This is a genomic window from Pedococcus sp. P2_F6, from assembly GCF_056403675.1.
In genome coordinates, this window is sequence record NZ_JBFUEZ010000004.1 from 629,950 (window position 1) to 686,079 (window position 56,130).

Sequence of the window (56,130 nt, forward strand, 5' to 3'; positions counted from 1 at the left end):
CGGGTCGTAGCGGTGGTGATGCACCACGAAGCGACGGATGCTGTCGTCGTCCGGGTCCACTCGAGCCATGGGTAGAGACTAGGGATCCTGCCCTCAGGCGTGTCGGTACCGCTGACTAGTCTCGGGGCGTGGCTCGCGCAACCGGCATCGGATCTCTCCCGGGCACCGACATCCGCGAAGCCCTCAAGGGCGTCCGCGACATCCTCGGTGACGGACACCTGCCCTATCTGCCAGAGCTCCCGGCTCGCGGACCCGGCGCCGACATGATCGGTCGGGCGGCCGGACTGCTGGTCGACCTGCACGTGGACCTCCAGCCCAGCGGCTGGCGCTTCGTCGAGCGCGGCGGGCACGACGCCCAGCGCACCAAGGCCCTGCTGGGCCAGGACCTCGACGAGCTCGCCGAGGCGTTCGACGGCTACGCGGGTGACCTCAAGATCCAGTGCACCGGCCCGTGGACCCTCGCCGCCGGCATCGAGCTCCAGCGCGGTGAGAAGGCACTGGCCGATCCGGGGGCGCTGCGCGACCTCGTCGGCTCGCTCGCCGAGGGTTTGCGGGTCCACCTGGCCGATGTCGCCCGCCTCGTCCCCGGTGCCTCGCTCGTGCTGCAGCTCGACGAGCCGTCCCTGCCTGCCGTCCTCGCCGGTCACCTGCCCACGGCCTCCGGCTACGGGCACCTGCGCCCCGTCGACCCCCTCGCCGCCATGAACGGTCTGCGCGACGTGCTCGCCGCCGCGACCGACAACCCCGCCATCGAGGCAGCGGCGACGGTCGTGCACTGCTGCGATCCCGGCATACCCCTGCCTTTGCTCCGGGCGACCGGGGTCGGCGCCGTGAGCCTCGACGTCACCTCCCTCACCCCCCAACGCTGGGAGTCGATCGCCGCCACCGTCGAGGACGGCGTGGCCTTGTATGCCGGGTGCCTGCCGACCGATGCCAGCGGCACCGTCCGCGGTGCCGCCGACGTGGTGAGCCGCGGCTGGCACGACGCCGGGATGTCTGCGAAGTCCTTGGGCGACCTCACCGCGAGCCCGGCCTGCGGTTTGCCCGGACTCACACCAGAGGGGGCCTGGCGCGTTCAACGCGCAGCGGTCGCCGTGGCCGCGGAATGGTCGGAACGAGCCGAGAGTTGACCCACCAATGAGCACCAGTGTCGCCACCCCCACCGTCGCCAGCTCCCCGGTGACCCGGGTGCCCTGGCAGGCCAAGTACGTCCTGCTCGCCTTCATCTGGGGGTCGAGCTTCCTGTTGATGAAGGTCGGGCTGCGGACCATGGCCCCGCTGCAGATCTCGGGGCTGCGCATCTTCGCCGGCACCGCGACCCTGCTGGCGCTGTTGGCCGTCACCCGTGGCCGGCTGCCCCGCGCGCGCCGCACCTGGGCCCATCTCGCCGTGTCGGGCGTATTCCTCACGGCGCTGCCTTTCAGCCTGTTCGCCGCCGGTGAGGTGCGCGTCTCCTCTGCACTGGCCGGGATCGGAAACGCCACCACCCCGTTGGCCGCCGTCTTCTTCGCGCTGGCCCTGCTGCCGAGCGACCGCCTGTCCCCACGCAAGCTGGCTGCCGTCGTCATCGGGTTCGCCGGCGTCATCGTCATCATGCAGCCGTGGGAGTCCGCCGGCCGCCCCGACCTGCTGGGCTTCGGCATGACGCTCGTCGCCGGCGCGTCCTACGGCCTGGGCTGGACCTACAACCGGCGCTTCCTCGGGGGCGCAGACCTGGGTGGGCTCTCGATGCCGACCGCGTTGCTGCTGGTGGGGTCCGCGCTCATGGTGCCGGTCATTCTCGTGTGGTGGCTGTTCAACCGCGACGCGTACGCCGCCCCGTGGGCCGGGCACGTCAACCTCGATGCCGGGGGAGTGCTGCTGCCGCTGCTCTGCGTCCTCGTGCTGGGCGTCGTCGGGACCGGGCTCGCCTACATGCTCCAGTTCGACGTCGTGCGTGGCGCGGGTGCCACGGTCAGCACCACCGTCACCTACCTGATTCCGGTCGTGTCGGTGCTGCTGGGCGTCGTCGTCCTGGGTGAGCACCTGGCCTGGCCGCAGCTGCTGGGCGCCGCCATCGTGCTCGTCTCAGCCGTGGTCATCGGCCTCCCCGCCAAGCGTCGCAAGGACGCCTGACCTCGTCCCTCAGACGTCGGCCGGCTTGTGCACCTCGCGCCGCAGGATCTTGCCGGTGGGGCCCTTGGGCAGCTCGGGGACGGCCCAGATGTGCCGCGGGTACTTGTAGGCGGCAATCCGCTCCTTGACGAAGGCCTGCACGTCCTCCAGCGTCGCGGTGGCGCCGGGACGCAGCGCGACGGCAGCGCCCACGTCCTCGCCGAGCAGCTCGTCCGGCACCGCGACCACAGCGGCCTCGAGCACGTCGGGGTGGGTGTAGAGCACCTCCTCGACCTCGCGCGGGTACACGTTCATGCCGCCGCGCAGGATCATGTCCTTCTTGCGGTCGACGATCGTGTAGTAGCCCTCGTCGTCCACGGTGGCCAGGTCCCCGGTGCGGAACCAGCCGTCGGGGATGGCCTCGGCGGTGGCTTCGGGGTTCTGCCAGTAACCCTTCATGACGTTGTCGCCGCGGATCGCGATCTCGCCGACGCCCTCGCCCGCTGCGACGTCGTTGCCCTCGAGGTCGATCAGCTTCATCTCGCAACCGGGGATCGCGACCCCGATGGTGCCGGGCTTGCGCTCCATGGTCGGCATGTTGAAGGACGCCACCGGAGAGGTCTCGGACAGGCCGTAGCCCTCCAGGATCATGCAGCCGAACTTCTCCTCGAACGCCTTCATGACCTCCAGCGGCATGGCGGACCCACCCGAGCAGCAGGTACGCAGCGACGTCGCATCGAGGGCGTCGGAGTCGGGGTGGTTGAGGATCGCTGCATACATCGTGGGGACGCCCATGAAGATGGTGACCTTCTCGTTGCCGATCACCTTGATCGCCTCGGCCGGGTCGAACCGGGGGATGAGCGCCAGCGCCGCGCCGGCGATGACCGCGGCGTTGAGGCCCACGACGAGCCCGAACACGTGGAACAGCGGCAGGCAGCCCATCACCACGTCGTCCGGCGTGGTCGCCTGGATCTCGACGGCACTGCGGTGCGCGTTCAGGTGGACGTTCCTGTGGGTCAGCTCGGCGCCCTTGGGCCGACCGGTCGTGCCCGAGGTGTAGAGCACGATCGCGGTGTCCTCGTCGTCGCGCTCGACCGGCTCGGCGATCGGGTCACCGCCCTCGAGGGCGCCCTCGACGGGACCCATGGGACCGCACGTGATGATGCGGGTGCCCGAGTTCTTGGCTCCCTCGGTGGCCTCCGCCACGAAGTCCGGCCAGACGAAGGCGACCTTGGCCCCGGAGTTGGTGAAGAAGAAGTCGATCTCGCCGGACTTGAGCAGGGGGTTCATCGGCACCACGATCGCGCCGGCCAGCAGGGAGCCGAAGAAGACGACAGGGAAGGCCGGCACGTTGGGGAGGATGATCGCCACGCGGTCACCGGGCTCGATGCCTGCTGCCTTCAGCGACCCCGCCACCTGTGCAGCCATGCCGTGGATCTGGGCGTAGCTGATGTCGTTGCCCATGAACTTGATGGCCGGCTGGTCCGGCCGCTCCTGGGCGGTGGTCACCAAGTTGGTGGCGAGATTGGTCATGGCGCAGGCTCCTCGGCGGTGGGGGTCCGGTTTCAGCCATCCTCGCCGAGAGCGCGTCCTTTGGCTACGGATTCCGGTATGCCGTGTCCCACGGCCCGCGCCCGTCTGCGACACAGGTGTCGGAGGCGTACGGCAGGATGGGCAGCGTGACTGAGAACGCCTCTACAGCTGCCACTGGGTCTGCGCTGGAGCCAGCCACGGACGCGGCTCGCCACGAGTGGGCAGAGCTGGCCGAGCAGGCCACTGCGGCCCAGTTCGCCTACCACGTCAGGGATGCGCCGACGATCAGCGACGGTGACTACGACCGGCTGATCCGCCGGCTCAACGAGCTGGAGGAGGAGTTCCCCGAGCTGCGCACCCCCGAGAGCCCGACCCAGCAGGTCGGCGGCGCCGTCTTCTCGACCGACTTCACCGCGGTGGACCACCTCGAGCGCATGCTGAGCCTCGACAACTGCTTCTCGCCCGAGGAGCTCGCCGCCTGGGCGGCGAGGGTGGCGCGCGATGCGGGGTCCGCGGCATACCACTATCTGTGCGAGCTGAAGATCGATGGCCTGGCCGTCAACCTCCTCTATGAGAAGGGCCGCCTCGTGCGCGCCCTGACCCGCGGCGACGGGCGCACGGGCGAGGACGTCACCAACAACGTCAAGACCATCCAGGGCATCCCGCACCAGCTCGCCGGGTCCAACCACCCGGCGCGCGTCGAGATCCGGGGCGAGGTCTACTTCCCGGTCGAGGCGTTCGGCGACCTCAACGCGAGCCTGGTCGAGGCAGGCAAGGCGCCCTACGCCAACCCGCGCAACACTGCCGCCGGTTCGTTGCGGCAGAAGGACCCTCGCGTCACGGCCAGCCGTGGCCTGCGGATGCTCGTGCACGGCATCGGGCTGCGCGAGGGCTTCGAGCTGACCCGGCAGTCGCAGGCCTACGACCTGTTCCGCGAGTGGGGGCTGCCCATCTCGACGCACTACCGCGTCCTCGAATCGGTCGAGGAAGTCCAGCAGTTCATCGACCAGTACGGCGCCGAGCGACACAGCGTCGAGCACGAGCTGGACGGCATCGTCATCAAGGTCGACGAGATCTCGCTGCAGCGCCAGCTCGGGTCCACCTCGCGGGCGCCGCGCTGGGCGATCGCGTTCAAGTACCCACCCGAGGAGGTCAACACCAAGCTCCTCGACATCCTCGTCAACGTCGGCCGCACCGGTCGGGTGACGCCGTTCGGGGTGATGGAGCCGGTGGTGGTCGCGGGCTCGACCGTCGAGCGCGCCACGCTGCACAACGCCGACGAGGTGCGTCGCAAGGGCGTGCTCATCGGCGACACCGTGGTGCTGCGCAAGGCAGGCGACGTGATCCCCGAGATCCTCGGGCCCGTGGTCGACCTGCGCGACGGCACCGAACGCGAGTTCGTCATGCCCACCGAGTGCCCCTCCTGCGGGACCCCCCTGGCGCCGGAGAAGGAGGGAGACAAGGACATCCGTTGCCCGAACTCCCGCACCTGTCCGTCGCAGCTGCGGGAGCGACTCGCCGGACTGGCCGGTCGTGGTGCGTTCGACATCGAGGCGCTGGGCTGGGAGGGCTCCGTCGCCCTCCTCGAGTCGGGCGTCCTCGAGGACGAGAGTGGCCTGTTCGGGCTGGCCGGTGAGGCGGGGCGCGCTCGACTGGCGACGGTGCCGCTGTTCACCCGAGCGGCCAAGAAGTCCGACCCCCCGGAGTCCGTCGTCGATGGAAAAGTACTGTCCGCCAACGGGATCCGACTCTCCGAGAACCTCGAGCAGGCCAAGCAGCAACCCCTCTGGCGCGTCATCGTCGCCCTGTCGATCCGCCACGTCGGGCCGACGGCAGCGCGGGCGCTGGCTCAGCACTTCGCCACGATGGACGCACTTCGCGATGCGGCGAAGGAGCGTCCCAAGGAGCTGGCGGGCGTCGAGGGTGTGGGCGGGGTCATCGCCGACGCCGTCGCAGCCTGGTTCGCCGTCGACTGGCACGACCAGATCGTGAGGCAGTGGCAGGCCGACGGAGTGGTCATGGCGGACGAGCGCGACGAGTCGGTGGAACAGACCCTCGCTGGGATGACCATCGTCGTCACCGGTTCGCTCGAGGGCTTCTCGCGCGACTCGGCCAAGGAGGCGATCCTGTCTCGCGGCGGCAAGGCGTCCGGGTCGGTGTCGAAGAAGACCGACTACGTCGTGGTGGGGGAGAACGCCGGGACCAAGGAGGACAAGGCCCGCGAGCTGGGTCGGCCGATCCTCGACGAGGCCGGCTTCCGCCGGCTCCTGGAGACAGGCCACCCGTGATCGACAAGGCCACCTTCCTGAGGTTCTGCGACGAGGCGCTGGTGGCCATGCGCGACATCGTCGTCGACCTCGGCGACGACCTGGCCAACCGGCGGCCCGACCTGCCCGACGCCAACAGTCCGTTCGCGATCCTCACCCACTGCCTCGGGATGTGTGCCGCCTGGGCATCCACGACCAACCTCGGTGAGGTCGTCCCGCGTGATCGGCCGAGCGAGTTCACCGCGACGGGGGCGGTGACCGACCTCGCGGCTGAAACCGATCGCCTGCGTCGGAGCCTGTCCGAGTGGGTGGCGGCCAGCGACGTGGGCGCGCCGCCTGCCAACCCGGATCCGCGGGACAGGTACGCCACACAGGGCGAGGTGCTGCTGCACGTCTACGAGGAGCTCGCCCAGCACCGTGGTCAGCTCGAGCTCACCCGCGACGTCCTGGTCGCCGACCGCGCCCGCGACCGTCAGCCCTGAAGATCGACCGGCGCGGCGCACGTCCACTGGCGCCCGCACCTGACCGGGTCAGCCGCTCGCGATCACATTCCGCCGCCGTTGAAGCCGCCCATGCTCATGCCCCCGGTCCACTTGCCGCCAGCCCCCGTCTCGCGCTCCTTGAGACAGAGCGAGCACCGGATGTAACGCTCACCGTCCAGGGTGTTGGCCCACTCCCAGCGGTGGTGGAGATTCGTCCGGCAGAGGAGCGGCTTGGTCGGTGTGGTCATGATGGCCTCCAGGGGAGCGACCTGGGTGCCTCGGACGGCCGAGCGCAATGCCAGGGAGTGGGTCAGGATGCGCGCGGCGTGGCGGGTCTGGTGTGGACCGGGCACCTCCGCGAGCTCTGCGAGGAACTCCAGCCGGTAGCGGTCTCGCACCGCGCCCGCCGGGAGAGCGTGCGTCGCGAGGCGCACGATGCGAGACGGCCAGCGCAGTGGCGCCTCCCCGTGCGTCCTGGCAGGCAGGGGTGCGGGCATCATGCCGTTCCGCCCAGTGGATTCGTCCGCAGCGTCCCACGGCTGCGATATGCGCGCGACAAGGCATCGCGAGCGCTGACAGCGCCCGTCGCGGTGAGCCGGTAGTAGCGACGCTGAGGCCTGCCCTCGACTCGTGGGTCGATGTCCTCCCAGCTCGACTCCACCCAGCCGATGCCCTCGAGACGAGCCAGGATCGGGTGGATGGTCCCGCTCGGCAGCCCTGCCTGTTCGCCGATCTCGAGGCCGTAGAGCTCGCGACCGGGGTCGGCGAGCAGGGCACCCAGCACCAGCTGGGTGGCGATCGTCATACGCGGCTCTGGACGTGGGGTCATGGTCTTACTTTACCTAGCCCCTAGGTAGAGGACAAGGGAGGTGAGCCGGCGGTGGTCGGCGCTGCACACGCGGCATACCGGGTTTGTGTGGGGGACCCACATTGAGGGCCGCGCGCCGCGGGCGTTGCATGACCACCATGCCCCTGACCACGTCCCTGACAGTGACGTCACGCCGCCGCAGCGGAGCCCTGGCCACCGCGGTCGCTCTCGCCGTCGGGGGAGCGCTCGCCGCGGCTGCTCCCGCCGCCGCCGACAAGCCGCAGGGCGGGCACTGTGCACGCCAGGACAAGGTCGCAGTGCCGGGAGCGCAGCTGCAGGAGGTCGCGTGCCTCGACGACCTCACCACCGCCGGCACTCTCGCCAGCGGCCACACCAACCCCAATGACTGGGCCGGCCTCAACGCTGCCGGGACGAAGAACCCCACGGGTGTGCCCGGCCTCCAGGTCGACGGGTACTTCCCCGACACCTCGACCACCAACTCCAACAACGGCTGGAAGCACGACAGCCAGTTCGTCATCCGGATCCCCGACAACTGGAACGGCGGCCTCATCGTCAGCGGGGCACCCGGCGTCCGCGCCCAGTACGCCAACGACTTCATCATCGGCGACTGGGTGCTGAGCAAGGGGTACGCCTTCGCCTCGACCGACAAGGGCAACACGGGTGCGTCGTTCTACGACGACGGATCCGCGCCGGGCGGCTCCATCGCCGAGTGGAACGAGCGCGTCACCGAGCTGACCGTCGCCACCAAGCGGGTCCTGAAGCAGGTCTACGCCAAGGCGCCTGCACGCACCTACATGTTCGGGATCTCCAACGGGGGCTACCTCACCCGGTGGCAGCTCGAGAACCGCCCCGACCTCTACGACGGCGGGCTCGACTGGGAAGGCACGCTGTTCCGCGCCGAGGGCCCGAACCTGCTCACCTACCTGCCCACCGCGCTGAAGAACTACCCGCTGTATGCCGCGACCGGCGACCAGGCGGCCCACGACGCGATCATCGGTGCGGGGTTCGTGCCGGGGTCGGAGTTCCTGTGGCCGTTCCACGAGACCGTCTACTGGGACCTGACGCAGCGCATCTACCGCGAGGAGCTCGACCCGACCTACGACGGTGACCTCAAGGCAGGAACTCCCTTCTGCGCCAGCGGAACTCCGCACTGCGACGCCGACTACGACTACACGTCGCGGCCCCAGTCGGTGAAGGACGCGGTGGCCTCCGTGCAGCTCACCGGGGCCATTGGCAAGCCCATGGTCACGGTGCAGGGCACCCTTGACACGCTGCTGCCGCCCGCCACTGACGGCGACGTCTACGACCGACTGGTCGACCAGGCTGGTGCCGGGGCGCTGCACCGCTACTACAGCGTCGCCGACGGCACCCACACCGACGGTCTGTATGCCGCGTTCCCCGACCGGTTGCGGCCTCTCCTGCCGTGCGCGCGCACGGCGTTCGACGACCTCACGGCGTGGGTCGAGCGCGGGGTGCAGACGCCGGCGGACGGATTGCGAGCCCGGCCGGCCTCGGGTGACCTCGTGAACTCCTGCGAGCTCTGAGGCGGGGGTGCCTGGGGCTCAGTCGGCGTGCCCGGCGTCCTTGACCCCGCGCACGGCCGCGCTCGCCTCGTCGATGATCGAGGCCATCGCGGCACTGGCGGCCTTGCCGTCTCCGGAGCCGATGGCCTGGGCCACGTCGGTGTGCAGGCGGATGGCCAGGGGGTTCGGGGTGCGTGGCATCAGGTCGTGGTGGGTCCGACCGGAGAGCACCTCGTCGACGACGGTGGCCAGGGCGGCGAGCATCTCGTTGCCCGACGCCTCGAGCATGGTGCGGTGGAAGTCCTTGTCGGCCCCCAGGTAGGCCACCAGGTCCCCGGACTTGGCGTGCACGGTCATCTCCATCACGGCCGCGGCCATCGCGCCGCACTGCTCGGGGGTGGCGCGGTCGGCGGCGAGCTCGGCGGCCACGGGTTCGAAACCACGCCGCAGCTCGCCGAGTGACACGAGCTGGTCCTCCCGGTCGGGCCCGGCGAGGCGCCAGCGGATCACCCTCGGGTCGAAGACGTTCCACTGCGACCGGGGACGCACCCGTACCCCGAGCCGGCGCCGCGTCTCGACCAGGCCCATCGACGACAGCACGCGCACCGCCTCGCGCACGACGGAGCGCGAGACGCCGAAACGCGCGTCCAGCTGGTCGATGCGCACGACGCTGCCGACCGGCACGGTGCCCGACACGATCTCCTGACCCAGCTTGTCGAGCACGCTGGCGTGCAGCCCGACGTCGCTTCCGCTTTCGGTCCCGCCTTCGGTCCCAGCCTCGGTCCCGCCTTGGGTCCCGGGCCGGGTCGAGGGGTCGTCAGGCGTGGTGGGGTCGACGGGCATGGCCCAAGCCTGCCAGACAGGACGTGTCCGCACGGGTCAAGATATAAATAATATTTATTTGACCAAGACTCTTGTTAAAACGGTTCTTATGCTTCACCCTGATCTCCAGGAACTCGACGACGAGCCCGAGCCGACACAGGAGTCAGCCCATGCCTGAAGTGATGGAACGTCCCGCACCGCCCCTTGTCGTGATGATGGGGGTGTCCGGGTCAGGCAAGACGACCGTCGGCGCGGCCCTCGCCCAGCGACTGCGCGTCCCGTTCGCGGACGCGGACGACTTCCACCCCGAGGCCAACATCGCCAAGATGTCGGCGGGGATCCCGCTCGACGACGAAGACCGCGGCCCGTGGCTCCAGGCCATCAGCGCCTGGCTGGTTGACCACGGCTCCACTGGGGGCGTCGCGAGCTGCTCCGCGCTCAAGCGCGACTACCGGGACGTCCTCACCCTCGCCGGCCCGCACGCCGTGTACCTGCACCTGCACGGCGACCGCGACGTGCTGGCCGCCCGCGTGGCGGGGCGTCCCGGGCACTTCATGCCGGCCGCCCTCATCGACTCGCAGTTCGCGACCCTCGAGCTGCTCCAGCCAGACGAGATCGGTGCCGCGCTCGACGTGGACCAGCCCGTCGACACCCTCGTCAACCAGTCCCTGACCATCCTCAGCTCCCTCGCTTCGAAAGGCGTGACCCAGCCGTGAACACCGACTTCCTCTCCTTGCTGCAGCCGGCCCTGAGCGCGGCTGATGCCGCGCCGCTGCCCGACATCCCCGCCGCCCGGCTGATCCCGGCGGCGCTGCTCGGCATCGCCGTCATCGTCCTGCTGATCACCCGCTTCAAGCTGCACCCGTTCCTCGGACTGACCCTGGGGTCACTCACCGTCGGCGCCGTGGCCGGCGTGGCGATGTCCGACACCATCGCCAGCTTCACCAAGGGATTCGGGTCGACCGCGGCCGGGGTCGGCACCCTGATCGCCCTCGGGGCGATGTTCGGCAAGCTGCTGGCCGACTCGGGTGGCGCTGACGAGATCGTCGACACCATCGTCGGCCGATCCTCTTCGCGCACCCTCCCGTGGGCGATGGCCGGCGTCGGCGCGCTGATCGGCCTGCCCATGTTCTTCGAGATCGGCCTCGTCCTGCTGATGCCGGTGATCTTCCTGGTCGCCCGCCGCTCGGGGCTGTCCATCATCAAGGTCGGTATCCCTGCCCTTGCCGGCCTGTCGGCCATGCACGGCCTCGTGCCTCCGCACCCCGGACCCCTCGTCGCCATCGACGCCCTCAAGGCCAACCTCGGCATCACCCTGGCCTTCGGTGTCCTCGTGGCGCTGCCGACCATCGCGATCGCCGGTCCACTGTTCGCCCGCTTCGCAGGCCGCTGGGTCGACGTCCCCGCACCTGAGCTGTTCGCGACCGACGACGAGCGCGAGGCCAGGCTCCAGCGCCCGACCTTCGCCGTCACCCTGCTCGCAGTCCTCACCCCCGTCGTCCTGATGATGGGCAAGGCCCTGGCCGACATCTTCGCCGCCGAGGACAACCCGGTCCGCACCGTGCTCGACTTCCTCGGCACGCCGCTCATCGCGCTGCTCATCGCCGTCATCGTCGGCATGTTCACCCTCGGCCGCGGCGCCGGCATGGGCACCAAGGAGCTCTCCTCCTCGCTCGAGAAGTCGCTTCCGCCCATCGCCGGCATCCTGCTCATCGTCGCCGCTGGTGGTGGCTTCAAGCAGACTCTCGTCGACACCGGCATCGGCGGCCTCGTCGCCGACTGGGTGCAGGGCAGTGGCGTGAGCATCCTCCTCCTCGCCTGGGTGGTCGCCGTCATGATCAGGCTCGCCACGGGTTCCGCGACCGTCGCGACGGTCACCGCCTCCGGCATCCTGGCGCCCTTGGCCGCTGGTATGAGCGCCCCCGAGGTCTCCCTTCTCGTCCTCGCCATCGGCGCCGGATCGGTGTTCTTCTCGCACGTCAACGACGCAGGCTTCTGGCTGGTCAAGGAGTACTTCGGCCTCTCGGTCGGACAGACCATCAAGACCTGGTCGCTCATGGAGACGCTCTTGTCGGTGTCGGGCCTGGTGTTCGTCCTCCTCCTCGGCCTGGTCGTCTGACCCTCCCCCCGCAGGAAGCCCAGGTATGCCGCGCGGCCCAGCCGCGCGGCATACCTGCGTCGTGGTGTGGTCGGGTTCTGCGGCGGTCGGGGCGCACAGCCGTGGGGCATTAGAGTTGGGTCTCGTGGCCGTCGACTTCCAGCAAGAGATCAAGCAGCTCCGCAACACCATGGACTCCGTGCGCGAGGTGACCGACCTGGCGTCCGTCCAGCAGCAGATCACCGAGCTGGAGGCCAAGGCGTCGGCACCCGACCTCTGGGACGACCCGGAGGCCGCGCAGCTGGTCACGTCGGCGCTGTCCCGCGCGAACTCCGAGTACGAGCGCGTCGTCGAGATGGACTCTCGCATCGAGGACCTCGAGGTGCTCGTCGAGATGGGCACCGAAGACGGCGGGGACGCCGCCACGATGCTCGAGGCGGAGAAGGAGCTCGCCTCGCTGCAGAAGGCCGTCGGCGAGCTCGAGGTCCGCACCCTGCTGTCGGGGGAGTACGACGAGCGTGCGGCCGTCATCACGATCCGCGCCGGCGCGGGTGGCGTCGACGCCGCCGACTTCGCCGAGATGCTGATGCGCATGTACCTGCGCTGGGCCGAGCGCCACGGCTACCCGGCCCAGGTCATGGACACGTCCTACGCCGAGGAGGCGGGGCTCAAGTCCGCGACCTTCGAGATCAACGTGCCCTACGCCTTCGGCAACCTCTCCGTCGAGGCCGGCACCCACCGCCTCGTGCGGATCAGCCCGTTCGACAACCAGGGGCGGCGCCAGACGAGCTTCGCCGCGGTCGAGGTCATCCCGCTCATCGAGCAGACCGACTCCATCGAGATCCCCGAGAACGAGATCAAGGTCGATGTCTTCCGCTCCAGCGGCCCCGGAGGCCAGAGCGTCAACACCACCGACTCCGCTGTCCGCATGACACACATCCCCACAGGCATCGTCGTCTCCATGCAGAACGAGAAGTCCCAGATCCAGAACCGCGCCGCCGCCCTGCGCGTCCTGCAGTCCCGCCTGCTCGTCCAGCGCCAGGCCGAGGAGGCTGCCGAGCGCAAGGAGATGGCCGGCGACGTCAAGGCCAGCTGGGGCGACCAGATGCGCTCGTACGTTCTGCAGCCCTACCAGATGGTCAAGGACCTGCGCACCGAGTTCGAGGTCGGCAACCCCTCCGCGGTCTTCGACGGCGACATCGACGGCTTCATCGAGGCCGGGGTCCGGTGGCGCAAGGAGCAGGAAAAGCTCGCTCAGTAGTCGGCTCGCGGGGGCGCAGGCGCAACGCCGAGGAGGTGGCGCTGCGCGGCATACCACGGTGGGCGACCTATCCTCGGGTGGGTCGTGCGCGTTCGCGCGCATTGCCCGTATGCCGTCCCATTCGTCCCCCCGTAAGGCTCACCTCACGCGCATGATCCGTTTCGAGAACGTCAGCAAGGTCTACGCCCGGTCCAGCCGACCGGCGCTCAGCGACATCAACCTCGAGATCGAGCGCGGCGAGTTCGTCTTCGTGGTCGGCGCCTCCGGGTCCGGCAAGTCCACCCTGCTGCGCCTGGTCCTCAAGGAAGAGGGCGTCACGCAGGGCAGCGTGCTCGTCGCGGGCCAGGATGTCGGCAGCCTGCCCCACCGGAAGGTGCCCCGGCTGCGGCGCGAGATCGGGACCGTCTTCCAGGACTTCCGGCTGCTGCCGAACAAGAACGTCTACCAGAACGTCGCCTTCGCGCTGCAGGTGCTCGGTCGCTCGGGTCATGCCATCAAGCAGGTCGTCCCCGAGACGCTCGAGATGGTCGGGCTCGAGGGCAAGGAGAAGCGGCTGCCGCACGAGCTGTCCGGTGGTGAGCAGCAGCGCGTCGCCATCGCGCGCGCGTTCGTCAACAAGCCGCCGATCCTGCTGTGCGACGAGCCGACCGGAAACCTCGACCCGACCACGAGCCTGGACATCGTCCGGCTGCTCGACCGGATCAACCGCACCGGCACCACGATCGTGATGGCCACCCACGACGACGACATCGTCGACCAGCTGCGCAAGCGGGTCGTCGAGCTCAGGAACGGCCACATCATCCGCGACGAGAACAAGGGCGTCTACGGCAGCGGCAGCTGACCACCGCGCCCGACGCCCCACCGCCCCCGACGCCCAGCCAGCACGGCACGCCCGGCAGCGCCCGACAACAGAAAGCACTGGAGACCCACCCCCATGCGACTGCAGTTCATGCTCAGCGAGATCGCGATCGGCCTGCGCCGCAACCTCTCCATCGCCGTGTCGGTGCTGTTGGTGACGATGGTGTCGGTCTACCTCATGGGCATCGGGTTCCTCGCCCAGGGACAGGTCGACACCCTCAAGGGCTACTGGTACGACCGCATCCAGGTCTCGATCTTCATGTGCGGCAAGGACTCGCTCGACGTCAACTGTGGCGGCAAGGCGGTGACCGAGGAGCAGCGGAACTCGTTGCGGTCCCAGCTCGACGAGATGAAGCCACTCGTCAAGAACGTCTACTACGAGTCCGAGCAGCAGGCCTTCGACCGGTTCAAGGAGCAGTACCGGAACTCGCCGCTGTCGGACTACCTGCAGGTCGGTGACATCCCGGAGAACTTCCGCGTCCAGCTCAGCGACCCCAAGAAGTACGACGTCGTGGTGAGTGCCTTCGAGGGGGCGCCGGGGGTGGGACGCGTGCAGGACCAGCAGAAGACGTTGGACAAGCTCTTCACCGTGATGAACGTCGTGACCATCGGGTCGCTCTTCCTCGCCGGACTGATGGTGCTGTGCTCGGTCCTGCTGATGGCCACGACGATCCGACAGGCGGCCTTCAGCAGACGACGCGAGACCGGGATCATGAAGCTGGTGGGCGCCTCGAACTTCACGATCCGGCTGCCCTTCGTCATGGAGACGGTGCTGGCGGCCCTCACCGGCACCGGTCTGGCCATCGTCGGACTCTGGGTGACGGCTGACTCGCTGCTGCCCAAGGTCTCGGCCGTGCTGCAGGACGCGCCCCTGGTGGGCACGACCGACATCTGGTTCGTCGCCCCGTGGCTGGTCGGGTTCATGCTCGTGGTGTCGGTCCTGACGTCCTGGGCCACCCTGCGCCGCTACCTGCGCGTCTGACCTCCACCCGCCATCGGGCGGGTCCCGTCGATCGGCCCCGCCACCCAGCGGGCTGATCGGACAAGTCACAGGTCTCAATCCCGGGAAACAGGTGTGGTGTGTGTTACCAATGAGGCCTATGAGCGCAATCCCCCCGCGTCTGTACGCGTCTCATCGTGTCCGCCTGACGGCCCTCGGGCTGGCCTTCGCCTGCGCCATCGGCCTCGGCGCCCCGTCGTCGGTCGCGGCTGCTCCCGGCCACCCGTCCTCGGTCGCCTCGGCGCCCGCCGACGACCCGGGCAAGGCCAAGAAGCAGGTGGACAAGGAGATCGACGCGCTGAAGGGCGAGCTCGAGGACACCTCGGCCAGCCTCAAGAGCGCGTACGTCGCCCTGCGTCGCACCCAGGCCGCCCTCCCCGTGGCGCAGGCCGCCCTCGACCGAGCGACTGCCGCAGTGTCCAAGGCGGACGCGTACAACGACGAGATGGCCGTCCAGCTCGACGTCGCCCGCGCCAACGAGGCGCGGGCAGTCGACGAGCTCGCGGCCACCCGCGCCAAGCTGGCGCAGACCCGTACCCGCGTGGCCCGGTTCGCCTCCCAGCTGTACCAGGACCAGGGGATGGGCCAGCTGTCGGTGGCGCTGAGCGCGACCACCCCGGACGACTTCGCCAACCGCATCGCCATGAACGACACGGTCATGGACGTCCAGAACCAGTCGCTGTCCCGGCTCGCGACCGCGCGGGCCGCCGCGACCGCCCAGGAGGCCCACATCAAGGCCCTCAAGGTGCAGGTCCAGGCCGCCAAGAAGCAGGCGGAGGCCGCGCTGGCCAAGGCCCAGCGGGCGCGGGGCGCAGCGGCCGAGGCCAAGCAGAAGCTGGACGCCCTCGCGGCCCAGCAGGTCGCCCAGTCCACGGCGCTCGAGGCCCAGATCAAGGCCGAGAAGGCCCAGCTCGTCGCTGCCCAGAAGGAGCAGGCGAGGCTGCACAGGATCCTCGTGGCCCGCGCCAAGGCCGCCAAGGCCGCGGCCGCTCGTCGGGCGGCCGCCCTGCGCAGGGCGGGCAAGAAGGTGCCGGCAGAGCCGTCGTCCTCCGGTGGCTTCCTGTCCCGACCGTCAGGAGGGTGGATCTCCTCCGAGTTCGGCATGCGCTACCACCCGATCCTGCACTACTGGCGGCTGCACGCCGGGCGCGACTTCGCGGCCGACTGCGGCACGCCGATCCGTGCCGCCGCGAGCGGCACCGTCATCTCACGCGGCTGGGGCGGGGGCTACGGCAACCGGATCATGATCGACCACGGCATCGTCCGCGGCGTCGACCTCGTGACCACCTACAACCACATGAGCCGGTATGCCGTGCGCGGCGGCCACGTCTCGCGCGGCCAGATCATCGGCTACGTCGGCACCACCGGGTCGTCCACCGGGTGCCACCTGCACTTCGAGACCTATGAGGACGGCACCCCCAAGGATCCACGTCGTTGGCTGTGACCCGGCGACGGCGCAGGTAAACCGACTGGCCGGCATACCCCGTCGTGCAGGTAGCGTGGCCTCGCTGGGTCGGGACTCGACCACGCGATGATGCAGCCAAAAATCGAAGGACGTGGACGGGCAGTGGCCAAGGAACAGGGTCGCAAGGTGGTGGCGAGCAACAAGAAGGCGCGCCACGACTACCTCATCGAGGACACCTTCGAGGCCGGGCTGGTCCTGATGGGCACCGAGGTCAAGTCCCTGCGCGAGGGGCGTGCGTCGCTCATCGACGGCTACGCCGCCTGGCGCGGCGACGAGCTGTGGCTCGAGGGCGTGCACATCCCTGAGTACGTCAACGGCAACTGGACCAACCACACCCCGCGTCGCCGCCGCAAGCTGCTGCTGCACCGTGCCGAGCTCGCCAAGATCATGAAGAAGTCGTCCGAGAGCGGCCACACCATCGTCCCGCTGCAGCTGTACTTCAAGGACGGCCGGGCGAAGGTCGAGATCGCGATCGCCAAGGGCAAGAAGCAGTACGACAAGCGACACGCGCTGCGCGAGCGCCAGGACACCCGTGACACGCAGCGCGCCCTCAGCCAGGCGCGACGAGCCTCGGGCGAGGGACGCTAGGGACATGCGCCTGCACGGGGGGACGCACCGGTATGCCGTGGGCTCCGGGTTGGCAGTGCTGCTCGCCTTCGCTGCGATGGTCCTTGCGGGGGGCAGCGCGCAGGCTGCGGCGAGCGATGACCTGGCCACCCGGTTCCACGTCGACATCTCCGTCAACCACGACGGCTCGGTCGACGTCGTCGAGAACATCACCTGGCACTTCCCGCAGGGGGATGAGCGCCACGGGATCGAGCGGTTCGTCACGGTGCGGGTCGGCTACCAGGACCGGAAGGACGCCTACCGCGAGTACCCGATCTCCGACGTGTCGGCCTCCTCCCCGTCCGGGGCACCGGCCGACGTGTCGGTCGACGACGCCACCGACGGGTCCTCGGTGAGGATCCGGGTCGGACGGGCCGACCAGACGGTGAGCGGCACGCAGACCTACGTCGTGCGCTACCACCTCGGCTCCTACGTCAACGGCTTCCCCGACCACGCAGAGCTCTACTACAACCTGGTCGACGCGTCGGACGACAACACCTACCAGGACGTCAGCGCCACGGTGACGGGGGCGAGTCCCAGCGACAGGGCCGAGTGCTTCATCGGGGAGTTCGGGTCCACGGAGCGGTGCACCGCGACACCGGGAGCGAGCGCCGAGTTCAGCGCCCCCGAGGCTGGCAACGGGCGTGGTGTCTCGATCCTCGCGTCGCTGCCGATCGCCGACTTCGGGTCGCTCGACCCGGTGCTGCACGAGGGCAACGTGTCCGACGACGGCAGCGTCATCACCTCCGACACGTCCAAGGCGCTGGGCTACCTCACCCTGGGGGCGGGGGTGACGCTGCCCCTGCTCGCGGCCGGCCTGATGGGCACCCTGGTCTACACGCGCGGTCGCGACGAGCAGTATGCCGGGCTGGTGCCGGGCCTGACTCCGGCGCTGGGGCAGGACGGGCAGGTCGTCAAGGGACGTAACGGGCCGATCGCGGTCCGGTTCACTCCTCCGGACGGCGTCCAGCCCGGTCTGGTCGGCACGGTCATCGACGAGGTGGCCAACACGATCGACGTGTCCGCCACGATCATCGACCTCGCTGCCCGTGGCCACCTGACCATCGCCGAGGAGGAAGGTGGCTTCCTGCGCAGCAAGGACTGGCGGCTCACCCGCACCACGCCGACGGCGGAGCAGGCGCGGACCGCGCTGCTGCCGTACGAGGAGGCGCTCCTGCTCGGCCTCTTCGAGAGCGCCCCGACACGGACGCTGTCCAGCCTCAAGAACACCTTCAAGCCCACGCTCCAGCGGGTCCAGGAGCTGATGTACGACGAGGTCGTGCGACGCGGGTGGTTCCGTCGGTCGCCGGAAGGCCAACGCGGGACGTGGACGGCCCTCGGCGGCATCATGGTGATGGGCTCGGTGTTCGGGGGCGCGTGGGCGGGCGGACCCCTCGCCAGGGCCGGCTCAGGCACCGGTTCGCCGATCCCTCCGGCCTTCGTCCTGCTGGGGGGCGCGGCAGTCGCCGGGTTCATCGTCGCGCTCCTGGGGCGGCGCATGGCTGCCCGCACCGCGGACGGCAGCGCGGTCAAGGCCCAGTCCGAGGGCTTCAAGAAGTACCTCGTGACGGCGGAGGCCAACCAGATCAAGTGGGAGGAGGCGCAGGACATCTTCAGCCGCTACCTGCCCTACGCGATCGTCTTCGGCGTGGCCTCGCAGTGGGCCGGCACCTTCCGCCAGGTGGCGGAGTCCGCAGCCGCCGCAGGACACACCCTCACCCCACCCTTCTGGTACATCGGGTCCGGCGGCTTCGACTACGACGGCATCGCGCAGGACATGGACTCGTTCGCCACGACTGCGGGCGGGACGTTCACGAGCACTCCGGGCAGCTCGGGTGGTTCCGGCTTCTCGGGCGGTGGCGGCTTCTCCGGCGGTGGGGGCGGTGGGAGCTCGGGCGGTTCCTGGTAGGGGTGTGCGCCGGCTCGGGGGCGACAAGGGGCGGACAAGGGGCGGACGCAGGGGCGGGACACAGGGATGCCGCGCACGATCCCTCCGCTGGGAGCGGTTCGCACGCGGCATACCCGCGTCAGGCCTGGGTGAAGGCGATCAGTCCTTGAAGGCGTCCTTGACCTTCTCGCCCGCCTGCTTCAGGTCGGCTCCCGTCTGGTCGGCCTTGCCCTCGGCCTCGAGTCGCTCGTTGTCGGTCACCTTGCCGGTGGCCTCCTTGGCCTGGCCGGTGGCCTTGTCCTTGGCGTTGTCGAGCTTGTCGTCAAATCCCATGATGGGCTCCCTTGGTTGGGTGCGATCTCGTTGGGTGTTTCTACTGCTGACACAGCCGCTTCTTGACCGCGTGCTCTTCGACCGTAACCCCAAATCGATATCACCGCAGGTCAGGGGCATGGCAGGGGCGTGGGAAAGCCCCTAGCCGAGGACGAGGAGGAGGTCGCCGCCCTCCACCTGCTGCTGCGGGCCGATGGCCAGCCGCTGGACCGTCCCGGCCACCGGTGCCGTGATGTTGGCCTCCATCTTCATCGCCTCGATCGTGGCAACCACCGCGCCGGCCTCGACGGTGGAGCCCTCCTCGACGGCGAGGCTGACGACCCCGGCGAACGGGGCTGCTACCTGCCCCTTCGCAGCCGGGTCAGCCTTCTCGGCCGCCTTGACGTCGACGGCGATCCGCTCGTCGCGCACCTGCACCGGACGCAGCTGCCCACCCATGGTGAACATGACGGTCCGCATCCCCCGGTCATCGGGGTCGGACACCGACTGCAGGCCGAGGAGCAGCCGCTTGCCGGGCTCGAGGTCGATCTCGTGCTCGAAACCCACCTCGAGGCCGTGCAGGAACTCGCGGGTGCCGAGGACGGCGAGGTCGGAGTAGGCATCCCGCGACTTCTCGAAGTCAGAGGTCGGGCCCGGGAACAGCAGCCGGTTGAGGGTGTGCCGCGGGCTCGCCTCGAGTGCTTCGCTGTCCTCTTCGCTGAGCTCGCTGACCCGCGGCCTGGTGGTGCGGCCCTCCAGCGCCTTGGTGCGGAACGGCTCGGGCCAGCCGCCGGGTGGGTCGCCGAGCTCGCCGGAGAGGAAGCCGATGACGGAGTCCGGGATGTCGTACTTCGTGGGGTTGGCCTCGAAGTCCGACGGGTCGGCCTTCGCGCCCACGAGGGCCAGAGCGAGGTCGCCGACCACCTTGCTGCTCGGGGTGACCTTGACGATGTTGCCGAGGATGCGGTTGGCCGCGGCATACATGTCCTCGACCTCCTCGAAGTGGTCGCCGAGCCCGAGGGCGATCGCTTGCTGGCGCAGGTTGGAGAGCTGGCCCCCGGGGATCTCGTGCGTGTAGACGCGACCGGTGGGGGAGGGCAGGCCGGACTCGAACGGGAAGTACAGCTGCCGCACCGCCTCCCAGTAGGGCTCCAGGTCGTTGACGGCGCCCAGGTCCAACCCGGTGGCGCGCGGGGTGCCGTCGGTGGCCGCGACCAGGCTCGACATCGGTGGCTGCGAGGTGGTGCCGGCCATGGCTGCGCTGGCGACGTCCACCGCGTCGACGCCCGCGTCGATGGCGGCCAGGAGGGTGGCGAGCTGCCCACCTGCGGTGTCGTGCGTGTGCAGGTGGACGGGTTGGTCGAACCGCTCGCGCAGCGCCGTGACGAGGGTGCGTGCCGCAGGAGCCCGCAGCAGGCCGGCCATGTCCTTGATGGCGATGACGTGCGCGCCGGCCTCGGCGATCTGCTCGGCCAGCCGCAGGTAGTAGTCGAGGGTGTAGAGCTTCTCGGCGGGGCTCGTGAGGTCACCGGTGTAGCAGAGCGCGACCTCGGCGACGGCAGTGCCGGTGGCCCGGACCGCGTCGATGGCGGGGCGCATCTGCCCGACGTCGTTGAGGGCGTCGAAGATCCGGAAGATGTCGATGCCGGTGCTGGCGGCCTCGGTGACGAAGGCGTCGGTCACGGCCGTGGGGTAGGGGGTGTAACCGACCGTGTTGCGCCCGCGCAGGAGCATCTGCAGCGGCAGGTTGGGCATCGCCTCCCGCAGGCGCGAGAGGCGGTCCCACGGGTCCTCGGCCAGGAAGCGCAGGGCCACGTCGTACGTCGCGCCTCCCCAGGCCTCGACGGACAGCAGCTGGGGCGTCAGCCGGGCGACGTGCGGGGCGACGTGCATGAGGTCACGGGTGCGGACCCGGGTGGCGAGCAGCGACTGGTGGGCGTCGCGGAACGTTGTCTCCGTGACCCCCACCGCCTCCTGGGCCCGCAGGGCCTCCGCGAACGCCTGGGGGCCGTGCAGCAACAACCGGTCGCGCGCACCGGGCGGCGGGGGAGTCGCGCGGTCGATCGCGGGCAGCTTGGAGCGGGGGGAGACCCGCGTGCGCCCGGGGCCGTGCGGCTGGTTGACCGTGACGTCCGCGAGGTAGGTGAGCAGCTTGGTGCCTCGGTCGGCGGGAACTCGCGCGGTGCGCAGCTCGGGGCGCTCGTCGATGAACGCGGTGGTCAGCCGGCCGGCCTGGAAGTCGGGCTCCTCGAGCAGGGCCTGGAGGAACGGGATGTTGGTCGAGACGCCGCGGATCCGGAACTCGGCCAGCGCGCGCCTGGCCCGACGCACTGCGGTCGGGAAGTCCCGGCCGCGGCAGGTGAGCTTGACGAGCATCGAGTCGAAGTGGGCGCCGATCTCGGCCCCGACGAAGATCGTCCCGCCGTCGAGGCGGACGCCCGCGCCTCCGGCCGAACGGTAGGTCGTGATCCGTCCGGTGTCGGGACGGAACTCGTTGGCCGGGTCCTCCGTGGTGATGCGGCACTGCAGCGCCGCGCCGCGGATCTGCAAGGTGTCCTGCGAGAGGCCCAGGTCCTCGAGGGTCTCGCCGCTGGCGATGCGCAGCTGGGAGCTGACCAGGTCGACGTCGGTGATCTCCTCGGTGACGGTGTGCTCGACCTGGATGCGCGGGTTCATCTCGATGAAGACGTAGCGGCCGTCGGGGGCGAGGAGGAACTCCACGGTGCCCGCGTTGACGTAGCCGATCTCCTTGGCGAAAGCGACCGCGTGGGCGCACATCTGTTCGCGCAGCTCGGGTGGGAGGTTCGGGGCCGGGGCGATCTCGACGACCTTCTGGTGCCGTCGCTGCACGGAGCAGTCGCGTTCGAAGAGGTGGATGACGTTGCCCGCACCGTCGGCGAGGATCTGCACCTCGATGTGCCGCGGGCTGACCACTGCCTCCTCGAGGAAGACCGTCGGGTCACCGAACGCGGACTCGGCCTCGCGCATGCAGGCCTCCAGCGAGTCGCGCAGGTCCTCGCGCCGCTCCACCCGCCGCATGCCGCGACCGCCGCCTCCGGCGACCGCCTTGGCGAAGATCGGGAAGCCGATCTCCTCGGCGGCAGCCACGAGGGCGTCGATGTCGGTGCTCGGCTCGGCACCCTTGAGCGTGGGCAGTCCGGCCTTCTTCGCGGCGGCGATGGCGCGGGCCTTGTTGCCCGTCAGGTGCAGCACCGAGGCCGGCGGCCCGACGAACGTCACGCCGGCATTCGCACACGCTTCGGCCAGGTCGGGGTTCTCGGACAGGAAGCCGTAGCCGGGGTAGACGGCGTCCGCACCCGCCTCGACGGCGGTGCGCACGATGCCCTCTGGGTCGAGGTAGGCCCGGACCGGGTGTCCCTCGTCACCGATCCGGTAGGCCTCGTCGGCCTTCAGGACGTGCTCGGACTTGCGGTCCTCGTAGGGGAAGACGGCGACCGTCTTGGCGTTGAGCTCGGTCGCGGCGCGGAACGCGCGGACCGCGATCTCACCACGGTTGGCGACGAGGACCTTGCTGAACACGTGACCTCCAGGGGATCGGCACCCAGGGGTGATGGGTCCGGTGAGGGGATGTGCGGCGTGCGTCCGATCCTAGTGAGGTCCCGACTCGTGAGACGGCGCGCCCGCCATGCGGACCAACCACTGCGGGTATGCCGTGTGCTCCGGGCGCGCGAAGGCGCGCGTCGCCCCGCCGCACGGCCTGCGGACGACCGCGGTGGGGGGCTGCCTGCGGGCCCGCCCGATGGCTACGCTGGACGGGCGTGCAGGGGGCCCCGGCGCAGGCGGGGCAGGCACTCCGGTGGCGTCGACGTCGAACCGAGGCGGCTCATGGCAGGCAGGCACGTGCGCAAGGCCCCCGTCGTGATCTCCCGCGTGATCGCCACCGTGATGGTGTCAGCGCTCCTTCTCGCCGTGGGAGTGGTGGCCGCGACGATCTTCACGGGCGGCGAGCGTCGCGCAACCGGGGGCCCGCAGGCCCAGGCGCCTCACACCGCGCGCCCCTCGGCCGTCCCTACCCGCCCGACCACCCGCCCGACCCGCGACGGCTCGCCCGGTCACGCCTCGGGTGGCTCGTCGTCCCGGGCCGGGGGCGGAGCGGTGGGGGGTGCAGTGGATTCAGCGGGTTCCGATGACGGCGGGACGGCGCTGCCGGCACAGGCGCTGGCGCTTCCGGGCAGCTCCGGCACCACCAGCGCCGGGGGAGTGGCTCCCGTGGGCCTGCCGATCTCCCTGCCGGGAGGTGGCGCTTTGGCCCGGGGATGGCTGCAGCGCAGCGACGACGGCCGCGCCCACGGGAAGGCGCTCGGCCTCCGCGGTCGGGTGGCGGCCGGCCACGGATGCCGCCCCACACCGACCAAGGCCAAGCGGCTCAGGGCGCAGTCCGAGCCCCGTGCCTGCCGCTGAGGGTGCTGGACCAGCCCCGCTCAGCTCGCTGCGGTGAAGCGCTGGCGACGGTGCCGCGGACGCTCGAGCTCGTCGACCAGGGCGACGGCATAGTCCTCGGCACTGATCGAATCGCCCGCGGGGGTGTCGAGCGCCACGGTGTAGGCACCGGTGCGCTCGCCCGGGGCGATGACGGGCGCGGGGGAGAAGAACGTCCAGTCGAGCTCGTCGGGTGCACCCTGGAAGATGTCGAGCGCGGCGGCGCCGGCGCGTGACTCGGCGAGGTACTCGACGGGGAAGCCTGGTGAGTCGAGCAGGCGCGTGCCGTCCGGCGTGAGAAGGGAGCCGGCGCCGCCCACGAAGAGCACTCGCGCGCCGGCAGCGTGGTCGACGAGGTTCTGGACCGCTGCCAGCCATGCCTCGTGGCTTCCCCCGGTGCGGCTCGGCCCGGTCGCCGACACCACCACGTCGTGGCTGGTGGCAGCCTCCTTCACGGCGGTCTCGTCGGCGAGGTCGCCGGTGGCGGCGACGGCACCGGTGGGGAGAGGGGAGCCGCTGCGCGTGTAGCCGGTCACCTCGTGGCCGCGCGAGAGGGCCTCGGTCGCGATGCGAGAGCCGATCATGCCGCTGGCGCCGAACAGGGCGATCTTCATGGGTGTGCCTTCCGTGGGGTCCGTGCTGACGTGGACGACAGTAACCATTGGTTACTGAGCACTTCAACGTGCTATAAGTACCTCATGGTTACCAAGCAGGCCAGAACGGCTGTCGAGGCTCCCGGCGAGGGACGCGGCAACGCCTTCGACCCCGACTGCCCCACCCGGGTGGTGCTCGACAGGATCGGCGACAAGTGGACGGTCCTGGTGATCGGCGCTCTGGCCGGTGGTCCGCTGCGTTTCACCGAGCTGCGTGCGCGGGTCGGTGGCGTGGCGCCCAAGGTGCTCACCCAGACGGTCCGCGCGATGGAGCGTGACGGCCTGCTCACTCGCACCGTCTTCGCCCAGGTGCCGCCCCGGGTGGACTACGCCCTCACCGAGCTCGGGATCTCGCTCGGAGGGCCGATCGCCGTGCTCACGGACTGGGCCGAGACGCATGTCAGCACGATCCTCGCTGCTCGGGACGAGTTCGTGGCGCAGGAGGCGTCGGTTGCCGGAGGCTGAGGCCGCACTGCGCACGGCGGCATACCTGCACGACGTGGCGCAGCCACGGCCAGGTTGCGGCCGCGGCTGCGCCTCGCGCTGGGTCGCTCAGAGGTCGAGCGGGCGAAGCACCTGAGAGATCCCGTGGGCGATCTGACGGTTGCCCTTGTTGAGGTCGGGTGCCACGACCCAGGGGTTGCGGTCGTCGGGGTCGGCGTCCACCAGCTGCACGAAGTGCCTGCAGACCACGTCGACCTGCACGGTCCCACCCGAGGCGGTGGTGAGGGTCGCGCCGTCGGAGCGGAGGGCCTGCCGGTACGTCACCGTGGCGCCGGGGACGACGTGGTAGAGCAGCACCGCCTCCACGGTGTCGATGCCGAGCGAGGCCACATCGGCGAAGACGGCCGACTCCGAGGTGTAGCGCTTGCCGGTGAGGTCCGACGCGAGCCGGCGGAAGGCCCTGTCGGTCGGCAGGAACGCCGTGAGGGGGACGGTGCCGTCGGCCAGCACGCCCACGGCTGAGCCGGGCTTGGCGGTCAGCACGGCGGTCACCGCGTTGTCGACGATGTCGAAGTCGTTCCACTGGTGGTCGAAGCCGGAGCCGTCCTCGGCGAGGACGGCGGCCAGGCTCCGGGTGCCGGTCGCGGACGGGTCCGTGCCGTGGCCGGCCCCGTGCGCTGAGGCGGTTGGCGCGCCGGCCAGGGCGGCAGTGCCCGCGAGGCCGAAGGCGGCCACGGCGGTCATGAGACGTCGAGCGATCATGTCTGTTCCTCCAGGAATCCACTGCGGTGTGGTGGTCCCGGGCTGTGGTCACCGCGTGTCACGCGCCCGGACCCTGCGCAGGTGATTCGGCGGCGGCCGGGGACCAGATTGGACAAACCTTGGACAGATTTGCCCCGGAGAGCTCGTGCGACAGAAATGGGCGCCGAGGGAAATGCGTGAGGGGCTGTCGCTGTTGGACGGTAGGCTGGGAACAGCAACAACTGAACAGCGGTCGTGTGAACACCCCTGCACTCGCAGGAGCACGGGGGTGATCGGTTTCGACATTGGTCGGCATTTCAGGGGAAGCGGGTCGAGGATGCCTGGTTATCTCGTTAACGCTCCTGGCAAACCAATAGGTGCCGATTCCAAGCGCACCGACTTTGCCCTCGCCGCCTGAGCGAGCTCCAAAGTCCGTCAGCCTGAGCTAGTTCTCGTCTCAGTGTCTGGCGTCAACTAGAGAACTTGCTGCGTAGTCATGTCGAGGGGCTGCGCGGGACTCTTACTCGACTGGGCCTGTCAGTGGACGTGTGCGTGCGAGCACTGGGGCCGAGAAAATCCTTAGCGCACTGCACCCGGAGAAGTCCTGGTTTCCCGTCAATGGACGCGGGTTCAATTCCCGCCACCTCCACCACCGCGGTGTTCACACGGCAGTTCAGCCTCGAGGCCCGGTCGTTCGCGACCGGGCCTTCGTGGTGCCCGGGGGCACCACCCCGGCCGCGCGGCATACCGGCAATGCCGCAGGCCAGTGGGTATGCCGACTGGTCGGCTTTGCGAGGATGGCCCGATGCTGCGCGACGACACCTCGGCCGAAGAGCGGATCGGGTCCCGCGACCTGACCGACTGGCGAACCTCCCTTGGCCGCCGGCTGGCGTCGGTGGTCGTGCGCCGGGCCGTCGGGCTCGCCCGGTGGAGCGCAGCGCACGTCGTCCTGGTCGTGACCGCCCTCGTCGGTGGCGCCGCCGCCGTGGCGCTGACCGCCGCGGCGACCGAGGTCTACGAGGCGGTGGTCGACGCCGACGGAATCGCGGGGCTCGACCAACCGGTGCTCGACCAGGCGATCGCCTGGCGCACACCCGGTCTCGACCACGCGGTGACGCTCTACACCGACGTCGGCGGGCCGATCGGGATGCCGATCGTCGCGACCGTCCTGACCCTGCTCATGGTCTGGCGATGGCGGTCCCGAACTCCGTTGGTGCTCATGGTGATTGCGGCGATCGGCTCGCTCGCCATGACGACCACCGGAAAGGCCCTGATCGGCCGGGCGCGGCCGCCCCTGTCCGAAGCCGTGGCGCCCTACGAGAGCTCGCCGAGCTTTCCGAGCGGGCACACGCTGAACGCCACGGTGCTCGCTGCAGTCCTGGTCTACCTCGTCCTCCGTCGCCTCGACGCCGCGTGGGCACGCATCGTGAGCGTGGCGGTGGGTGCCGTCTTCGTCGTGACGATGGGACTGAGCCGGGTCTTCCTCGGCCACCACTGGCTCACCGACGTGGTGGCGGGGTGGGCGCTGGGACTCGCGTGGGCGGCGGCAGTGATCACGGCGCACCGCCTCTTCCTCACGGTCCGTCGTGAGACGCAAGGCCGCTGACGAATCCGATGTCGAGGACGGCACGCACGCGCCGGTGGGTCAGGCCAGGTCGGCGACCCAGTGGTCGCCCTCCTCGCGGAAACCGAGGCGCGCGTAGTAGGGGTTGACCATGCCCGGGGGCGTCACGATCTGGCGGATGCCCTTGCCCCGGAACAACCCGCTGCTGCGGTAGACGAACTCGCCGGGGGAGAAGTCGCGGAAGCGGGGCGTCACGTAGTCGAGCTCCACCTGGGCGACGCCGTCTCCGGCATCGCGCACGACGACCACCCCGACGGTCTCGTTGCCGCGCTCGACGAGATAGGCGCTGCGGCCGGTCCCGAGGTCGGCCGGGTCGAACTGGGGGAAGTACCGGGCGATGTCCTTGCCCTGGACCTTGAGGAAGTGCTGGAGGTAGGACTCGTCCGGACCGACGGCCACCACCTCGTAGACCGACTCGTCGCCGCGCTCACGCAGCAGCTTGGTGATCATCCAGACGTTGATGCCGGCGGTGACGGTGTTCATGCCGACCATCGGCCAGACGTGCAGCATCGCGTTGAAGAGGATGAGCGTGCAGCTCGCCGTGAGGTTGAGCAGCCGGAAGCGCAGGACGCGCTGCTGGAGCAGGGAGAAGATGAGCAGGGCTGAACCTGCCCACCCGAGGGCTTGGATGGACCACGACGACATGGGACGCAGTCTGCCAGTGAGGCAACGGGCGCCCGTCGACGACCTTTGTGCTCAACGGTCCCTGTCCGACCAGCTCGAGCGGAACCGTGCGGAGAGCGCGTACCGCAGGAGGGCGACGTCACCGATCTGCTGCACCTCGACGAGAGTGGCGCGGCGCTCTTCGGACCACGGGAAACGGCCGTCGTCGACGAACCTCCTTGCACCGGAGTCGCCGACGAACACCGGGGCGACCACCAGCTGGAGCTCGTCTGCCAGGTCCTCGGTGAGGAACTGGGTGAGCACCGAACCGCCACCTTCCACCATGAGACGGCGCAGGCCGCGGGTGTGGAGGTCCTCGGCGACTCCGCGGAGCCTCACCGGCTCGCCCGCATCGACAACCGTCGCCACCTCGCCAAACCGCCGCCGCACAGCGGCGGCCGCCCCGCTGGGGCAGTACACGAGCTTCTCGCCGCCGCCGGCGAGGAAGAACGCTGCGTCCGGGTCCAGATGGCCCCCGGTGGTCACCGTGACCTTGGTCGGGGACGGAGGACAGCCGCGCGCCACTCGGTCGGCGCGGCGCGCGGCGGAGCGCACGAGCAACCGAGGATCGTCCTCGCGGATGGTGCCGGCCCCGACGAGGATGGCGTCGCAGGTGGCCCGCTCGGCGTCGACGCGGTCGAAGTCGGCGGCGTTCGACAGCCGCAACCGCCCCGCTGACGCGCTGTCGAGGTAGCCGTCCATCGAGATGCTGCAGCTGAGCAGGGTGTAGGGGCGGTCGGTCACGAGCCTGTTCCCGGGCCGTCGGGGCGAGCGGAGTGCACGACGGGGACGGGGACGGAGACGAGAACGGGAACCGGGACCGCGGGGACCGCCTCCGCGAGCTGCGCCCGCGCCGGGTGAGTGCGCCCAGATTTCGCCACGAGCATCACGACCGCCCCCGGGAGGCTCGCGGCGAACACCAGCACTCCGTAGACCACGGCGGTCGACAGTCCGGCGTCGGCGCCGAGTCCGGCCGCCCCGAAGGCCCAGGCCGCCACACCTTCCCGCGGCCCCCACCCGGCGACGTTCAGGGGCACCCCCATGGAGACGAGCACGACGAAGGCGAGGGGCACGAGCCGTGCCGTCGGTGCGGTCGCCCCGGCAGTCCGGGCCGCCACGACGAACGTCAGCACGTGCCCGATGACGGCCAGCGCGGATGCCAGGACGACCAGCGGCCAGGTGCGCCGGGCGCAGAGGGCCCGGCGCAGCTCCGCCAGGGTCGCGGTGACGCGCGCGCTCACCCAGCCGGCGTCCGGTCGACGCCGGGCCAGACGCCCGACGAGGACGCCTGCCGCTCCGACCACCGCGGCCACCCACACCCATCCCAGGACGGGTCGTAGGGGAGAGGGGAGCACTGTCAACACCACGAGGGCCATTACGGCCTGCACGACCTGGCCGGCGCTGCGCTCCCAGATGACGGACCGGAGGCCCTTGCCTGTGTCGCCGTGGTGGCGGCCGAGCCGCACACCGCGGTGGACGTCCCCGAGCACCCCACCTGGGGTCGCCGTGTTGAGGAACTGGGAGCGGTAGCAGGCCGCCACCGCTGGGCGCAGCGGCACGTCCGCACCGAGCCCGGCGGCCACGAGGCTCCACCGCCAGGCGCAGCAGACCGTCGTGGCCGCCGTGAGGACCAAGGCCGCACCGAGCGACCACGCGTCGATGGCCCGCAAGGCGTGGAGCGACGAGCCGAGGCCAAGCTGCCACACGACGAACCCCAGGACAACCGCCCCACCAAGGCGCTGGGTCACCACCGAGCCGCCGACGCGCAGCGCCACCGTTGACACACCTCTCGCCCCGCGCGACCAGTCGGGGTGAGGTCCAGTCATCGCCAAGGCACGCCCCTCCAGGGTGGTTCCCACGCGGACCTGTCCCGGAGGGACATCGCCTGCACAAGCACTGACGTATGCCGCGTGGCCGGGGTTCACCTCCGCCCGTCGGCTCGAGATGCGCCGGCGGGCCCGTCGCCCGTGGGAATGGCTCACGGTGAGGGTCATGCCGCGACCTCGGCGAGCACGGAGGCGACCACTTGTGCCGTCGTCGACCACGGCGACAGCGTGGTTCGGCGTGCGCGGGCGGCAGCCCGGAGCCGAGCGCGGAGGGCAGCATCCTCGAGCCAGGACCGCACGGCCCGGCCCAGCTCGTCCGGCCCCGGCGGCACGAGCAGGCCCGGCACCGTGCCGTCGGGAGCTGTCCCCATCGCCGCCGCTACGCCGCCCACCGAGGTCGCGATGACCGGCAGGGCACGGGCCAGCGCCTCGGTGACGACGAGGCCGTACGTCTCGATCCGCGACGCGTGGACGAGCACGTCGGCCGCGGCATACGCCAGGTCGAGGTCGCGACCGGCGAGGGGACCGACGAAGGTGACCCGGTCGGCGATCCCCGCCTCGTGGCACTGCGCTCGCAACCGGGCGACGTGGTCGGGGGCGAGGTCCAGGGACCCGGCGCAGACGAGCCGCCACGGCAGGTCGTGCACGGAGGCCAGCGCGTCGAGCAGCGCGCCGTGGCCCTTGGCGGGGACGACCGCTGCCACGCAGAGCAGCTCGCCACCCGACGGGGTGCCGGCGCGAGGCGTGGCACTGTCGACTCCGGGCTGGGCCACCCGCACCCGGTCGGGAGCCAGGTCGTAGCGGTCCACCAGCCACCGCCTCGTCCAGTGGCTGGTGGTCAGGACGGCTGCGGAGGCCTCGAGGACCGCGCGCTCACCCTGCGCGGGGTCGGGTTGCTGACCCGGCGGCTGGAGGGGCTCCAGCGGGCGCGGGTGACCTAGCGGCAGGTGGACGAGCACGACGACCCGAAGCCGGTCCGTCTCCGGTACGAGCACGTCGGGCGTGCACGACGCGACCAGACCGTCGAGCAGGACCAGGGCGCCCCGCGGCAGGGCCGCCAGCTCGCCCGCGAGGGTCACGCGGGTTCGGGCGTCGGGGTGTGGCCAGGGACCGGGCACCGCATGGACCTGCACCGACCACCCGAGCGCCGAGAGCTCCGAGCAGACCCGACGGTCGTAGGTGTTGCCCCCGCTCGGCCGTGCTGGGTCCTCGACGCTGTCGGGGAGGACGACATGCACGGTGGTCACAGGGTCCGCTCGTAGCTCGCCCACGCCACCGGGGACTCGGACAGCGTCACGGTGAGGGCACCGACGCGCCGGGCGGTGTCGCCGAGGTCGCCGGCGCGGACGCGGTCGGCCAGGCGGTCGGCCACCAGACGGGCCAGGACCTCGGTCGTCGTGTTGGTGTCGCTGAGGGCCGGGTCCTCGTCCAGGTTGCGGTAGTTCAGGTCGGCGAGCACCTCGTGCAGCTGGGCCACCGCCCGACCGATGTCGACGACGATGCCGTCCTCGTCCAGGGTCTCGGCGTGAAAGGTGGCGTCGACGACGTAGGTCGCGCCGTGCAGTGCCTGGGCCGGTCCGAAGACCTCGCCGCGGAAGCTGTGGGCGATCATCATGTGGTCCCGCACGGTCACTGTGAACACGGTCTACCCCTGGTCGTAGGTGATGAGGTGACAGATCGCCGGGAGGTTTCCGTCGTGGAGCGCGGCCATGACCTGCGGCAGCTCGTCGAACGTCGACCGACCGGTGACGAGGGCGTCGAAGGCAGGGTCGCGCAGGAGCTCGAGGGCCAGGGAAAGCCTGTCGGCCGGGGTGCGGCGCGAGCGTCGGGCCGGCGAGACCATTCCGACCTGGCTGGCGCGGATGCCCAGCCGACGTGAGTGGAACACCCCCCCGAGGGCGAGCTGCACCTCACCCTCGCCGTACCAGCTGAGCTCCACCACCTCCCCCTCGGTGGCGAGCAGCTCCAGGGACAGCTGGAGGCCTTCCGAGGTCGCGCTGGTGTGCAGGACGAGGTCCGCGCCACCCCGCTCCACCCCGTCAGGCACGGCGAAGTCGACGCCCAGAGAGGCCGCCACCGCGGCACGGGACTCGTCCACGTCGACCAAGGTCGTGCGGACGCCGGGAACCTGCGCCAGCAGCCGCGCGACGCAGCACCCGACCATGCCGGCTCCCACCACGACGACCCGGTCACCGACCAGGGGAGCGGCGTCCCACAGGGCGTTGACCGCCGTCTCGACCGTGCCCGCCAGCACGGCGCGCTGGGGAGGGATGCCGTCCGGCACGACCGCGACCGCACCAACCGGCACGACGTACCTCGTCTGGTGGGGAAAGAGGCAGAACACCGTCTGGCCCACGAGATGGTCCGGGCCGTCCTCGACGACCCCGACGTTGAGGTAGCCGTACTTGACCGGCCCCGGGAAGTCGCCTTCCTGGAAGGGAGCCCGCATCGCGGCATACTGGCTCTGCGGGACGCGACCCCCGAAGACGAGGGTCTCGGTGCCGCGGCTGATCGCCGAGTACTCGGTGCGCACGAGGACCTCCGCGGGTCCGCGCGCGGGAAGGGCCGAAGGCCGGATCTCACCGACCCCGGGTTCGGCCAGCCAGTACGCGCGGGCAGCGGCGGACACGTGCCCACCCTAGCCATCGCCCTCACCTCACCACTGCGGGTTTCCCTCCAGCCGGATCGAGACCTGCAGGGGAGCAGGGACCCGTGAACGCCGGTGCAGGCTGGCCCGTCCTAGAAGTCAGACGTTGCGACAGAGGAGGTGCGGTGCGCTCGTTGCGAGCCCTCCCGGTCGGCAGCGCAGTCGCCCAGCTGGGGCTGCTCGGCACCCTTGACCGGGCGGCACACGTCGGCGCCGCAGGGGTGGGGACAGGCTTCGGGTGCGCCCTGCTCGGTGGGGCACTCCTGGCCCGGGCCCTCACCGGCCGGCGACCGCATCGCCTGGGGCCAGGCGACCATGTCACGGTGACCCGGGCCACGCTCGCGTGCGTCGTGGCGTCGCTCACCGCGCAGTCCCTTCTCGGCCAGGCGCACCTACCCGGTCACGAGCTCCCGACGGTGCTCGTCGTGATCGCGGGGGTGGCGCTGGTGCTCGACGCGGTCGACGGGTGGGTCGCCCGGCAGACCGGGACGGCGACACCGTTGGGCGCCCGGATGGACATGGAGGTGGACGCCTTCCTCATCCTCGTGCTCAGCGTTGCTGCCTCCATGGTGCTCGGCTGGTGGGTCCTGGCCATCGGGGTCTTCCGCTACGCGTTCATGGTGGCCACCTGGGTGGCGCCCTGGCTCAGCGGGGCCGTGCCACCTCGCTACTCACGCAAGGCGGTTGCCGCCCTCCAGGGCATCGTGCTCACCGTGGTCACGGCACAGCTGGTGCCCCGGGAGGTCTCCGGCCCCGTCGTCGTGGTGGCACTCACCCTCCTGGCCTGGTCGTTCGGGACGCAGGCCGCCGAGCTGTGGCCGGCTCGGCGGCAGAGGGTCGGACGGCACGGGATCACAGGTGGCGCCATCGCCTCCCTCGCCCGGCCCGTGGGTCCTGAGACCGGGAGCCAGCCCGCGAGGGTGCTCGAGTGACGCGCCCGTCGAGGAGGCGTCGCCCGGCGCGACTGGCCGGGATGATCGGCGCCGTCGCGACCGGCCTGCTCGTGTGGGTGGTGCTCGTGGCGCCCGACGACGCCATCGGCAGACCGGTGGACTGGCTGGGCCGCCTGCCGCTCGAGCCCCTCGTGTTCCTGGCGGTGGTCCTCGTGCTGCCCTCGCGGTGGCGAGAGCCGCTCGCCCTCGTGGGCGGCCTGGTGCTGGGGGTCCTCACGGTGCTCAAGCTCCTCGACATCGGCTTCACCTCGGCGTTGAGCCGACCCTTCGACGTCGTGACCGACTGGACCTACCTGCGGGACGTGTACGGCCTGGTCGACGACTCGGCGGGCCGCACCGCTGCAACGGCGGCCGTCATCGGTGCGGTCGTCCTGGTCCTCGGCCTGCTCGTGGGGTGCCCCTTTTCGGTGCGCCACGCGGTGCGGTTGCTGGATCCCCGCGTCGACCGCCATCGGCGTGGCTGGGCCACGGTCCTCGCCGTCGCGACCGGCACGTGGCTCGCGGTCGCGGTCGCCCACGTCCAGGTCGCCCCGGGCACGCCTCTCGCGGCCACGCCGGCCGTGGGGCTCGTCACGAGCCACGTGGGTCAGGTTCGCTCGGCGGTGCGCGACCACGAGGTCTTCGCACGCGCGGTCGCGAGGGACGCCTTCGCGGCGACGCCGGCCGGTGACCTGCTGTCCGGGTTGCGCGGCAAGGACGTCCTCATCGTCTTCGTGGAGAGCTACGGCGAGGTGGCGGTGACCGGCTCGCCGGAGTCGGCGTCCGTCTCGTCGACGCTGGCCAGGGGCACGAGCCAGCTGCGTTCGGCCGGCTACTCGACGCGGAGCGCCTGGCTCGACTCACCCACGTTCGGGGGCACCAGCTGGCTGGCCCACTCCACCCTCCAGTCGGGTGTCTGGGTGGACAGCCAGCGGCGCTACGACCAGCTCGTCGCCACCGACCGGCTGACCCTGAGTGGCGCCTTCGAACGCGCCGGCTGGCGCACGGTGGGCGACGTCCCCGCGAACCGCAGCGACTGGCCCCAGGGCCGGTCCTTCTACCGCTACGACCAGGTCTACGACGCGCGGAACGTGGGGTATGCCGGCCCGCAGTTCGGTTACGCGACGATGCCGGACCAGTACACGCTCAAGGCGTTCGCCGACCGGGAGCTGTGGAGAGGGGCCCGCGCCCCGGTGATGGCCGAGATCGACCTCGTGACCAGTCACGCCCCTTGGGCTCCGCTCCCGACCATGGTCGACTGGTCGTCGGTCGGAGACGGCTCGGTTTTCGGCCCCGTCCGCGCCCGGGCCCCGACGAGGGCCCAGACCTGGCGCGACCCCGAGTCGGTGCGAGCGGCCTACGCGAAGTCGATCTCCTACTCGCTCGAGAGCCTCGCGTCCTTCGTGCGGACGGTCCACGACGACAACCTCGTCCTGGTGCTGCTGGGCGACCACCAGCCCTCGACCGTGGTCTCAGGACCCGGGGCCAGCCACCGGGTGCCGGTCACCATCGTGGCGCACGACCCGGGCGTGACGCAGCGGGTCAGTGGCTGGAATTGGCAGGAGGGGATGCGTCCCGGTCCCGACGCGCCGACCTGGCGGATGGATGCGTTCCGCGACCGCTTCCTGGCGGCGTTCGGTCCGCCCGCGGACCCGCCAGTGCAACTGGACCACTGAACGCGAAGGCCACTGAAGGCGGCTACCACCGAACGCGTCGACCACTGAACGGGACCCGACCCTGAACCGTCTCCACCACCAGGACGCCCGTGCGGCGTCGGCCGGGAGAAGGAGGGCGTCATGAAGTGGCGAGCACTGGGTGCGGCCGCCCTGGTGGTGTCGGCTGCGGACCACCTGAAGCTCTGGTTCGGCGGCGTGCGCCACCAGTCGGTCGGGCCCGCCTTCCTCGTGAACGTCGTCGCCGGCGTGGTCATCGCGGTCCTGCTGCTGCGCTGGGAGCACTGGGTGCCGGCGTTCCTGACCTTGGGCTTCGGAGCGTCCACGCTGGGCGCGTTCGTCCTCGCCACGACCGTGGGCTTCATGGGGATCCACGACCGGTGGGAGGGCTTCTACGTCTTCGCGGCCGCGATCTCCGAGGTGGTCTGCATCCTGGTCGGCGGCCTGCTGCTCCTGCAGTGGTGGACGAGCAGGTCGGCCAGCCACGGCCCCTCGCTCGCGGCGCACCGCTGACGCGGGGCGGCCGATCGCCGAGCGGTGGAGCAGACGAACGCGGCGAATCAGCTCTGGGTGGCCTTCTGCGACTCGATGTCCGCGCGTACGGCGTCCATGTCGAGGCCCTGCACCTTGGTGATGACGTCCTCGAGCATGGGCGCGGGCAGCGCGCCGGCCTGGGCGAAGACGAGGATGCCGTCGCGGAACCCCATGAGCATGGGGATCGAGGTGATGTTCGCGGCGGCGGCGAGCGCCTGCTCGGCCTCGGTGTCCACCTTGCCGAAGACGACGTCGGTGTGCTTCTCCGAGGCACTCTCGAAGACCGGTCCGAACCGCTTGCACGGGCCGCACCACTCGGCCCAGAAGTCCACGAACACGGTGCCTCCCTCGAGGATCGTCTTCTCGAAGTTCTCCGCCGTCAGCGTCGTGCTTGCCATCTCTAGGTCCACTCCCATCGGACCGCGACGGTCGCGGTCACCGAGTTCTCGCCCAGCTCGACGGACAGGTCTGCCGCCTTGCCGGCTGCCATCATCGCAAACCGGGGCTGGGCTCCACCCCGATCAACATCGGACAGCCGCTCAACCTTCCCGAGCTCGCGGCCGGCCAGCGCGGCATACTGCTCCGCCTTGGCCCTGGCGTCCGCGAAGGCGGCCTCGCGAGCCTGGGCGAGCAGGGGTGCGGAGTCGGCGAGCTCGAGCCCGATGTGGTCGATCGTGAGGGCGTTGCCCGCGACGCCGGCGAAGGCCTCGACGAGGCTGCCGACGCGACCCGGGTCGCGCACCGTGACCGACAGGCTCTGGTATGCCGTGTACCCCACCACAGTGACCCCCTCGCGGTCGTGCCGCGGGTGGACGCCGGTGCCCGTCGTCCGCAGGTCGGCGTCCAGCACGCCGTGGTCGCGCGCGGCCTGGGCGAGTCCCTGCGCCCGGCTGCCTGCATCGGCGAGGGCGGACGACACGTCGTCGCCGTCGCAGCGCACCCCGGCCCTGACGCGGACCACGTCCGGCGCCGCGGACGCGGTGCCTGAGCCGGTGACCTCCACGTGTGACCCGCTGTGTCGTGTCATGCGTTCAGCCTAGGCTGGAGCCGATGAGCACTCCTGGACCTTCCACAGATGTGATCCGCCGCTACTGGGACGACTTCGCCGCCGAGTACGACACCTACCCCGACCACGGGCTGCTCGACTCCGACATCCGCGCCGCGTGGAAGGACCTGCTGCGCACCTGGCTGCCGACGACGCCTTCGCTGGTGGCGGACCTGGCCTGCGGCACGGGCACGATGAGCGTGCTGATGGCCGAGATGGGCCACCAGGTGCGAGGCATCGACCTGTCACCGGAGATGGTGCGGCGAGCGGTGGCCAAGGCTGCACCGTTCGGGTCGGCCATCGAGATCGCGGCGGCGGACGCGAGCGAGCCGCCCTTCGAAGCGGGTTCGTTCGACGTGGTCTTCGCCCGTCACATCCTGTGGACGCTTCCGGACCCCACGGAGGCGCTGCGTCGATGGGCCACCCTGCTGAGGCCCGGCGGCAGGATGGTGCTCGTCGAGGGGCGCTGGGGACTGGAGGCTGCCGACGGCAAGCCGGACCTGCCCTGGCGTGCCGGCGTGCCATCCGACGAGCTCGCCGCCGTCGTCCGCGAGCTGGTCGGGGAGACGGTGGTGGTGCAGCTGACCGACACCGTCTTCTGGGGTCGCGAGATCGAGCACGAGCGCTACCTGCTGCGCGCGATGTCCCCGACAGCGGCCCCCGCAGCTGCCCCGACGGCGGCCCCGACGGCGTCGGCCTGATGCGGGCCCGGGCGCGGCGGGTCAAGGTCGTCGGCTGGGCGCTTGCCGCGCTCGCGGCACTCATGCTGCCGTGGACGGCCTACCTGTTCGTGGCGTTGCCCGGCACCGCGCCGGCAGCGCACTTCGACCTCGCGTGGGGCGGCTTCGACGTGGCGCTCCTGGTCCTGCTGGCCGCGACCGGGTGGGCGGCGCTGCGTCATGCGCGCTGGCTCGGCGCCGTCGCGGGTGCCACCGCGGCGCTCCTCGCGACAGACGCGTGGTTCGACGTGGTGACAGCGCCGACGCCGAGCGAGCGGTGGGTCGCCCTGGCGATGGCCGTGGTCGTCGAGCTGCCGTTGGCGGTGGTGTGCGCCTGGCTCGCCGTGAGGGGGCAGGAGCTCGTCGAGCAACGGCTGGCCCTCGGCCTGCGGCGCCGTCGCGTCGCCGGCCACGATTCGGCACCGGTTCGGCGTACCCCGCGGTAATCGGGAGAATGCCGACCATGAGCGCAGCCCCGTCCGTGTCCAACTCCATCACCGTCCGGTTGACCCTCCCGGCCCGCGCCACCGCGGTCTCCGAGCTCACCGGCGTCATCGAGAAGGGCGGCGGGCTGGTCACCGGGCTCGACGTCACCGCCTCCGGCGCCGACCGCCTCCGCGTCGACGTCACCGCAGCTGCCCGGGACACCACCCACGCCGACGAGCTCGTCGAGGCGATGCGCGGGGTGCACGGCGTCGAGATCGGCAAGGTCTCGGACCGCACGTTCCTCGCCCACCTGGGTGGCAAGCTCAAGATCGAGTCCAAGGTGCCGATCCGCAACCGCGACGACCTGTCCCTGATCTACACACCGGGCGTCGCGCGGGTCTGCCTCGCCATCGCCGAGAACCCCGCCGACGCCCGGCGACTGACCATCAAGCGCAACACGGTGGCCGTGGTGACCGACGGCTCGGCCGTTCTGGGGCTGGGCAACATCGGTCCCTTGGCCGCGCTGCCGGTGATGGAGGGCAAGGCCGCGTTGTTCAAGCGGTTCGCCGACATCGACGCCTTCCCGATCTGCCTCGACACCCAGGACACCGAGGAGATCATCCACACGGTCAAGGCGATCAGCCCCGTCTTCGCGGGGATCAACCTCGAGGACATCTCGGCTCCCCGCTGCTTCGAGATCGAGGCCCGGCTGCGTGACGAGCTCGACATCCCCGTCTTCCACGACGACCAGCACGGCACCGCGATCGTGACCCTGGCCGCCCTGCGCAACGCCCTGCGCGTCGTCGGCAAGGACCTGAGCGAATGCCGGGTGGTGATGTCGGGCGCCGGTGCCGCCGGCACCGCGATCCTCAAGCTTCTGCTCAAGGCCGGCGCCACGGACGTCGTCGTGGCCGACCAGTTCGGGGTGCTGCACCCCGAACGTGAGGACATCGCGTCGGGAGAGCACCCCGCCCTCGCGTGGTCTGCCGCGAACACCAACCACCGCGGTGTCTCCGGCACGCTCAAGAGCGCGCTCGCCGGCGCCGACGTCTTCGTGGGTGTCTCCGCCCCGGGGATCCTCACCGGGGAGGACATCGCCACCATGAACGACGGGGCGATCGTCTTCGCCATGGCCAACCCCGAGCCCGAGGTCGACCCCATCGCGGCAGCCCAGCACGCCGCCGTCGTGGCCACCGGTCGCTCCGACTTCGCCAACCAGATCAACAACGTGCTGGTCTTCCCCGGCGTGTTCCGCGGCCTGCTCGACGCAGCCTCCACGTCCATCGACGAGGACGTCATGCTGGCCGCCGCCAAGGCGCTGTCCGAGGTCGTCCACCCCGACGAGCTCAACGCGGCCTACATCATCCCCAGCGTCTTCCACCCCGACGTCTCCAAGGTCGTGGCCGCTGCGGTCAAGGCGGCGGTGCTCGGCACGACGCCCGAGGCAGTCGTGACGAGGCGGATGGCTGAGGAGCCCGAGCTCATTGGCTAGTGCGTCACCCGACGACCAGACTCCTGCGGGCTCGCCGCCCGCCGTGCTCAGCGCGGAACCGGGACAGGCAACCGTGGTCGTCGGCCCACGTCACGTCGTCTTCGGGCTGTTGCTGCTCGCCCAGCTGGCCGCGCTCTACTGGCCGCGGGTCGACCTCCAGGGCCCGGTGACGTGGAGCGACAAGGTCGTCCACGTCCTGCTGTTCCTGCTCCCCACGGTGGCGGGGCTGCTGGCCGGCGTGCGCCCGGCATACGTGGTGGGGTTGTTGGCCCTGCACGCGCCGGTGAGCGAGCTCGTCCAGCACTACCTGCTGCCGAACCGCTCAGGTGACCCGTGGGACGCCGTGGCGGACCTTTCCGGGGTGGTGCTCGGGGTCACGTCCGTCGTGGTCGGGCGGGCGTTCCGGCGCTGATAGACTGCTCTGGCTCAGTTCGGCGGCGCCTGGCAGCGCCAAGAGGTGGCATAGGCGCCACAGACGCATTCCCTACTCCGACTGCAGTCCCACCGGATGACAACTGTTGATCCGGTCCAACGGGCCCCAAGGGCCTGAGGCTCGTCTTCTTTCGTTGCCCTCGCCAGGTCGCTCGAGACGTGTCTACCTCGAGTACCTGAAGTGAGTTGAATATCAGTGCCCAAGAACCTGCGATCCGGCGCGCCCAAAAAGGCCCGGTGGACCCCAGAAAAGAAGGCTGACGCGAAGAAGGGCCCCAAGAAGGCCCACCGCGGCCAGTCCTCCGCGCCCTCCAGTGGCAGCTCGTATGCCGCTCGGCCGGCTCGCGACGGTGACCGTCGCCCCGAGCGTTCCGAGCGTTCCGAGCGTTCCGAGCGCCCGGCCCGCAGCTACGACCGCAGCGACCGTCCGGCCCGCACGTTCAACCGTGACGACCGTGCGCCGCGCAGCTACGACCGCAGCGAGCGCCCCGCGCGCAGCAACGACCGCGACGACCGCGGTGCGCGCAGCTACGACCGCAGCGACCGTCCGGCCCGCACGTTCAACCGTGACGACCGTGCGCCGCGCAGCTACGACCGCAGCGAGCGCCCCGCGCGCAGCTACGACCGCGACGACCGCGCCCCCCGCACCTTCAGCCGCGACGACCGTCCGGCTCGCCCCTTCAACCGTGACGAGCGGCCGCAGCGCCGCGACTCCACCCGTGACGACCGCCCGGCTCGTCGCAGTGACCGTAGTGCCAGTGACCGTAGTGACAGCCGTGGTCCCCGTCAGTACACCAACCGTGAGGACCACCGAGTGACCAGCTTCAACCGCGATGACCGTGCGCCGCGCAGCTACGACCGCAGCGACCGCCCGGCCCGCAGCAACGACCGCACCGACCGCCCGGCCCGCAGCTTCGACCGCGATGACCGCGCGCCGCGCAGCTTCGACCGCAGCGACCGTCCGGCCCGCAGCTTCGACCGCAGCGACCGTCCGGCCCGCAGCTTCGACCGCAACGACCGCCCGGCCCGCAGCTTCGACCGCAACGACCGCGCGCCGCGCAGCTTCGACGCCCAGGTCGACCCCGAGGCCGAGCGCATGGAAGCCGACACCTGGGTGAAGGCCACCCGCAAGACGGTCGACGGTCCCGTCACCGTCGACGCCGACAACGGCTTCGCCGGACTCGGACTCACCGAGCGTCTCGTCGAGCGACTGGCCCGCGACGGCATCACCACGCCGTTCCCGATCCAGGCCGCGACGATCCCGGACGCGCTCGCAGGCATGGACATCCTCGGCCGTGGCCAGACCGGCTCCGGCAAGACGCTGGCCTTCGGCCTGCCGATGCTGTCCCGTCTCGCCGACGGCGACAAGGCTGCCCCCCGTCGTCCGCGTGCGCTCGTGCTGGTCCCGACCCGCGAGCTCGCCATGCAGGTCTCCGACGCGCTCGAGCCCCTCGTCCACGTCCTCGGCCTCAAGCACAAGCTCGTCGCCGGTGGCCTGTCCTACACGACCCAGATCAGCGCCCTGAACCGCGGCGTCGACCTGCTCATCGCCACCCCCGGCCGGCTCAAGGACCTCATCGAGCGCGAGGCCGTGCAGCTCCGCGACATCCAGATCGCCGTCCTCGACGAGGCCGACCACATGGCTGACATGGGCTTCATGCCCGAGGTCACCGCGATCCTCGACCAGATGCCAGCCGGCGGCCAGCGGATGCTCTTCTCGGCCACCCTCGACAAGGGTGTCGACAAGCTCGTCGAGGGCTACCTCACGAACCCCCAGACGCACTCCACCGACGACGCCAAGGCCTCCGTCACCACGATGGAGCACCACGTGCTGCTCATCGACCCGATGCACAAGAAGACGATCACCGCCGAGGTCGCCAACCGTGAGGGGCGCACCGTGGTCTTCGTGCGCACCAAGCTCGGTGCCGACCGTGTGGCCCTCCAGCTGCGCGAGCAGGGTGTCTTCGCCGCGGCGCTGCACGGTGGGCTCAACCAGGGCGCGCGCAACCGCGTCCTCGGCGCCTTCCGTGACGGCAGCCTGCCGGTCCTCGTAGCCACCGACGTCGCCGCCCGCGGCATCCACGTCGACGACGTCTCTGTGGTCCTGCAGGTCGACCCGCCGGCCGACCACAAGGACTACCTGCACCGCTCGGGCCGTACCGCCCGCGCAGGCGACAAGGGTACCGTCGTGACCCTCGCCCTGCCGCACCAGCGTCGCACTATGGAGCGGATGGCCAAGGACGCCGGCATCGACGCCGTCCCGACCAAGGCGATCCCCGGTGACGCGCGCCTCGCGGCAACCGGCGCCGTGACCCCCAGCGGCATCCCGGTTCCCGAGGACAAGGTGCGCCGCGTCCTGGAGGGTCCGAAGCGCGGTGGCGGACGCCCGTCCAGTGGTCCCCGCGGCGGTGGCCCCCGTGGTCCCCGTCAGGGTGGCGGCAACCGCTCCTACCGTGACGACCGCTCCGGTGGCGCGCGCGGCGACCGGCCCAGCTACTCGCGCGCGGCACGGGGCTGAGCCACCCGGCATACCCGGCCCTCGGGTGACGCGCGCGGCAGCTGACCGCCGCAGCACCTGAGGTCCACATCAACTGAATGGCCAAAGCCCCGGTCCCCGCGACCGGGGCTTTGGCACGGGCAGGCAGAATGGGACCCGTGGAGACCACCGACCTGTCGGGCAACCTGCTCGTCGCGACGCCCCAGATCGTCGACGGGGTGTTCTGCCGCAGCGTCGTCCTCCTCCTGCACCACGACGCGGAGGGCGCGCAGGGCGTGGTGCTGAACCGCCCCATGGATGCGCGGGTGGACGTGGTGCTGCCCGACTGGCAGGCCTACGCCACCGCTCCCTCCGTGCTGTTCGAAGGCGGACCGGTCGGCCTCGACAGCGCGCTCGGCCTCGTCACCGTCCCGGGGGACTCCGAGCCGCTGGGGGTCAAGCGGCTGTTCGGCGGCCTGGGGCTCGTCGACCTCGACACGCCTCCGGCGATCGTGGTGCCCGAGGTGGCGGGCCTGCGGATCTTCGCGGGGTATGCCGGGTGGTCACCCGGGCAGCTCGAGGAGGAGGTCGCGTCGGGCAGCTGGTACGTCGTCGAGTCGGAGGGGCGCGACGCCTTCGACGACGACCCCGAGCAGCTCTGGACCCGCGTGCTGCGTCGCCAACGTGACCACCTGGCGTTCGTGGCGACCTTCCCGACCGACCCCGAGATGAACTGAGCCGCAGCACCGCCCGGCATACAATCGGGGGATGAGCGAGCCCCAGATCCCCCTGGACGACCCGCTGGTCCCGCAGGCCCAGCCCTCCACCACGACCGCGGTGCTGGAGCGCGAGCAGGTCGAGGAGCAGCTGCAGGAACCGGGCGACCACGAGCGGTTCTCGCACTACGTCCGCAAGGAGAAGATCCTCGAGAGCGCCCTGTCCGGCGACCCCGTCGTGGCCCTGTGCGGCAAGGTCTGGGTGCCGGGACGCGACCCGAAGAAGTTCCCGGTCTGCCCCACGTGCAAGGAGATCTACGAAGGGCTGCGCGCGCCGCAGGACGGCGGCGAGTGAGCGGTCGCACTCGCCGGGTCGCCCCCAAAGCCTGAACGACTCTTTACCTTCTTGCGTCCCTGAACAGGGGCGATGCCTCCTAGCGTGCGAGGTCGAGCCACCTCCCAACCCGGGAGGTGGTGACCCGCGAAAGGACGCACATGTTGCTTCGCTCTCGAATCGCCCTGTCCACGTTGGTGTGGGGGGCCGCCGCACTCGGCCTCGGCCAGGGCAGCGCACTCGCCCAGCCGATGGCCGGCGAGTCCACGGTCGCCGCCGACTGCGCCACGCACTCCGACTCGGTCAACGCCGCCCGGAGCGCGCAGGGTGGCAACCGCAAGGACGGCAACGAGCTGTCCGCCGCCCAGACCAAGGCCATGGAGGCCGGCCTCGCCAAGGCCATGGCAGCCAAGGGCTACACCAAGGCGGCCAACGGCTCGGCCAGGAAGCCCGGCGGTGGTGGTGCGTTCACGCCCACCTCGGTCAACGTCTACTTCCACATCATCACCAGCGGCACGACCGGCGACGTCTCCGGTCTGGTCGACGCCCAGCTGAGCGTGCTGAACAGCGCCTACGGCGGCTCTGGCTTCTCGTTCGTCAAGGCCGGGGTGAATAAGACGAACAACGCCGGCTGGTACAACCTCTCGCAGGGCAGCAGCGCGGAGCGGGCCATGAAGACGGCCCTGCGCCAGGGCACCATGGACGACCTCAACATCTACACCGCGAACCTCTCCGGTGGGCTGCTCGGGTGGGCGACCTTCCCGAAGTCGTCGTACGACGTCATGGACGGCGTCGTCGTCCTGGACCAGAGCTTGAAGGGTGGCAACGCCGCGCCCTACGACGAGGGTGACACCGCGACCCACGAGGCGGGGCACTGGTTCGGGCTCTACCACACGTTCCAGGGCGGCTGCGCGGGTCAGGGCGACTACGTCACCGACACGGCAGCCGAGGCCTCGCCGGCCTTCGGGTGCCCGACCGGACGGGACACCTGCACCAGCCAGGCCGGCCGCGACCCGATCACGAACTTCATGGACTACACGGACGACGCGTGCATGGACAACTTCACGCCCGGCCAGATCGTCCGGGCGCAGAACGCCTGGGTGACCTACCGACAGGGCCGCTGACCGATTCGGCCGGTAACGCCCCATCCATGACGCCTCCCGGCGACACGCTCTAGCACACCCCCGAGGCCCCGGCTCAGACGCCGGGGCCTCGGCATGTCGTCTCGCCGCACCGGATACCGTGGCCGCCCTATGAGTACCGCCGCCGCCTCCCACCTGTCACCAGCGTTCCCGGAGCGGGCGGCCTGGGGGACGGCCGCCAAGCTGCGTGCCTGGCAGCAGGCCGCGCTCACGGCATACCTGCAGGCGGATCCCCGAGACTTCCTGGCCGTGGCGACGCCCGGCGCGGGAAAGACGACGTACGCCCTCCGCCTGGCCACGGAGCTCCTCGGCCGCGGCACCATCTCGGCCGTGACCATCGTGGCGCCGACCGAGCACCTCAAGACCCAGTGGGCCGACGCCGCCGCCAAGGTCGGCCTCCACATCGACCCGAAGTTCTCCAACTCCTCGGCCCGCCACTCCAGCGAGTACGACGGGGTCGCGCTGACCTACGCACAGGTGGCGAGCAAGCCGTCGCTGCACCGCACCCGCACCGAGTCCGCGCCCACCCTCGTGATCCTGGACGAGATCCACCACGGCGGCGACGCGCTGTCGTGGGGCGACGCGATCCGCGAGGCGTTCGAACCCGCGACCCGCCGCCTCGCGCTGACGGGCACGCCGTTCCGCTCCGACACCTCCCCCATCCCGTTCGTCACCTATGCGGAGGACCGTGACGGCATCCGCCGCTCGTCCGCCGACTACACCTACGGGTATGCCGAGGCGTTGCGTGACGGCGTCGTGCGCCCCGTGCTGTTCCTCGCCTACGGCGGCGCCATGCGCTGGCGCACCAAGGCCGGCGACGAGATCGCGGCCCGGCTCGGCGAGCTGCTCACCAAGGACTCGATGGCGCAGGCATGGCGCACCGCGCTGGACCCCAAGGGGGAGTGGATCCCGTCGGTCCTGGCTGCAGCCGACAAGCGCCTGACGGAGGTACGCCGTGGCGTGCCGGATGCGGGCGGCCTCGTGATCGCGTCCAACCAGACGGCGGCTCGCGCGTACGCGCGGATCCTCGAGGCCCTGACCGGGCAGAAGCCCACCCTGGTGCTCTCCGACGACGCCGGTTCCTCGGCGCGGATCGAGGAGTATGCCGCGAGCGACTCGCGCTGGATGGTGGCCGTCCGCATGGTGTCCGAGGGGGTCGACGTGCCGCGGCTGTGCGTGGGCGTCTACGCCACCTCGACGTCCACCCCGCTGTTCTTCGCGCAGGCCGTCGGCCGGTTCGTGCGGGCCCGCCGCCGCGGGGAGACGGCTTCGGTCTTCCTGCCGTCCGTGCCCGTGATCCTCGAGCACGCGGCCCGGCTGGAGGACGAGCGCGACCACGCCCTCGACCGGGTCGCCAAGGACGACAGCGCCGCGTCGATGTGGGCCGAGGAGGACGCCCTGCTCGACGCCGCGAACCGCACCGCTCGCACGCCTGACATCGACGCGATGGCCTTCGAGGCGCTGGAGTCGGACGCGGAGTTCGACCACGTGCTCTTCGATGCCAAGCAGTTCGGGCTCAACGCCGTGACGGGCTCGGAGGAGGAGCAGGAGTACCTCGGCCTCCCGGGCCTGCTCGAGCCGGACCAGATGGCGGTGCTGCTGCACGAGCGGCAGACGGCCCAGAGCACCCGTCGGCCCCGCAAGGTCGAGCAGCCGGTGTCGGCCCACCGGGCCCTCGCCGCGCAGCGGCAGGAGCTCAACAAGCTCGTGGCCGCCTATGCCCGCAAGAAGGGCACGCCGCACGGCGTCGTGCACAACGAGCTGCGACGAGCCTGCGGCGGCCCGTCACTCGACGAGGCCACCTCGGAGCAGGTCGTGGCCAGGGTCGAGAAGATCAGGGCCTGGTTCGTCGGTCGTCGCTGACGTTCGTCCTGCGCCCGGTAGGGATGAGGTGACATGCTGCCACCATGGACGAGGCTGACACCATCTGGAACCGTGCGGCGCTCGAGGCCGGGGGACCGACCCCGGGCGTCGGAGACGAGGCGCTCGCGGCTGCGTTGAGGTTGCACAGCTCCGCGATGTCGAGCGGCGTCCTGGACGCCGTCCAGAACATGACCGACGAGGAGCTGGACGCCGCCGAGGCCGGCTACCGCTGGCTCCATGTGCCCGCAGCGTCGGAGGCCATTGCGGCGGTGCGTCGCGAGATCGCCGCTGGTGCGCTGGACGACGACGACCGGGCCAGTGCTCTCGAGCTGTCCGCGGACAACCACTACGACGAGGCCATCGAGGACGACGCAGCCCTCGACAACGCCTTCCGTGCCCGGTTGGGCACCGACCCCGACGCCTTCTCCTCGGTCTAGCCCGGGCCTCGGTCCAGCCCGGGCCTCGGTCCAGCTCGACCGACCGGACGCGGACGTTGCGTGGTGATGGGTGTTCACGACAGGGTGGCGGGCGTGGATCTCGTCAACGTCGTCTGGATGCTCACCGCCCTCGCAGCGGTGGTCGTGTTGCTCACCCGCTCGCGGCTCATCGCCACGGAGAAGCAGTCGGGGGTGACCGAGACCCCGCGTGGCCTGCTGAACACCCACACGGCGCTCGGGGTCGTCGCCCTGTGCGCGTGGGTCGCCTGGCTGGTCGGCGCGCCACGTCTGGTCGGCTGGGCGGCCATGGTCGCGTGGTGGGCGGTCGTCGTGATCGGCCTGCTGGTGCTGGCCCGGTGGGTGCCGACTCGTGGCCGACACGCCACCGGGGCCACCGACGACGGCTGGGCGCACGGGCCATGGCTGTCCGCACTGGGGCACATCGGCATGCTGCTGGGCATCTCCTTCTTCACGTGGTTCTTCGTGGGCGACCGCCTCTGAGGGTGGTCCGTCGGCGCCTGCGCCGCTAGCGTGACGAGGACGGCGACGCTGGGCCGCCGAGGACGGAGCAGGCAATGGCCAACCACGTGTACTCCATCTCCGAGGTCGTCGGCACCTCACCCGACAGCGTCGAGTCCGCCGTGGCGAACGCCGTCACCCAGGCCACGAAGACGGTGCGCAACCTCGACTGGTTCGAGGTGCAGAGCGTCCGCGGTCAGATCTCCGACGGTGCTATCGCCCACTGGCAGGTGACCGTCAAGCTCGGCTTCCGCCTCGACGACTAGGGGCCGGGGTTAGGGGGTCTCGGCCGCGGCACGGACCAGCGGCAGGGTGCGCAGCGGGATGCGCGTGGCCAGCGAGATGGCCGTGTTGGCCCGGATGACGTGCTCGTCGTCGACGACGGCATCGATGACGCGTTGCAGGTCGGCGTTGTCGCGCGCGACGATGTGGATGTAGAGGTCCCCGGAACCGGTGATCGTGTGTGCCTCCAGCACCTCGGGGATGCGCGACAGGTGGTCGACCACGGGGGAGTGGCCTCGGCCCTGCCGGATCTCCAGCGTGCAGAACGCCGACACCGGGTAGCCCATCGCCGCCGGGTCGATCTGGGGCGCCCACGACCGGATGACGCCGCGCTCGACCAGGCGGTCGAGCCGGGCCTGCACGGTCCCGCGTGCGACGCCGAGCTCGCGGGAGGCGCCCAGCACCCCGATCTGCGGCGCCGTCGTGAAGAGGGTGATGAGCCGTCCGTCGAGCTCGTCCAGGTTCATGGTCACATTGTCCATCTCGAAGGGTGTCCAAGCCAGCATTCTGCGCAGACTGTGCACCGCAGCGGCATACAGTTGCACACTCGCCGACCAGGCGCCACGCTGCACAGATGACGACCCACGCCACCGACACGTCCCTTGACCTGACCCCGCAGGAACGCGAGGCGAACCTCGACATCGAGCAGCTCAAGCAGCTGGTCGGCCTCGTCGAGTACGACGAGAGCAAGGACCCCTTCCCCGTCACCGGCTGGGACGCCATCGTCTTCGTCGTCGGCAATGCGAGCCAGACCGCGCACTACTACCAGTCGGCCTGGGGGATGGAGCTGGTCGCCTACAGCGGACCCGAGAACGGCCAGCGCGACCACAAGTCGTTCGTCCTCAAGTCCGGCTCGATCCGGTTCGTCGTCAACGGCGCGGTGAGCCCGGACAGCCCGCTCATCGAGCACCACGCCAGGCACGGCGACGGCGTCGTCGACATCTCCCTCGAGGTGCCCGACGTCGACAAGTGCGTCGCCCAGGCCAAGCGGTCCGGCGCCCGCGTCGTCCGTGAGGCCGAAGACGTCACGGACGAGCACGGCACGGTGCGGATCGCGTCCATCGCCACCTACGGCGAGACGGTGCACACCCTCGTCGACCGCTCCCGTTACGACGGTCCCTACCTGCCCGGCTACGTCGCCAGGCAGTCGACGTGGGTCAAGCGCGAGGGTGCGCCCAAGCGCCTCTTCCAGGCCCTCGACCACATCGTCGGCAACGTCGAGCTCGGCAAGATGGACGAGTGGGTGACCTTCTACAACAAGGTCATGGGCTTCGTGAACATGGCCGAGTTCGTCGGCGACGACATCGCCACCGACTACTCCGCGCTGATGTCCAAGGTCGTCGCCAACGGCAACCACCGGGTGAAGTTCCCCCTCAACGAGCCGGCGATCGCCAAGCGCAAGAGCCAGATCGACGAGTACCTCGAGTTCTACAACGGCCCCGGTGCCCAGCACCTCGCGCTCGCGACGAACGACATCCTGCGCACCGTCGACGAGCTGCGCGCCAACGGCGTCGAGTTCCTCGACACCCCGGACTCCTACTACGAGGACGCCGAGCTGCGCTCGCGGATCGGTCAGGTGCGGGCACCCATCGAGGAGCTGCAGAAGCGCAAGATCCTCGTCGACCGCGACGAGGACGGCTACCTCCTCCAGATCTTCACCAAGCCGCTCGGCGACCGCCCGACCGTGTTCTTCGAGATCATCGAGCGGCACGGTTCGCTCGGCTTCGGCAAGGGCAACTTCAAGGCGCTGTTCGAGGCCATCGAGCGCGAGCAGGACGCCCGCGGCAACCTCTGAGTCGCGCCCCAGGTCGAGGGCTGGGTATGCCGGGTGGTGACCACCCGGCATACCCAGCCCTTCTGCTGTGCGCGCTGGGGCCACGCGGCCGGGGACGAGTGGCGTGAACGTCTCGGCCAGCGTGAGACGCTTGGGGCATGAGTACGCCAACGACTCCCGGCTGGTACGACGACCCGCAGGACGACACCAAGCTGCGTTACTTCGACGGCGTGATCTGGAGCAACCACACGACGCCCCGGTCCACCCGTCCGACGGCAGCAGCCTCGCAGACCGGGCAGCAGCAGTTCCCGGGTCAGGGACACCCGCCCCAGTACCCGGGCCAGACACAGGGCCAGACACAGGGTCAGGGTCAGGTGCAGGACCAGCCGCAGGGGCAGCCTCCGCAGGCGCCGGGCGGGTCTGCCTCGCCGCCGGCCACCGGAGCGGGCGCACCGGGACAGCAGTACCCGGGCCAGCAGTACCCGGGGCAGCAGTACCCGGGGCAGCAGAGCCCGCAGTTCCCCGGCGCCCCCCAACAGGGTGGCTGGAACGCCCCCGCCTACCCGGGGATGCAGCCTGCGGCGACCACGCCGGACGGCCAGCCGCTGGCCGGGTACTGGCAGCGCGTCGGCGCCTACCTCATCGACGGCATCATCCAGTTCCTGATTCTCCTGGTGCTCGGCGGGTGGCTGGCCTTCAAGGCGATCCAGCCGGTGTGGGACGAGATCACCACCGCCGTCGACTCGGGGGACACCTCGACGCTGGACAGCATCAACACCAGCGCCGTCAACTACGGCTACCTGCTTGCCTTCGGGGTCGTCGGTGCGCTGATCGGGTTCGCGTACGCCATCTTCTTCCTGACTCGCACGGGGGCGACTCCCGGCAAGTCCGCAATGGGGATCAGTGTGCGGTTGCGCGAGCGCCCGGGACCGCTGACCGTCGCCGTGGCTGCGAGGCGCACCTCAGTGCAGGCCGTGCTGAGCCTGCTCGGCAACATCCCGCTGGTCGGCAACCTCTTCTCGCTGGCAGCCTTGGTGGACCTCCTCTGGCCCGCCTGGGACGACAAGAAGCAGGCGCTCCACGACAAGCTCGCCAAGACCAACGTGGTCGTGGGCAAGCAGCCGCGCAGCTAGGACTCAGCGCGCCGGGAGGATCGTGCCGCTGACCTCGGCCAGGTCGAGGCGAACGCCGTCCGCGCCGGTTGCCCACGCGCGCAGCACGACGGTGTCGCCGTCCTCGAGGAAGGTGCGCTCGCTGCCGTCATCGAGCCGGACCGGTTCGGTGCCGTTCCACGAGAGCTCGAGGAAGCTGCCGCGGGTGTCCTTCGCGGCGCCGGAGATGGTGCCCGAGCCGAAGAGGTCACCGCTGCGGATCGAGGCGCCGTTGACCGACAGGTGGGCCAGCATCTGGGCGGGCGACCAGTACATGTCGCGGTACTCGGGTCGGGCGACCACGCTGCCGTTCCACTCCACCTCGAGGTGCAGGTCCAGTCCGAACACGGAGTCGGCGTCACCACGCAGGTAGGGCAGCGGCTCTGGGTCCTGGCCGGGAAGCGGCACCCGGGCCGACGCCAGGGCGGCCAGCGGGGTGACCCAGGCGCTGATCGACGTGCCGAACGACTTGCCCAGGAACGGTCCCAGGGGGACGTACTCCCACGCCTGGATGTCCCGGGCGCTCCAGTCGTTGAGCAGGACGACACCGAACAGGTGCTCCTCGGCGGCTCGGCCGACCTCGACCGGCTCGCCCAGGGTGGTGCTGCCGCCCACGACGAAGCCCAGCTCGGCCTCGATGTCGAGCTTGCGGCTCGGGCCGAAGGTCGGCGCCTGGTCGGTCGGGGCCTTGCGCTGGCCCTGCGGCCGCACGACGTCGGTCCCGGAGACGACGACCGTGCCCGAGCGTCCGTGGTAGCCGATCGGCAGGTGCTTCCAGTTCGGGGTGAGCGGCTCGGAGTCGGGGCGGAAGATGCGCCCGACGTTGGTCGCATGGTGCTCGCTGGCGTAGAAGTCGACGTAGTCCGCGACCTCGATCGGCAGGTGCAGGGTGACGCCCTCGAGCGGGAGCAGGTGTGGCCGGACGCCGTCCTCGTGGACGTCGTCGGTGAGGATCTCGACCAGCCACGCGCGGGCGACCGCCCAGGCCTCGTGCCCCAGCTCGAGGAAGGGGTTGAGGCTCGGCTGTTCCCACGCCGCCGTGAGGTCGGGGCCCTCACCCACGCCGAAGGCGTCACGACCGATGCGCGCCACCTCGCTGGCGTCGAGCACCCAGTCGCCGACCCGCACACCGACCCGCGGGGCGGTGTCCGGCGTCGAGAAGACGCCGTAGGGGAGGTGGGCGACCCCGAAGGGGTGGTCGGCGGGGAGGTCGAGCCAGGTGCTGGCGGAGGACAAGTCAGGCTCCTTGGACGAGGCCGAGCGTGGTGAGCTCGCCGATCGGGTCGGTCACCTCACAGCATCCGTATGCCGTGAAGAAGGCGCGCACGATCGCCGCGTCAGCGGCGCTCATGCGGGTGATCTGGGGGACGAGGACGGCTGGATCACGTTCCGCCAGAAGGGGAACGAGCTCATCGACGTCCTCACCGTTGAGTGCCCAGCGCACCGCGGCCAGGACGTTGAGGAGGCCATGCTGCTCCTGTCCGTCATGGGTGCCCCGGACGGTGTGGTGCAGCCCCCCGGTGAGCTTGAACCCGAGGTCGTGGTCGATGGCCGTCCGGATGAACGTCGCGAGCTCTCGTTCGTCAGGCCAGGCCCACGTCTCTGTGGCGCCCGTGCGGAACTTCGCCTGCAGCGCAACGGAATCCGAGGCATCCGCAGCTATGTCGGCGATCGCGGCGAGCTGGTCGGCCCCCCGCGGCACCTCGAGGCTGACGGGCAGCCCGCCGAAGTCGGTGGCCCGCCAGTCGGGCGTCCAGCCGAGCTCGACCCCGGTCACCTCGACGAGTGCGGTCGACCGGAGTTGCCGCACGGCGGTGGCCACCTCGACGCGGGGCGTGCCCGGCCGGCCGATGACCACCACGGTCAGGGGTGTGCCGTCGAGGAGCCCGGCGAGGTCACGAGCGGCGGAGGCGGGGACGAGCAGCGGACCCACGCACGCGGCATACCCGCTGGTGCGGTGGAGGCGGTGCCGGCGCACCGCCTCGGGAAGGGGGGCGTTGCCCGGGGGGAAGACGGCGGCGTCGTCGACCAGCGAGGCGAACAGCGACGGCTCGGCCGGGCGGTCGGCGAGCGCCTCCGGCAGCGATGTCATGGCGGTGAGGCTACTAGGGTGGGGCGGGGCCGAGGACCCGGCCCGCACCGACGCGAGACCACACCGAGGTGGACCTGTGGCGCACTACCAGGCGATGGGCAGCATCCCGCCCAAGAGGCACACCCAGCACCGCCGGCCGGGGGCCCGCGGCACGAAGGGCGAGCTGTACTACGAGGAGCTCATGGGGGAGGAGGGGTTCTCCTCGGACTCCTCGCTCCTCTACCACCGCAACATCCCCTCGACCATCGCGGGCGCCCGGGAGTGGTCCATCGGTGACCTCTCGACCAGGCCGAACCACCCACTCGTGCCGCGCCACCTCAAGCTGCACGACCTCTTCGAGGCCAAGGACGTCAAGAGCACCGATGTCGTGACCGGGCGGCGCCTGGTCCTCGGCAACGGTGACGTCCGCATCTCGTATGCCGTGGCCGGGGCTCCCAGCCCGTGGTACCGCAACGGGATCGGCGACGAGTGCGTCTACGTCGAGCGTGGCAGGGCACGCGTCGAGACGGTGTTCGGGGCCTTCGACGTTGCCGAGGGCGACTACCTCGTGATCCCGCGAGCGACGACGCACCGGTGGATCCCGAAACGTTCCACCAAGGAGCCGTTGCGGGCCTACTGCATCGAGGCCAACTCGCACATCACGCCGCCCAAGCGCTACCTGAGCAAGTTCGGCCAGCTGCTCGAGCACGCGCCCTACTGCGAGCGCGACCTCCGCGGGCCGTCGGGTCCACTCCTCGCGGAGGACGTGGGGGCCAAGGCGGACGACGAGACCGACGTCTTCATCAAGCACCGCGGAAACGGGCCGTCCAGCAGTGGCGGCATCGTGGGAACCGTCCACACGCTCCCGTTCCACCCGCTCGACGTGGTCGGCTGGGACGGCTGCCTCTACCCCTACGCGTTCAACGTGCGCGACTTCGAGCCGATCACCGGCCGCGTCCACCAGCCGCCGCCCGTGCACCAGGTCTTCGAGGGCTGGAACTTCGTGATCTGCAACTTCGTGCCGCGCAAGGTCGACTACCACCCGCTGTCGATCCCCGTGCCCTACTACCACTCCAACGTCGACAGCGACGAGATCATGTTCTACGTCGACGGCGACTACGAGGCGCGCAAGGGGTCGGGTATCGGCAAGGGCTCCGTCTCGGTGCACCCCGGCGGCCACGCGCACGGGCCGCAGCCCGGTGCCTCCGAGGCCTCGATCGGGGTGGAGTTCTTCGACGAGCTGGCGGTCATGGTCGACACCTTCCGCCCGCTGGAGCTCGGCGAGGGTGGCCGGGCGGTCGATGACGGCGCGTACGCCTGGTCGTGGAGCCGGGGTGGTGCTGCCTCTGGCGGGACCACCCGGGGCGCCGAGGGATCGGACTACAGCATCGGGTGACGCCGGGTTGAGTGCACAATGCCGGTTTTGTGCACACCATGGTCGGCTATCCGCCACAGCGGTTAGGGTGGAAGAACCGCCACGTCGACGCAGCCGTGGCTCGCGCCCCGGGCACTCCGTCGAGAGCCCGGACACCCTCAGGTTGGAGGCACTCATGACGTCCGCCCGCACCGTCGCCCGGGAGCTCGCCGTGCAGGAGCGCAGCCGTCGCGAGATGATCGCGATGGCCGTGGTCGGAGGAGCTGGGGCCGCCTTCTTCGGGGGTGCGACCCGTGCGGACGCTGCGCTGGACGCGGGGCCCGCCGCGAGGCCCGGGGCTGCCGGCACGCCGGGGCGGTTCCGCCTCACCGTGCTGGGGACGACGGACACCCACGGCAACGTCTTCAACTGGGACTACTTCAAGGACGTCGAGTACGACGACTCGGCCCACAACGACATCGGGCTGGCCAAGATCTCGACCCTCGTGACGGCCCTGCGTGCCGAGCGGGGCTCGGCCAACACCCTTCTGCTCGACGCCGGTGACACGATTCAGGGAACGCCCCTGTCGTACTACTACGCCAAGGTCGATCCGATCACCATCCCCGGCGGTCCCGTCCACCCGATGGCCAAGGCCATGAACGCCATCGGCTACGACGCGGCGGCGCTGGGCAACCACGAGTACAACTACGGCCTCGACACCCTGCGCACCTTCGAGTCGCAGTGCGACTTCCCGCTGCTGAGTGCCAACTCGGTCGACTGGGCCACCGGCGCCCCGATCTTCAAGCCCTATCTCATCCGCACCTTCAAGGCGCGTGGTGGCAAGGACGTCAAGGTCGGCATCCTCGGCCTCGTGACACCGGGCGTCGCCATCTGGGACAAGGCCAACGTCGAGGGTCAGGTCCGCTTCCCGGGCATCGTCGAGCAGGCCAAGGTCATGGTCCCCAGGCTCAAGGCCGCCGGCTGCGACCTGGTCATCGTGTCCTGCCACTCGGGAGCCAAGCCCGGGTCGTCCTACGGTGACGCGCTGCCCTTCCCCGAGAACGCGTCGCGCCAGCTCGCCGAAGAGGTGGCCGGCGTGGACGCCGTGCTCGTCGGCCACGCCCACGTCGAGATCGTCGAGGAGCTCGTGCCCAGCAAGGTCACGCCGGGCAAGAAGGTCCTGCTGACCGAACCGCTGAAGTGGGGCATGCGGCTGTCGGTGATGGACTTCGACCTCGAGCTCGTCAAGGGGCGCTGGCAGCTGGTCGCTTCGCACTCGCACGTGCTCAACGCCAACGCGGTGCCCGAGGACCCGGAGGTGGCAGACCTCGTCCGTGACGACCACGCGGTCGTGCGCACCTACGTCAACTCCGTCATCGGCCGGTGCACGGTCGCCATGTCAGCGGCAACCGCACGGTTCGAGGACACCGCCGCGATCGACTTCATCAACCACGTCCAGGCCGAGGCAGTGAAGGCTGCCCTGGTGGGCACTCCCGACGAAGTGCTTCCGGTGCTTTCCATCGCCGCGCCGTTCAACCGCGACGCTGCCATCCCCGCCGGCAACGTCACGGTCCGCGACATCGCCGGCCTCTACATCTACGACAACACGCTCCTGGGGATCCGCTTCACGGGGGCACAGGTCAAGGCCTACCTCGAGTTCTCGGCCGCCTACTTCAAGACCGTGACCAGCCCCGGACCGTACGCGCCGGACGACGTGACCGGCGCCCTGAGCCCCACGACCGGGAGCCCCATCCCTGACTACAACTACGACATCATGGGCGGCCTGGACTCCTCGCTGGCCTACGACATCGACATCGCCCTGCCCGTGGGGCAGCGGATCGTCGACCTCACCTACCACGGCCAGGCCATCGATCCTGCGGCACAGTTCGTCATCGCCATCAACAACTACCGCCAGTCAGGTGGTGGCGGCTTCCCCGGAGTGACCACCGCGCCGGTGCTGTACAACGCGCAGGTCGAGATCCGACAGCTCCTGATCGACTGGACGGTCGACAAGGGGGCCAACAAGGAGCCCATCGACCCGACCACGTTCACGACCTACGACTGGAAGCTGGTCGCCAACGGTGAGCCCGTCATCGTCGAGGGCGCGGCCGAGGGTGGGCGGCACTAGCGTCGCAGGACCTCAGGTCGTGGTGAGCCGGTAGCCGCGCTTGACCACTGTCTGGATGAGTCCCTTGTGTCCCACGGCCTCACGAAGGCGGGCCACAGCCACTTCGGCGGTGTGAGGATCGGTCGAGTCGCCCGGCAGCACCGCCAGGACCTGCGCTCGCGTCACGACCTCGCCCCCGGCCGAGGTCAACACCCGCAGCACCTCGAGCCCGCTGGGGGACACCGGCAGCACGTGGTCGTCGAGCAGGGCCACGGTACGACGGACCTGGAGGCGCCCGGCGCTGGTCAGGACGGCTGAGGTCTGGGCTTGTTCGTAGTGGCTGACGAGGGTGCGCACCAGCGCGCCGAGGCGGCCCCGGTCGGGCACGATCGGCTCGATCCCCCTGTCCTGCAACGGTTTGGCCGTGATCGGGCCAACCGCGGCCATCACCATCGTGCCGCTGTGGACCCTGGACAGCACGAGCTCGCCCACACCCTGGGCGTCGACCTCGGCCAACCAGGCGGCCGCCCCAGGAGCCGAGGTGAAGACGGCCGCGTCGATCTCGCCGTCCGCGG

56 protein-coding genes and 1 other RNA gene (2 of these 57 cut by a window edge) are annotated in these 56,130 nt (G+C 70.6%); 36 read left to right on the plus strand and 21 right to left on the minus strand.

The window, feature by feature from the left end:
• Positions 1-69, minus strand: the 5' end (the start) of a protein-coding gene (locus AC1DWP_RS14340; RefSeq protein ID WP_477615149.1) for a hypothetical protein. It extends 348 nt beyond the left edge of the window; only the first 69 of its 417 coding nucleotides appear in the window; it begins with the start codon at positions 67-69; its stop codon lies off the left edge, out of view.
• A gap of 59 nt (positions 70-128) precedes the next feature.
• Between AC1DWP_RS14340 and AC1DWP_RS14345 the strand changes: the two genes are divergently transcribed.
• Both AC1DWP_RS14345 and AC1DWP_RS14350 read left to right on the plus strand, forming a co-directional pair.
• On the plus strand, positions 129-1,130 hold the full coding sequence (locus AC1DWP_RS14345) for a uroporphyrinogen decarboxylase/cobalamine-independent methonine synthase family protein (protein ID WP_477615150.1): 1,002 nt from the start codon (positions 129-131) through the stop codon (positions 1,128-1,130).
• A gap of 7 nt (positions 1,131-1,137) precedes the next feature.
• Complete coding sequence (locus tag AC1DWP_RS14350; protein ID WP_477615151.1) at positions 1,138-2,115, plus strand: DMT family transporter; 978 nt, start codon at positions 1,138-1,140, stop codon at positions 2,113-2,115.
• 9 nt (positions 2,116-2,124) lie between these two features.
• On the opposite strand, the gene AC1DWP_RS14355 is transcribed toward AC1DWP_RS14350, so the two are convergent.
• Positions 2,125-3,627, minus strand: a complete 1,503-nt coding sequence (locus AC1DWP_RS14355; protein ID WP_477615152.1) for a long-chain-fatty-acid--CoA ligase — start codon at positions 3,625-3,627, stop codon at positions 2,125-2,127.
• A 137-nt stretch (positions 3,628-3,764) separates the two neighbouring features.
• On the opposite strand from AC1DWP_RS14355, the gene ligA reads away from it, so the two are divergent.
• Positions 3,765-5,915 carry an NAD-dependent DNA ligase LigA gene (gene ligA, locus AC1DWP_RS14360; protein WP_477615153.1) on the plus strand — a complete coding sequence of 717 codons (2,151 nt, stop codon included), beginning with the start codon at positions 3,765-3,767 and terminating at the stop codon, positions 5,913-5,915.
• Entirely contained in the window at positions 5,912-6,376 is a 465-nt protein-coding gene (locus AC1DWP_RS14365; RefSeq protein ID WP_477615154.1) for a mycothiol transferase, read from the plus strand. The genes ligA and AC1DWP_RS14365 overlap by 4 nt, the downstream gene beginning before the upstream one ends.
• 62 nt (positions 6,377-6,438) lie before the next feature.
• Here AC1DWP_RS14365 and AC1DWP_RS14370 read toward each other — a convergent pair whose 3' ends face one another.
• Entirely contained in the window at positions 6,439-6,876 is a 438-nt protein-coding gene (locus tag AC1DWP_RS14370) for a hypothetical protein (protein ID WP_477615155.1), read from the minus strand.
• On the minus strand, positions 6,873-7,205 hold the full coding sequence (locus tag AC1DWP_RS14375) for a PadR family transcriptional regulator (RefSeq protein ID WP_477615156.1): 333 nt from the start codon (positions 7,203-7,205) through the stop codon (positions 6,873-6,875). The genes AC1DWP_RS14370 and AC1DWP_RS14375 overlap by 4 nt, the downstream gene beginning before the upstream one ends.
• A 128-nt stretch (positions 7,206-7,333) precedes the next feature.
• On the opposite strand from AC1DWP_RS14375, the gene AC1DWP_RS14380 reads away from it, so the two are divergent.
• Positions 7,334-8,749: a tannase/feruloyl esterase family alpha/beta hydrolase gene (locus AC1DWP_RS14380; RefSeq protein ID WP_477615157.1), complete on the plus strand. Its 1,416-nt coding sequence runs from the start codon at positions 7,334-7,336 to the stop codon at positions 8,747-8,749.
• An 18-nt stretch (positions 8,750-8,767) separates the two neighbouring features.
• Here the strand turns inward: AC1DWP_RS14380 and AC1DWP_RS14385 are convergent, their stop codons facing one another.
• Positions 8,768-9,571 carry a FadR/GntR family transcriptional regulator gene (locus AC1DWP_RS14385; protein ID WP_477615158.1) on the minus strand — a complete coding sequence of 268 codons (804 nt, stop codon included), beginning with the start codon at positions 9,569-9,571 and terminating at the stop codon, positions 8,768-8,770.
• Between the two features lie 149 nt (positions 9,572-9,720).
• On the opposite strand from AC1DWP_RS14385, the gene AC1DWP_RS14390 reads away from it, so the two are divergent.
• The 8 genes from AC1DWP_RS14390 (at position 9,721) to AC1DWP_RS14425 (ending at position 18,747) form a co-directional block, all read left to right on the plus strand.
• Positions 9,721-10,266 carry a gluconokinase gene (locus tag AC1DWP_RS14390; RefSeq protein WP_477615159.1) on the plus strand — a complete coding sequence of 182 codons (546 nt, stop codon included), beginning with the start codon at positions 9,721-9,723 and terminating at the stop codon, positions 10,264-10,266.
• Positions 10,263-11,669 (plus strand): GntP family permease, encoded by a 1,407-nt coding sequence (locus AC1DWP_RS14395; protein WP_477615160.1) that lies wholly within the window; start codon positions 10,263-10,265, stop codon positions 11,667-11,669. The genes AC1DWP_RS14390 and AC1DWP_RS14395 overlap by 4 nt, the downstream gene beginning before the upstream one ends.
• 124 nt (positions 11,670-11,793) lie before the next feature.
• On the plus strand, positions 11,794-12,909 hold the full coding sequence (prfB, locus tag AC1DWP_RS14400) for a peptide chain release factor 2 (RefSeq protein WP_477615161.1): 1,116 nt from the start codon (positions 11,794-11,796) through the stop codon (positions 12,907-12,909).
• A 151-nt stretch (positions 12,910-13,060) separates the two neighbouring features.
• Entirely contained in the window at positions 13,061-13,750 is a 690-nt protein-coding gene (ftsE, locus tag AC1DWP_RS14405) for a cell division ATP-binding protein FtsE (RefSeq protein WP_477615162.1), read from the plus strand.
• Between the two features lie 93 nt (positions 13,751-13,843).
• Entirely contained in the window at positions 13,844-14,749 is a 906-nt protein-coding gene (ftsX, locus tag AC1DWP_RS14410; RefSeq protein WP_477615163.1) for a permease-like cell division protein FtsX, read from the plus strand.
• A gap of 118 nt (positions 14,750-14,867) precedes the next feature.
• Positions 14,868-16,211: a peptidoglycan DD-metalloendopeptidase family protein gene (locus AC1DWP_RS14415; protein WP_477615164.1), complete on the plus strand. Its 1,344-nt coding sequence runs from the start codon at positions 14,868-14,870 to the stop codon at positions 16,209-16,211.
• Between the two features lie 123 nt (positions 16,212-16,334).
• On the plus strand, positions 16,335-16,820 hold the full coding sequence (gene smpB / locus AC1DWP_RS14420; protein WP_477615165.1) for an SsrA-binding protein SmpB: 486 nt from the start codon (positions 16,335-16,337) through the stop codon (positions 16,818-16,820).
• A gap of 4 nt (positions 16,821-16,824) precedes the next feature.
• Entirely contained in the window at positions 16,825-18,747 is a 1,923-nt protein-coding gene (locus AC1DWP_RS14425) for a DUF2207 domain-containing protein (RefSeq protein ID WP_477615166.1), read from the plus strand.
• A gap of 138 nt (positions 18,748-18,885) precedes the next feature.
• On the opposite strand, the gene AC1DWP_RS14430 is transcribed toward AC1DWP_RS14425, so the two are convergent.
• Both AC1DWP_RS14430 and AC1DWP_RS14435 read right to left on the minus strand, forming a co-directional pair.
• Positions 18,886-19,059, minus strand: a complete 174-nt coding sequence (locus tag AC1DWP_RS14430) for a CsbD family protein (RefSeq protein WP_477615167.1) — start codon at positions 19,057-19,059, stop codon at positions 18,886-18,888.
• Between the two features lie 141 nt (positions 19,060-19,200).
• Complete coding sequence (locus AC1DWP_RS14435; RefSeq protein WP_477615168.1) at positions 19,201-22,578, minus strand: pyruvate carboxylase; 3,378 nt, start codon at positions 22,576-22,578, stop codon at positions 19,201-19,203.
• A 321-nt stretch (positions 22,579-22,899) separates the two neighbouring features.
• Here AC1DWP_RS14435 and AC1DWP_RS14440 point away from each other — a divergent pair, with 321 nt between their 5' ends.
• Positions 22,900-23,460, plus strand: a complete 561-nt coding sequence (locus AC1DWP_RS14440; protein WP_477615169.1) for a hypothetical protein — start codon at positions 22,900-22,902, stop codon at positions 23,458-23,460.
• A gap of 20 nt (positions 23,461-23,480) precedes the next feature.
• Here AC1DWP_RS14440 and AC1DWP_RS14445 read toward each other — a convergent pair whose 3' ends face one another.
• Positions 23,481-24,092, minus strand: coding sequence for an NAD(P)-dependent oxidoreductase (locus tag AC1DWP_RS14445; RefSeq protein ID WP_477615170.1), 612 nt, complete (start codon positions 24,090-24,092; stop codon positions 23,481-23,483).
• 84 nt (positions 24,093-24,176) lie between these two features.
• On the opposite strand from AC1DWP_RS14445, the gene AC1DWP_RS14450 reads away from it, so the two are divergent.
• The gene (locus AC1DWP_RS14450; RefSeq protein WP_477615171.1) at positions 24,177-24,596 is read left to right on the plus strand and encodes a winged helix-turn-helix transcriptional regulator; all 420 of its coding nucleotides are present in this window, start codon (positions 24,177-24,179) and stop codon (positions 24,594-24,596) included.
• 87 nt (positions 24,597-24,683) lie between these two features.
• On the opposite strand, the gene AC1DWP_RS14455 is transcribed toward AC1DWP_RS14450, so the two are convergent.
• Positions 24,684-25,337, minus strand: coding sequence for a fasciclin domain-containing protein (locus tag AC1DWP_RS14455; protein WP_477615172.1), 654 nt, complete (start codon positions 25,335-25,337; stop codon positions 24,684-24,686).
• Between the two features lie 264 nt (positions 25,338-25,601).
• Here AC1DWP_RS14455 and ssrA point away from each other — a divergent pair.
• Positions 25,602-25,968, plus strand: a transfer-messenger RNA (tmRNA) gene (gene ssrA / locus AC1DWP_RS14460).
• 153 nt (positions 25,969-26,121) lie between these two features.
• Positions 26,122-26,922 carry a phosphatase PAP2 family protein gene (locus AC1DWP_RS14465; protein ID WP_477615173.1) on the plus strand — a complete coding sequence of 267 codons (801 nt, stop codon included), beginning with the start codon at positions 26,122-26,124 and terminating at the stop codon, positions 26,920-26,922.
• A 39-nt stretch (positions 26,923-26,961) separates the two neighbouring features.
• Here the strand turns inward: AC1DWP_RS14465 and AC1DWP_RS14470 are convergent, their stop codons facing one another.
• From AC1DWP_RS14470 to AC1DWP_RS14495, 6 genes are all read right to left on the minus strand, one after another.
• On the minus strand, positions 26,962-27,585 hold the full coding sequence (locus tag AC1DWP_RS14470; protein ID WP_477615174.1) for a hypothetical protein: 624 nt from the start codon (positions 27,583-27,585) through the stop codon (positions 26,962-26,964).
• Positions 27,586-27,636: 51 nt separating this feature from the next.
• Entirely contained in the window at positions 27,637-28,347 is a 711-nt protein-coding gene (locus AC1DWP_RS14475) for a RibD family protein (protein ID WP_477615175.1), read from the minus strand.
• Positions 28,344-29,378 carry a lysylphosphatidylglycerol synthase transmembrane domain-containing protein gene (locus AC1DWP_RS14480; RefSeq protein ID WP_477615176.1) on the minus strand — a complete coding sequence of 345 codons (1,035 nt, stop codon included), beginning with the start codon at positions 29,376-29,378 and terminating at the stop codon, positions 28,344-28,346. Before AC1DWP_RS14480 ends, AC1DWP_RS14475 begins: the two co-directional genes overlap by 4 nt.
• Before the next feature lie 215 nt (positions 29,379-29,593).
• The gene (locus tag AC1DWP_RS14485) at positions 29,594-30,676 is read right to left on the minus strand and encodes a glycosyltransferase family 4 protein (RefSeq protein WP_477615177.1); all 1,083 of its coding nucleotides are present in this window, start codon (positions 30,674-30,676) and stop codon (positions 29,594-29,596) included.
• A complete protein-coding gene (locus AC1DWP_RS14490; protein WP_477615178.1) occupies positions 30,673-31,071 on the minus strand; it encodes a 6-pyruvoyl trahydropterin synthase family protein in 399 nt (132 codons plus the stop codon). Before AC1DWP_RS14490 ends, AC1DWP_RS14485 begins: the two co-directional genes overlap by 4 nt.
• A 3-nt stretch (positions 31,072-31,074) precedes the next feature.
• A complete protein-coding gene (locus tag AC1DWP_RS14495) occupies positions 31,075-32,058 on the minus strand; it encodes a zinc-dependent alcohol dehydrogenase (RefSeq protein WP_477615179.1) in 984 nt (327 codons plus the stop codon).
• 143 nt (positions 32,059-32,201) lie between these two features.
• On the opposite strand from AC1DWP_RS14495, the gene AC1DWP_RS14500 reads away from it, so the two are divergent.
• The 3 genes from AC1DWP_RS14500 (at position 32,202) to AC1DWP_RS14510 (ending at position 35,194) form a co-directional block, all read left to right on the plus strand.
• Positions 32,202-33,008 (plus strand): CDP-alcohol phosphatidyltransferase family protein, encoded by an 807-nt coding sequence (locus AC1DWP_RS14500; RefSeq protein ID WP_477615180.1) that lies wholly within the window; start codon positions 32,202-32,204, stop codon positions 33,006-33,008.
• Entirely contained in the window at positions 33,005-34,684 is a 1,680-nt protein-coding gene (locus tag AC1DWP_RS14505; RefSeq protein WP_477615181.1) for an alkaline phosphatase family protein, read from the plus strand. The genes AC1DWP_RS14500 and AC1DWP_RS14505 overlap by 4 nt, the downstream gene beginning before the upstream one ends.
• 120 nt (positions 34,685-34,804) lie before the next feature.
• Entirely contained in the window at positions 34,805-35,194 is a 390-nt protein-coding gene (locus tag AC1DWP_RS14510) for a hypothetical protein (RefSeq protein WP_477615182.1), read from the plus strand.
• A gap of 47 nt (positions 35,195-35,241) precedes the next feature.
• Here AC1DWP_RS14510 and AC1DWP_RS14515 read toward each other — a convergent pair whose 3' ends face one another.
• Both AC1DWP_RS14515 and AC1DWP_RS14520 read right to left on the minus strand, forming a co-directional pair.
• Entirely contained in the window at positions 35,242-35,613 is a 372-nt protein-coding gene (locus AC1DWP_RS14515) for a thioredoxin family protein (protein WP_477615183.1), read from the minus strand.
• Positions 35,614-35,615: 2 nt separating this feature from the next.
• Positions 35,616-36,242 carry an SIMPL domain-containing protein gene (locus AC1DWP_RS14520; protein WP_477615184.1) on the minus strand — a complete coding sequence of 209 codons (627 nt, stop codon included), beginning with the start codon at positions 36,240-36,242 and terminating at the stop codon, positions 35,616-35,618.
• Positions 36,243-36,265: 23 nt separating this feature from the next.
• Here AC1DWP_RS14520 and AC1DWP_RS14525 point away from each other — a divergent pair, with 23 nt between their 5' ends.
• From AC1DWP_RS14525 to AC1DWP_RS14580, 12 genes are all read left to right on the plus strand, one after another.
• Positions 36,266-36,961, plus strand: a complete 696-nt coding sequence (locus AC1DWP_RS14525; protein WP_477615185.1) for a class I SAM-dependent methyltransferase — start codon at positions 36,266-36,268, stop codon at positions 36,959-36,961.
• A complete protein-coding gene (locus AC1DWP_RS14530) occupies positions 36,961-37,425 on the plus strand; it encodes a hypothetical protein (protein ID WP_477615186.1) in 465 nt (154 codons plus the stop codon). Before AC1DWP_RS14525 ends, AC1DWP_RS14530 begins: the two co-directional genes overlap by 1 nt.
• Before the next feature lie 17 nt (positions 37,426-37,442).
• Positions 37,443-38,897, plus strand: coding sequence for an NAD-dependent malic enzyme (locus tag AC1DWP_RS14535; RefSeq protein ID WP_477615187.1), 1,455 nt, complete (start codon positions 37,443-37,445; stop codon positions 38,895-38,897).
• Positions 38,890-39,309, plus strand: a complete 420-nt coding sequence (locus AC1DWP_RS14540) for a VanZ family protein (protein ID WP_477615188.1) — start codon at positions 38,890-38,892, stop codon at positions 39,307-39,309. Before AC1DWP_RS14535 ends, AC1DWP_RS14540 begins: the two co-directional genes overlap by 8 nt.
• A gap of 216 nt (positions 39,310-39,525) precedes the next feature.
• Positions 39,526-41,847, plus strand: a complete 2,322-nt coding sequence (locus tag AC1DWP_RS14545; protein ID WP_477615189.1) for a DEAD/DEAH box helicase — start codon at positions 39,526-39,528, stop codon at positions 41,845-41,847.
• 128 nt (positions 41,848-41,975) lie between these two features.
• Positions 41,976-42,542, plus strand: coding sequence for a YqgE/AlgH family protein (locus AC1DWP_RS14550; protein ID WP_477615190.1), 567 nt, complete (start codon positions 41,976-41,978; stop codon positions 42,540-42,542).
• A 31-nt stretch (positions 42,543-42,573) separates the two neighbouring features.
• Positions 42,574-42,876, plus strand: a complete 303-nt coding sequence (locus AC1DWP_RS14555; RefSeq protein ID WP_477615191.1) for a DUF3039 domain-containing protein — start codon at positions 42,574-42,576, stop codon at positions 42,874-42,876.
• Positions 42,877-43,016: 140 nt separating this feature from the next.
• Positions 43,017-43,979, plus strand: coding sequence for a zinc metalloprotease (locus tag AC1DWP_RS14560; RefSeq protein ID WP_477615192.1), 963 nt, complete (start codon positions 43,017-43,019; stop codon positions 43,977-43,979).
• A 129-nt stretch (positions 43,980-44,108) separates the two neighbouring features.
• Positions 44,109-45,860, plus strand: a complete 1,752-nt coding sequence (locus AC1DWP_RS14565) for a DEAD/DEAH box helicase (RefSeq protein ID WP_477615193.1) — start codon at positions 44,109-44,111, stop codon at positions 45,858-45,860.
• A 44-nt stretch (positions 45,861-45,904) separates the two neighbouring features.
• Positions 45,905-46,297 carry a hypothetical protein gene (locus AC1DWP_RS14570; protein WP_477615194.1) on the plus strand — a complete coding sequence of 131 codons (393 nt, stop codon included), beginning with the start codon at positions 45,905-45,907 and terminating at the stop codon, positions 46,295-46,297.
• 93 nt (positions 46,298-46,390) lie between these two features.
• Positions 46,391-46,798, plus strand: a complete 408-nt coding sequence (locus tag AC1DWP_RS14575) for a hypothetical protein (protein WP_477615195.1) — start codon at positions 46,391-46,393, stop codon at positions 46,796-46,798.
• 74 nt (positions 46,799-46,872) lie between these two features.
• Positions 46,873-47,082, plus strand: coding sequence for a dodecin (locus tag AC1DWP_RS14580; protein WP_477615196.1), 210 nt, complete (start codon positions 46,873-46,875; stop codon positions 47,080-47,082).
• Between the two features lie 9 nt (positions 47,083-47,091).
• Here the strand turns inward: AC1DWP_RS14580 and AC1DWP_RS14585 are convergent, their stop codons facing one another.
• Positions 47,092-47,565 (minus strand): Lrp/AsnC family transcriptional regulator, encoded by a 474-nt coding sequence (locus AC1DWP_RS14585; RefSeq protein ID WP_477615197.1) that lies wholly within the window; start codon positions 47,563-47,565, stop codon positions 47,092-47,094.
• Between the two features lie 107 nt (positions 47,566-47,672).
• Here AC1DWP_RS14585 and hppD point away from each other — a divergent pair, with 107 nt between their 5' ends.
• Both hppD and AC1DWP_RS14595 read left to right on the plus strand, forming a co-directional pair.
• Positions 47,673-48,893 (plus strand): 4-hydroxyphenylpyruvate dioxygenase, encoded by a 1,221-nt coding sequence (gene hppD / locus AC1DWP_RS14590; protein WP_477615198.1) that lies wholly within the window; start codon positions 47,673-47,675, stop codon positions 48,891-48,893.
• A 137-nt stretch (positions 48,894-49,030) separates the two neighbouring features.
• Positions 49,031-50,005 carry an RDD family protein gene (locus tag AC1DWP_RS14595; RefSeq protein ID WP_477615199.1) on the plus strand — a complete coding sequence of 325 codons (975 nt, stop codon included), beginning with the start codon at positions 49,031-49,033 and terminating at the stop codon, positions 50,003-50,005.
• Between the two features lie 3 nt (positions 50,006-50,008).
• On the opposite strand, the gene fahA is transcribed toward AC1DWP_RS14595, so the two are convergent.
• Both fahA and AC1DWP_RS14605 read right to left on the minus strand, forming a co-directional pair.
• A complete protein-coding gene (fahA, locus tag AC1DWP_RS14600) occupies positions 50,009-51,259 on the minus strand; it encodes a fumarylacetoacetase (RefSeq protein ID WP_477615200.1) in 1,251 nt (416 codons plus the stop codon).
• Position 51,260: 1 nt separating this feature from the next.
• Positions 51,261-52,115 (minus strand): hypothetical protein, encoded by an 855-nt coding sequence (locus AC1DWP_RS14605; protein WP_477615201.1) that lies wholly within the window; start codon positions 52,113-52,115, stop codon positions 51,261-51,263.
• 76 nt (positions 52,116-52,191) lie between these two features.
• On the opposite strand from AC1DWP_RS14605, the gene AC1DWP_RS14610 reads away from it, so the two are divergent.
• Both AC1DWP_RS14610 and AC1DWP_RS14615 read left to right on the plus strand, forming a co-directional pair.
• Positions 52,192-53,490: a homogentisate 1,2-dioxygenase domain-containing protein gene (locus tag AC1DWP_RS14610; protein WP_477615202.1), complete on the plus strand. Its 1,299-nt coding sequence runs from the start codon at positions 52,192-52,194 to the stop codon at positions 53,488-53,490.
• 154 nt (positions 53,491-53,644) lie between these two features.
• Positions 53,645-55,576, plus strand: a complete 1,932-nt coding sequence (locus tag AC1DWP_RS14615) for a bifunctional metallophosphatase/5'-nucleotidase (RefSeq protein WP_477615203.1) — start codon at positions 53,645-53,647, stop codon at positions 55,574-55,576.
• Between the two features lie 12 nt (positions 55,577-55,588).
• Here AC1DWP_RS14615 and AC1DWP_RS14620 read toward each other — a convergent pair whose 3' ends face one another.
• Positions 55,589-56,130 carry the end of a uroporphyrinogen-III synthase gene (locus tag AC1DWP_RS14620; protein ID WP_477615310.1) on the minus strand. It continues 550 nt past the right edge of the window, so only the last 542 of its 1,092 coding nucleotides appear in the window; its start codon lies beyond the right edge, outside the window — the gene reads right to left on this strand; the stop codon is at positions 55,589-55,591.

Bases quoted from the DNA above. Each gene is read 5' to 3' on its own strand.
- AC1DWP_RS14580 (WP_477615196.1), top strand. From the start codon at position 46,873: ATGGCCAACCACGTGTACTCCATCTCCGAGGTCGTCGGCACCTCACCC.
- ligA (WP_477615153.1), top strand. From the start codon at position 3,765: ATGGGCAGCGTGACTGAGAACGCCTCTACAGCTGCCACTGGGTCTGCG.
- AC1DWP_RS14455 (WP_477615172.1), bottom strand. From the start codon at position 25,337: ATGATCGCTCGACGTCTCATGACCGCCGTGGCCGCCTTCGGCCTCGCG.
- AC1DWP_RS14445 (WP_477615170.1), bottom strand. From the start codon at position 24,092: ATGAAGATCGCCCTGTTCGGCGCCAGCGGCATGATCGGCTCTCGCATC.
- AC1DWP_RS14565 (WP_477615193.1), top strand. From the start codon at position 44,109: ATGAGTACCGCCGCCGCCTCCCACCTGTCACCAGCGTTCCCGGAGCGG.
- AC1DWP_RS14375 (WP_477615156.1), bottom strand. From the start codon at position 7,205: ATGACCCCACGTCCAGAGCCGCGTATGACGATCGCCACCCAGCTGGTG.
- AC1DWP_RS14385 (WP_477615158.1), bottom strand. From the start codon at position 9,571: ATGCCCGTCGACCCCACCACGCCTGACGACCCCTCGACCCGGCCCGGG.
- AC1DWP_RS14535 (WP_477615187.1), top strand. From the start codon at position 37,443: ATGAGCGCAGCCCCGTCCGTGTCCAACTCCATCACCGTCCGGTTGACC.
- AC1DWP_RS14525 (WP_477615185.1), top strand. From the start codon at position 36,266: ATGAGCACTCCTGGACCTTCCACAGATGTGATCCGCCGCTACTGGGAC.
- AC1DWP_RS14465 (WP_477615173.1), top strand. From the start codon at position 26,122: ATGCTGCGCGACGACACCTCGGCCGAAGAGCGGATCGGGTCCCGCGAC.
- AC1DWP_RS14355 (WP_477615152.1), bottom strand. From the start codon at position 3,627: ATGACCAATCTCGCCACCAACTTGGTGACCACCGCCCAGGAGCGGCCG.
- AC1DWP_RS14450 (WP_477615171.1), top strand. From the start codon at position 24,177: ATGGTTACCAAGCAGGCCAGAACGGCTGTCGAGGCTCCCGGCGAGGGA.
- AC1DWP_RS14595 (WP_477615199.1), top strand. From the start codon at position 49,031: ATGAGTACGCCAACGACTCCCGGCTGGTACGACGACCCGCAGGACGAC.
- AC1DWP_RS14470 (WP_477615174.1), bottom strand. From the start codon at position 27,585: ATGTCGTCGTGGTCCATCCAAGCCCTCGGGTGGGCAGGTTCAGCCCTG.
- AC1DWP_RS14350 (WP_477615151.1), top strand. From the start codon at position 1,138: ATGAGCACCAGTGTCGCCACCCCCACCGTCGCCAGCTCCCCGGTGACC.
- AC1DWP_RS14570 (WP_477615194.1), top strand. From the start codon at position 45,905: ATGGACGAGGCTGACACCATCTGGAACCGTGCGGCGCTCGAGGCCGGG.
- AC1DWP_RS14615 (WP_477615203.1), top strand. From the start codon at position 53,645: ATGACGTCCGCCCGCACCGTCGCCCGGGAGCTCGCCGTGCAGGAGCGC.
- ftsX (WP_477615163.1), top strand. From the start codon at position 13,844: ATGCGACTGCAGTTCATGCTCAGCGAGATCGCGATCGGCCTGCGCCGC.
- AC1DWP_RS14555 (WP_477615191.1), top strand. From the start codon at position 42,574: ATGAGCGAGCCCCAGATCCCCCTGGACGACCCGCTGGTCCCGCAGGCC.
- hppD (WP_477615198.1), top strand. From the start codon at position 47,673: ATGACGACCCACGCCACCGACACGTCCCTTGACCTGACCCCGCAGGAA.
- AC1DWP_RS14560 (WP_477615192.1), top strand. From the start codon at position 43,017: ATGTTGCTTCGCTCTCGAATCGCCCTGTCCACGTTGGTGTGGGGGGCC.
- AC1DWP_RS14380 (WP_477615157.1), top strand. From the start codon at position 7,334: ATGACCACCATGCCCCTGACCACGTCCCTGACAGTGACGTCACGCCGC.
- AC1DWP_RS14605 (WP_477615201.1), bottom strand. From the start codon at position 52,115: ATGACATCGCTGCCGGAGGCGCTCGCCGACCGCCCGGCCGAGCCGTCG.
- AC1DWP_RS14425 (WP_477615166.1), top strand. From the start codon at position 16,825: ATGCGCCTGCACGGGGGGACGCACCGGTATGCCGTGGGCTCCGGGTTG.
- AC1DWP_RS14550 (WP_477615190.1), top strand. From the start codon at position 41,976: ATGGGACCCGTGGAGACCACCGACCTGTCGGGCAACCTGCTCGTCGCG.
- AC1DWP_RS14370 (WP_477615155.1), bottom strand. From the start codon at position 6,876: ATGATGCCCGCACCCCTGCCTGCCAGGACGCACGGGGAGGCGCCACTG.
- AC1DWP_RS14430 (WP_477615167.1), bottom strand. From the start codon at position 19,059: ATGGGATTTGACGACAAGCTCGACAACGCCAAGGACAAGGCCACCGGC.
- AC1DWP_RS14520 (WP_477615184.1), bottom strand. From the start codon at position 36,242: ATGACACGACACAGCGGGTCACACGTGGAGGTCACCGGCTCAGGCACC.
- AC1DWP_RS14585 (WP_477615197.1), bottom strand. From the start codon at position 47,565: ATGAACCTGGACGAGCTCGACGGACGGCTCATCACCCTCTTCACGACG.
- AC1DWP_RS14415 (WP_477615164.1), top strand. From the start codon at position 14,868: ATGAGCGCAATCCCCCCGCGTCTGTACGCGTCTCATCGTGTCCGCCTG.
- ftsE (WP_477615162.1), top strand. From the start codon at position 13,061: ATGATCCGTTTCGAGAACGTCAGCAAGGTCTACGCCCGGTCCAGCCGA.
- AC1DWP_RS14530 (WP_477615186.1), top strand. From the start codon at position 36,961: ATGCGGGCCCGGGCGCGGCGGGTCAAGGTCGTCGGCTGGGCGCTTGCC.
- AC1DWP_RS14390 (WP_477615159.1), top strand. From the start codon at position 9,721: ATGCCTGAAGTGATGGAACGTCCCGCACCGCCCCTTGTCGTGATGATG.
- AC1DWP_RS14515 (WP_477615183.1), bottom strand. From the start codon at position 35,613: ATGGCAAGCACGACGCTGACGGCGGAGAACTTCGAGAAGACGATCCTC.
- AC1DWP_RS14510 (WP_477615182.1), top strand. From the start codon at position 34,805: ATGAAGTGGCGAGCACTGGGTGCGGCCGCCCTGGTGGTGTCGGCTGCG.